The sequence below is a fragment of the Sphingomonas sp. Leaf21 genome, assembly GCF_916858675.1.
Taxonomy (GTDB): Bacteria; Pseudomonadota; Alphaproteobacteria; order Sphingomonadales; family Sphingomonadaceae; genus Sphingomonas.
On the sequence record NZ_CAKASM010000029.1, the window covers coordinates 1 to 46456 of the forward strand.

General features: G+C 67.9%; 48 protein-coding genes and 1 pseudogene. 29 read left to right on the plus strand and 20 right to left on the minus strand.

What is annotated here, in order from left to right:
* Positions 1-1060, plus strand: a pseudogene (locus tag LRP66_RS16080) (chromosome segregation protein SMC); the annotation flags it as partial.
* A 41-nt stretch (positions 1061-1101) separates the two neighbouring features.
* Here LRP66_RS16080 and LRP66_RS16085 read toward each other — a convergent pair.
* From LRP66_RS16085 to pdxH, 3 genes are read right to left on the minus strand one after another with little or no spacing between them, the layout of a single operon-like run.
* The gene (locus LRP66_RS16085; RefSeq protein ID WP_230483616.1) at positions 1102-1905 is read right to left on the minus strand and encodes a PhzF family phenazine biosynthesis protein; all 804 of its coding nucleotides are present in this window, start codon (positions 1903-1905) and stop codon (positions 1102-1104) included.
* Positions 1905-2855, minus strand: coding sequence for a cation diffusion facilitator family transporter (locus tag LRP66_RS16090; RefSeq protein WP_230483617.1), 951 nt, complete (start codon positions 2853-2855; stop codon positions 1905-1907). Before LRP66_RS16090 ends, LRP66_RS16085 begins: the two co-directional genes overlap by 1 nt.
* A complete protein-coding gene (gene pdxH, locus LRP66_RS16095; protein WP_230483618.1) occupies positions 2852-3433 on the minus strand; it encodes a pyridoxamine 5'-phosphate oxidase in 582 nt (193 codons plus the stop codon). Before pdxH ends, LRP66_RS16090 begins: the two co-directional genes overlap by 4 nt.
* A gap of 162 nt (positions 3434-3595) precedes the next feature.
* Here pdxH and LRP66_RS16100 point away from each other — a divergent pair, with 162 nt between their 5' ends.
* Both LRP66_RS16100 and LRP66_RS16105 read left to right on the plus strand, forming a co-directional pair.
* Positions 3596-6067 (plus strand): circularly permuted type 2 ATP-grasp protein, encoded by a 2472-nt coding sequence (locus LRP66_RS16100; RefSeq protein ID WP_230483619.1) that lies wholly within the window; start codon positions 3596-3598, stop codon positions 6065-6067.
* Positions 6068-6078: 11 nt separating this feature from the next.
* Positions 6079-6972: a transglutaminase family protein gene (locus tag LRP66_RS16105; RefSeq protein WP_230483620.1), complete on the plus strand. Its 894-nt coding sequence runs from the start codon at positions 6079-6081 to the stop codon at positions 6970-6972.
* A 130-nt stretch (positions 6973-7102) separates the two neighbouring features.
* On the opposite strand, the gene LRP66_RS16110 is transcribed toward LRP66_RS16105, so the two are convergent.
* Entirely contained in the window at positions 7103-7345 is a 243-nt protein-coding gene (locus tag LRP66_RS16110) for a hypothetical protein (protein ID WP_230483621.1), read from the minus strand.
* Positions 7346-7445: 100 nt separating this feature from the next.
* On the opposite strand from LRP66_RS16110, the gene LRP66_RS16115 reads away from it, so the two are divergent.
* The 6 genes from LRP66_RS16115 to LRP66_RS16140 all read left to right on the plus strand — a co-directional run bounded on the left by LRP66_RS16115 (position 7446) and on the right by LRP66_RS16140 (position 12487).
* Positions 7446-8393 carry a DnaJ C-terminal domain-containing protein gene (locus tag LRP66_RS16115; protein ID WP_230483622.1) on the plus strand — a complete coding sequence of 316 codons (948 nt, stop codon included), beginning with the start codon at positions 7446-7448 and terminating at the stop codon, positions 8391-8393.
* 7 nt (positions 8394-8400) lie between these two features.
* The gene (locus LRP66_RS16120; protein ID WP_230483623.1) at positions 8401-9372 is read left to right on the plus strand and encodes a YihY/virulence factor BrkB family protein; all 972 of its coding nucleotides are present in this window, start codon (positions 8401-8403) and stop codon (positions 9370-9372) included.
* Positions 9373-9380: 8 nt separating this feature from the next.
* A complete protein-coding gene (gene fabI / locus LRP66_RS16125) occupies positions 9381-10172 on the plus strand; it encodes an enoyl-ACP reductase FabI (RefSeq protein WP_230483661.1) in 792 nt (263 codons plus the stop codon).
* Between the two features lie 209 nt (positions 10173-10381).
* Complete coding sequence (locus LRP66_RS16130) at positions 10382-10927, plus strand: GNAT family N-acetyltransferase (RefSeq protein WP_230483624.1); 546 nt, start codon at positions 10382-10384, stop codon at positions 10925-10927.
* A complete protein-coding gene (aroC, locus tag LRP66_RS16135; protein ID WP_230483625.1) occupies positions 10924-11991 on the plus strand; it encodes a chorismate synthase in 1068 nt (355 codons plus the stop codon). The genes LRP66_RS16130 and aroC overlap by 4 nt, the downstream gene beginning before the upstream one ends.
* A gap of 61 nt (positions 11992-12052) precedes the next feature.
* Positions 12053-12487, plus strand: a complete 435-nt coding sequence (locus tag LRP66_RS16140) for a hypothetical protein (protein ID WP_230483626.1) — start codon at positions 12053-12055, stop codon at positions 12485-12487.
* Between the two features lie 160 nt (positions 12488-12647).
* On the opposite strand, the gene LRP66_RS16145 is transcribed toward LRP66_RS16140, so the two are convergent.
* The 6 genes from LRP66_RS16145 to LRP66_RS16170 form a co-directional block, all read right to left on the minus strand.
* Positions 12648-13937: an adenylosuccinate synthase gene (locus tag LRP66_RS16145; protein WP_230483627.1), complete on the minus strand. Its 1290-nt coding sequence runs from the start codon at positions 13935-13937 to the stop codon at positions 12648-12650.
* Positions 13938-14049: 112 nt separating this feature from the next.
* The gene (locus LRP66_RS16150) at positions 14050-15156 is read right to left on the minus strand and encodes an ATP phosphoribosyltransferase regulatory subunit (RefSeq protein WP_230483628.1); all 1107 of its coding nucleotides are present in this window, start codon (positions 15154-15156) and stop codon (positions 14050-14052) included.
* Positions 15153-15308 carry a DUF559 domain-containing protein gene (locus LRP66_RS16155; protein WP_230483629.1) on the minus strand — a complete coding sequence of 52 codons (156 nt, stop codon included), beginning with the start codon at positions 15306-15308 and terminating at the stop codon, positions 15153-15155. The genes LRP66_RS16150 and LRP66_RS16155 overlap by 4 nt, the downstream gene beginning before the upstream one ends.
* Before the next feature lie 68 nt (positions 15309-15376).
* A complete protein-coding gene (locus LRP66_RS16160; RefSeq protein WP_230483630.1) occupies positions 15377-16408 on the minus strand; it encodes an MlaA family lipoprotein in 1032 nt (343 codons plus the stop codon).
* A gap of 105 nt (positions 16409-16513) precedes the next feature.
* Positions 16514-18091, minus strand: a complete 1578-nt coding sequence (serA, locus tag LRP66_RS16165) for a phosphoglycerate dehydrogenase (RefSeq protein WP_230483631.1) — start codon at positions 18089-18091, stop codon at positions 16514-16516.
* Positions 18092-18173: 82 nt separating this feature from the next.
* Positions 18174-19331, minus strand: coding sequence for a phosphoserine transaminase (locus LRP66_RS16170; RefSeq protein WP_230483632.1), 1158 nt, complete (start codon positions 19329-19331; stop codon positions 18174-18176).
* 164 nt (positions 19332-19495) lie between these two features.
* On the opposite strand from LRP66_RS16170, the gene LRP66_RS16175 reads away from it, so the two are divergent.
* The 5 genes from LRP66_RS16175 (at position 19496) to LRP66_RS16195 (ending at position 22590) form a co-directional block, all read left to right on the plus strand.
* Positions 19496-20143, plus strand: coding sequence for a DUF4328 domain-containing protein (locus tag LRP66_RS16175; protein ID WP_230483633.1), 648 nt, complete (start codon positions 19496-19498; stop codon positions 20141-20143).
* Between the two features lie 93 nt (positions 20144-20236).
* Positions 20237-20743: a DUF2975 domain-containing protein gene (locus tag LRP66_RS16180; RefSeq protein WP_230483634.1), complete on the plus strand. Its 507-nt coding sequence runs from the start codon at positions 20237-20239 to the stop codon at positions 20741-20743.
* Entirely contained in the window at positions 20743-20964 is a 222-nt protein-coding gene (locus LRP66_RS16185; protein ID WP_058751526.1) for a helix-turn-helix domain-containing protein, read from the plus strand. Before LRP66_RS16180 ends, LRP66_RS16185 begins: the two co-directional genes overlap by 1 nt.
* Before the next feature lie 42 nt (positions 20965-21006).
* Positions 21007-21669 (plus strand): extensin family protein, encoded by a 663-nt coding sequence (locus LRP66_RS16190; protein WP_230483635.1) that lies wholly within the window; start codon positions 21007-21009, stop codon positions 21667-21669.
* A 33-nt stretch (positions 21670-21702) separates the two neighbouring features.
* Positions 21703-22590: a TIGR00730 family Rossman fold protein gene (locus LRP66_RS16195; protein WP_230483636.1), complete on the plus strand. Its 888-nt coding sequence runs from the start codon at positions 21703-21705 to the stop codon at positions 22588-22590.
* A gap of 627 nt (positions 22591-23217) precedes the next feature.
* Here the strand turns inward: LRP66_RS16195 and typA are convergent.
* Together typA and LRP66_RS16205 are read right to left on the minus strand one after the other, a co-directional pair.
* On the minus strand, positions 23218-25059 hold the full coding sequence (typA, locus tag LRP66_RS16200; RefSeq protein WP_230483637.1) for a translational GTPase TypA: 1842 nt from the start codon (positions 25057-25059) through the stop codon (positions 23218-23220).
* A gap of 152 nt (positions 25060-25211) precedes the next feature.
* The gene (locus LRP66_RS16205) at positions 25212-28169 is read right to left on the minus strand and encodes a M16 family metallopeptidase (RefSeq protein WP_230483638.1); all 2958 of its coding nucleotides are present in this window, start codon (positions 28167-28169) and stop codon (positions 25212-25214) included.
* A gap of 187 nt (positions 28170-28356) precedes the next feature.
* On the opposite strand from LRP66_RS16205, the gene LRP66_RS16210 reads away from it, so the two are divergent.
* The 12 genes from LRP66_RS16210 to LRP66_RS16265 all read left to right on the plus strand — a co-directional run bounded on the left by LRP66_RS16210 (position 28357) and on the right by LRP66_RS16265 (position 36231).
* On the plus strand, positions 28357-29136 hold the full coding sequence (locus LRP66_RS16210) for an aspartyl/asparaginyl beta-hydroxylase domain-containing protein (RefSeq protein WP_230483639.1): 780 nt from the start codon (positions 28357-28359) through the stop codon (positions 29134-29136).
* A gap of 288 nt (positions 29137-29424) precedes the next feature.
* Positions 29425-29997 (plus strand): NifU family protein, encoded by a 573-nt coding sequence (locus LRP66_RS16215; protein WP_230483640.1) that lies wholly within the window; start codon positions 29425-29427, stop codon positions 29995-29997.
* Positions 29997-30587 carry a malonic semialdehyde reductase gene (locus LRP66_RS16220; RefSeq protein ID WP_230483641.1) on the plus strand — a complete coding sequence of 197 codons (591 nt, stop codon included), beginning with the start codon at positions 29997-29999 and terminating at the stop codon, positions 30585-30587. Before LRP66_RS16215 ends, LRP66_RS16220 begins: the two co-directional genes overlap by 1 nt.
* An 8-nt stretch (positions 30588-30595) precedes the next feature.
* Positions 30596-31234, plus strand: coding sequence for a tRNA (adenosine(37)-N6)-threonylcarbamoyltransferase complex dimerization subunit type 1 TsaB (gene tsaB, locus LRP66_RS16225; protein ID WP_230483642.1), 639 nt, complete (start codon positions 30596-30598; stop codon positions 31232-31234).
* Entirely contained in the window at positions 31234-31704 is a 471-nt protein-coding gene (locus LRP66_RS16230; protein ID WP_230483643.1) for a GNAT family N-acetyltransferase, read from the plus strand. The genes tsaB and LRP66_RS16230 overlap by 1 nt, the downstream gene beginning before the upstream one ends.
* 96 nt (positions 31705-31800) lie before the next feature.
* Entirely contained in the window at positions 31801-32223 is a 423-nt protein-coding gene (locus tag LRP66_RS16235) for a Fur family transcriptional regulator (protein ID WP_230483644.1), read from the plus strand.
* 71 nt (positions 32224-32294) lie between these two features.
* On the plus strand, positions 32295-32969 hold the full coding sequence (locus LRP66_RS16240) for a lysophospholipid acyltransferase family protein (protein ID WP_230483662.1): 675 nt from the start codon (positions 32295-32297) through the stop codon (positions 32967-32969).
* A 65-nt stretch (positions 32970-33034) separates the two neighbouring features.
* Positions 33035-33430 carry a hypothetical protein gene (locus LRP66_RS16245; RefSeq protein WP_230483645.1) on the plus strand — a complete coding sequence of 132 codons (396 nt, stop codon included), beginning with the start codon at positions 33035-33037 and terminating at the stop codon, positions 33428-33430.
* Positions 33431-33477: 47 nt separating this feature from the next.
* Positions 33478-34800: a tRNA (N6-isopentenyl adenosine(37)-C2)-methylthiotransferase MiaB gene (gene miaB, locus LRP66_RS16250; RefSeq protein WP_230483646.1), complete on the plus strand. Its 1323-nt coding sequence runs from the start codon at positions 33478-33480 to the stop codon at positions 34798-34800.
* Between the two features lie 56 nt (positions 34801-34856).
* Positions 34857-35288 carry a VOC family protein gene (locus LRP66_RS16255; RefSeq protein ID WP_230483647.1) on the plus strand — a complete coding sequence of 144 codons (432 nt, stop codon included), beginning with the start codon at positions 34857-34859 and terminating at the stop codon, positions 35286-35288.
* Positions 35285-35587, plus strand: coding sequence for a polyhydroxyalkanoic acid system family protein (locus tag LRP66_RS16260; protein ID WP_230483648.1), 303 nt, complete (start codon positions 35285-35287; stop codon positions 35585-35587). Before LRP66_RS16255 ends, LRP66_RS16260 begins: the two co-directional genes overlap by 4 nt.
* A gap of 14 nt (positions 35588-35601) precedes the next feature.
* The gene (locus LRP66_RS16265) at positions 35602-36231 is read left to right on the plus strand and encodes a LysE family translocator (RefSeq protein WP_230483649.1); all 630 of its coding nucleotides are present in this window, start codon (positions 35602-35604) and stop codon (positions 36229-36231) included.
* Positions 36232-36234: 3 nt separating this feature from the next.
* Here the strand turns inward: LRP66_RS16265 and LRP66_RS16270 are convergent, their stop codons facing one another.
* From LRP66_RS16270 to LRP66_RS16295, 6 genes are all read right to left on the minus strand, one after another.
* Complete coding sequence (locus LRP66_RS16270; protein WP_230483650.1) at positions 36235-36399, minus strand: hypothetical protein; 165 nt, start codon at positions 36397-36399, stop codon at positions 36235-36237.
* 11 nt (positions 36400-36410) lie between these two features.
* Entirely contained in the window at positions 36411-37739 is a 1329-nt protein-coding gene (locus tag LRP66_RS16275) for a PQQ-dependent sugar dehydrogenase (protein WP_230483651.1), read from the minus strand.
* A gap of 411 nt (positions 37740-38150) precedes the next feature.
* Positions 38151-38618 (minus strand): GNAT family N-acetyltransferase, encoded by a 468-nt coding sequence (locus LRP66_RS16280; protein ID WP_230483652.1) that lies wholly within the window; start codon positions 38616-38618, stop codon positions 38151-38153.
* 8 nt (positions 38619-38626) lie between these two features.
* Complete coding sequence (locus LRP66_RS16285) at positions 38627-39532, minus strand: hemolysin family protein (RefSeq protein ID WP_230483653.1); 906 nt, start codon at positions 39530-39532, stop codon at positions 38627-38629.
* A 9-nt stretch (positions 39533-39541) separates the two neighbouring features.
* Positions 39542-40057: an rRNA maturation RNase YbeY gene (gene ybeY / locus LRP66_RS16290; RefSeq protein ID WP_230483654.1), complete on the minus strand. Its 516-nt coding sequence runs from the start codon at positions 40055-40057 to the stop codon at positions 39542-39544.
* Positions 40058-40160: 103 nt separating this feature from the next.
* Positions 40161-41159 (minus strand): PhoH family protein, encoded by a 999-nt coding sequence (locus LRP66_RS16295; RefSeq protein WP_230483655.1) that lies wholly within the window; start codon positions 41157-41159, stop codon positions 40161-40163.
* Between the two features lie 360 nt (positions 41160-41519).
* Here LRP66_RS16295 and lnt point away from each other — a divergent pair, with 360 nt between their 5' ends.
* The gene (lnt, locus tag LRP66_RS16300; protein WP_230483656.1) at positions 41520-43058 is read left to right on the plus strand and encodes an apolipoprotein N-acyltransferase; all 1539 of its coding nucleotides are present in this window, start codon (positions 41520-41522) and stop codon (positions 43056-43058) included.
* A gap of 41 nt (positions 43059-43099) precedes the next feature.
* On the plus strand, positions 43100-44302 hold the full coding sequence (gene metK / locus LRP66_RS16305) for a methionine adenosyltransferase (RefSeq protein ID WP_230483657.1): 1203 nt from the start codon (positions 43100-43102) through the stop codon (positions 44300-44302).
* A gap of 59 nt (positions 44303-44361) precedes the next feature.
* On the opposite strand, the gene LRP66_RS16310 is transcribed toward metK, so the two are convergent.
* On the minus strand, positions 44362-45165 hold the full coding sequence (locus LRP66_RS16310) for a formate/nitrite transporter family protein (protein ID WP_230483658.1): 804 nt from the start codon (positions 45163-45165) through the stop codon (positions 44362-44364).
* A 64-nt stretch (positions 45166-45229) separates the two neighbouring features.
* Here LRP66_RS16310 and trmB point away from each other — a divergent pair, with 64 nt between their 5' ends.
* Complete coding sequence (trmB, locus tag LRP66_RS16315; RefSeq protein WP_230483659.1) at positions 45230-45910, plus strand: tRNA (guanine(46)-N(7))-methyltransferase TrmB; 681 nt, start codon at positions 45230-45232, stop codon at positions 45908-45910.
* 18 nt (positions 45911-45928) lie between these two features.
* On the opposite strand, the gene LRP66_RS16320 is transcribed toward trmB, so the two are convergent.
* Positions 45929-46138, minus strand: a complete 210-nt coding sequence (locus LRP66_RS16320) for a hypothetical protein (RefSeq protein ID WP_230483660.1) — start codon at positions 46136-46138, stop codon at positions 45929-45931.
* Positions 46139-46456 lie beyond the last annotated feature (318 nt).

Genomic DNA, 46456 nt, shown 5'->3' on the forward strand with positions numbered 1-46456 from the left:
GGCGGCGGGGCGGATCGCCGAGATGGACGCGCGTGCCGCGACGCTGGACCGCGACGCGGCGGCGCTGGCGGACCGTCCCGCGCACCTCGCCGCCGAGATTGCCACGCTCGCCGCCGCGCACGATGCCGCCAGGCAGGAGGCGGCGCGAACCCAGGCGGAGGAAGCCGATGCCGAGCGCGATCAGCGTGCGGCGGAGGCCGCGCATGGGCAGGCGAATACCCTTCTTTCCACTGCTCGTGAGGCGCGTGCGGGAGCGCTGGCGCGGCTGGAGAATCACGAATTGCGCCGCGTCGAACTGGGCCGGGTATCGGGCGAGCGCTTCGCCTGCCCCGCGCCGGTCCTTCCCGAAAAGCTCGGCTTCACCGGCGCAGGGGTCGGCTCGCCGCAGGTCGAGGCGGCCGCGCACGACAAGCTGTCGGCCGACCGCGAACGGATCGGCCCGGTCAATCTTGTCGCCGAACAGGAACTGGCGGAGCTGGAGGCGAGTGGCGCCGCCAATGCGGCCGAGCGCGAGGATCTGGTCCAGGCGGTGGCGCGGCTGCGTGCCTCGATCGGACTGCTCAACCGCGAGGGGCGGCAAAGGCTGCTCACCGCGTTCGAGGCAGTGAACGGGCATTTCCAGGCACTGTTCGCCACGCTGTTCGACGGCGGATCGGCGCATCTGGCGCTGATCGACTCGGACGACCCGCTGGAGGCCGGGCTGGAGATCATGGCGCAGCCGCCGGGCAAGCGGCTCCAGTCGCTGACGCTGTTGTCGGGCGGCGAACAGGCGCTGACGGCGGTGGCGCTGATCTTCGGGCTGTTCCTGACCAACCCCGCGCCGATCTGCGTGCTGGACGAGGTCGATGCGCCGCTCGACGATGCCAATATCGACCGCTTCTGCGGGCTGCTCGAGCGGATGGCGCGCGATACCGACACCCGCTACCTGATCGTCACCCACAATGCGGTGACGATGAGCCGGATGCACAGGCTGTTCGGCGTGACCATGATCGAACGCGGCGTCAGCCGACTGGTGTCCGTGGATCTGCAAGCGGCGGAGACGCTGCTCGCGGCGGAGTGACCCATTCCTCCCAAGTTTTGCCTGGCGAGGAATGGGGCCTTTCAAGGCAGCAGGAACACCCCCTCGATCACCGTCACGCAGGCTCCGCCCAGGATCACCCGCTCCCCATCCATCCGACAGGTCAGCCGCCCGCCGCGCGCGCTCGCCTGTTCGGCGACGAACGACGCGCGACCCAGCTTCGCCGTCCAATAGGGCGTCAGCACCGCATGGGCCGCACCGGTCACCGGATCCTCATCGATCGCGAAGGCGGGGACGAAGACGCGGCTGACCACATCCGCCTCCCCCACGCCGCCGCGAGCGGTCAGGATGACGACATAGCGCCCCGCCCTCGCGAGCGCCGCGAAGTCGGGCGTGCAGCCACGCACCTTCGCCGCATCGTCCGTCACGATCAGGGCGTAGCCAGCCGGATGGAGCAGCGTTTCGACAGGCTCGCCGATGCCGAGAGCCGTTACCATCTCGGGCAGCGCCTGGGGCACCGGCGTCCGCTCTGGCAGCGACAGGCTGTAGCCCAGGCCGTCGCGCGCGACCTCCAGCACCCCCGCGCGACGCGTCGCGAAGCGCACGCGCTCGAGCGTCGTGTCCGACGACAGCACGACATGCCCGCTCGCCAGCGTGGCGTGGCCGCACATCTCCACCTCGTCGCCCGGCGTGAACCAGCGCAGTTCGAACTCCGCCGCCTGCCCGTCGCCCGGCACCAGAAAGGCCGTCTCCGACAGGTTGTTCTCCTGCGCGATCCTCAGCAGCACGGCATCGTCGAGCCAGGCGGACAGCGTCATCACCGCCGCGGGATTGCCACCGAACGCCGTGTCGGCGAAGGCGTCGACCTGGGTGAAGGGGATGCGCATCAATAGACCCGCTTGCCGAACCAGTGCGGCGTGACATCCGCCTCGACCAGCGGATTGTCGGTGTCGACATGGCCCTCGGGATCGAGGTGGATGAGCACCTCGACCTTGGGGAAGCTGCGACGCAGCGCCCGCTCGACACCTTCGACCACGTCATGCGCGGCGGCGACGGTCATGTCGCGGTCGACCTCCATGTGGAATTGCGCGAAGTCGTGGCTGCCCGAACGGCGGGTGCGGAAGTCGTGGATCCCCTTCAACCCCGGCTGGCGCGCGGCGACGTCGAGAAAGGCCGCGCGCTGGTCGTCGGACCATTCCTTGTCCATCAACTGGTCGATCGCCGTCGACGACGCCTGGAACGCGCCCCACGCGAGCCACAAGGCGATGGCGATGCCGAAGATCGGATCGGCGCCGTGCCAGCCGAAATACTGGTCCAGCACCATCGCGACGATGACCGATCCGTTGAGCAGCACGTCCGACTGGTAATGGACGTTGTCGGCCAGAATCGCGACCGACCCGGTCCGCTGGATCACGCTGCGCTGATAGGCGAGCAGCACCATCGTCGCCAGGATCGCGACCACCGACACGCCGATGCCGAATTCGGCGTCGGTCGTGGGATTGTCCGCACCCAGCGCCATCACCGCGCGCCAGGCGATCCCGCCCGCCGAGGCGGTTATCAGCGCGACCTGGAACAGCGCCGCGAGCGCCTCCGCCTTGCCATGGCCGAAACGGTGGTCATGGTCGGCGGGCGTCGCCGCCAGCCGCACGCCGTAGAGCGTCACGAGGCTGGCGAGCAGGTCCAGCGCGGTGTCGGCGAGCGAGCCGAGCATCGCGACCGAGCCCGTCCGCCACGCGGCGAACCCCTTGAGCGCCAGCAGGAACAGCGCCATCGCGACGCTGGCCAGCGCCGCACGCGTGGCGAGAGGGATGACCTTCTTGCGTTCGTCCTGCGTCACGGAAACAGCAATCCTTCGTCCCAGCCACCCTGGCTGGTTTTGGTGAAGACGCGGCGCTCATGCAGCCGATGCTCGCGGTCGAGCCAGAATTCGATGCGCACGGGCGCGACGCGGTAGCCGCCCCAATGCGGCGGGCGCGGTACGTCGCCGCCCTCGAAACGCGTGCGCATCGCCTCGAACCGCGCCTCGAACGTCTCGCGCGCGTCGAGCGGGCGCGACTGGTCCGAGGCCCAGGCGCCGAGCTGCGAATCCCGCCCCCGGCTCGCGAAATAGGCGTCCGACTCGGCGTCCGACACGCGGGTCACCGGCCCCTCGATACGGATCTGGCGGCGCAGCGACTTCCAGTGGAACAGCAAGGCGGCCTTGCTGCCCTCACCCAGTTCCTGTGCCTTGCGGCTCTCGCGGTTGGTGTAGAAGACGAATCCCCGCGGATCATGCCCCTTGAGCAGCACCATCCGGACCGAGGGCTGGCCGGTCGAATCGACCGTCGCCAGCGCCATCGCATTGGAGTCGTTGGGTTCGCTCGTCCGCGCTTCGGCGAACCATCGGTCGAACAGGGCAAAGGGATCGTCAGCCATGCGCGCGTCCATACGCCCGTGCCGGACGAAAACCAATGTCGCGAACGGAAACGCTGAATCACCGGCGCGCCCCGCCTGGGCCCGTGTTTTCCACCCGCAAGTCGGCCGAATGCCCAATCATCTGTTGCAACCTGGCACCGATACGGCGATTTTCCCGCCCCGATGGACCCCAGCGTCACGCCCTCCCAAGATAGCCAGGCGCAGGCCGCCGCCTGGATCGCCGCCTATCGTCAGGCCGCGACGGCCAACGCCGACGTGCTGGCGGGATCGAGCGATCCGGCCTGGCGCGCGATGCTGGAGGAACTGGCGGCGGTCGCCAGCAACCTGGCCCATGCCCGCGAACGGGTGCAGCGCCACGCCGCCGATATCGGCACCGGCTTCCGCATCATCGGCGAAACCGACGAGCGCCCCTGGCCCGTCTCGCCCGTCCCGCTGCTGATCGACACGCGCGAATGGGCCGGGATCGAGGCGGGGGTCCGGCAACGCGCCGGCCTGCTGGAGGCGATCCTCGCCGATCTCTACGGCTCCGGCGACCTGGTACGACAGGGCCATATCCCCGCCGCACTGGCCACCGGCAGCCCCTATTTCCTTCGCCCGATGGTCGGCGTCACCCCGCCGGGCGGCCATCATCTGAGCTTCGTCGCCTTCGATCTGGCGCGGGGTCCCGATGGCGAATGGCGGGTACTCGCCGATCACCTGCGCAATCCGGCGGGCGCGGGCTATGCGCTGGAGAACCGACTGGCGGTCAGCCGGACGCTGGGCGGCCTGCAGAACCGGCTGAACGTGCAGCGCCACGCCCCCTTCTTCGCCGCCTTCCGTGCCGGACTGGCCGCGCAATGCCGCCGCGCCGACCCGCGAATCGGGCTGCTGACGCCGGGCCGGTTCAACCCCAGCTATCCCGAGCAGGCGCATCTGGCGCGCTATCTCGGCCTGCTGCTGGTCGAGGGCGCGGACCTCGCCGCGATCGAGGGGCAGGTCTATGTCCGCACCGTCGCCGGGCTGAAGCGGATCGACGCGCTGTGGCGGCGGCTCGATCCCCGGATGCTCGACCCGCTGGCCTTCGACAGCCATTCGCAGATCGGCGTGCCCGGCCTGATCGACGCCTATGTCGAGGGGCAGGTGGTGATCGCCAATGCCCCCGGTGCGGGCGTGCTGGAAAGCCCGGCCTTCTCCGCCTTCCTGCCGGTGCTCGCCAGGCAGATGCTCGGCCAGCCACTCGCGCTGCCGACGATCGCGACCTGGTGGTGCGGTGGGTCGGAGCAGGCCGGGCATGTCCTCGCCAATCTCGACACCATGCTCATCGCCCCCGCCTTCGGCCTCAAGCCCCTGGGCCTGCCCGATGGGGCGCAGGCGGGCGCGAGCCTGTCCGCCGACGCGCGCGCGGCGCTCATCGCCGACATGGCGCGGCGACCGCAGGATTATGTCGGGCAGGAGATGGTCCGCCTGTCGACCATGCCCGTCGTCATCGGCGACCGGCTGGAACCGCGCCCCTTCACGCTTCGCGTCTTCGCCGCGCGCGATGCCGAGGGGCAGTGGACCGTCCTGCCCGGCGGGTTCGGGCGGATCGGCGATCATCCGGAAGCGACCGCCGCGATGATCGGTGAGGGGCTGTGGTCCGCCGATGTGTGTATCCACGGACCCGAGCCGGTCGCGCCGATGTCGCTGCTCGCCGCGCCCGACTCCCTCCACGTCCGCCGCAATCCGGGCACCCTGCCCAGCCGGGTCGCCGACAATTTCTTCTGGCTCGGCCGCTATATGGAGCGGGGCGAGGCGCTGCTCGCCGCGATCCGGGTTATGCTGGGCAATTCGATCGACGTCGATGGCGGCGCGGCGCTCGACCCGCGCACCGTCGGGCGGCTGGTCGGCCTGATCGCCGGGGGCGGCGCGGCGCCGCATCCCGACAGCCTGCACCGCGCCGCGCTGACCCAGTTCGCGCGCACCGCGATGGAGGATGAGGGGTGGCACTCGGTCGCGCGCATCAACCGCCTCGCGCGCGGGATCAGCGAGGGTTCGCGCGACCGGCTGTCAGCCGACATGGTCCGCCTGCTCGAGGCCCCCTTCCCCAGCCATGTCGGCATGCTCGATCGCGCCGGTTCGCTCCAGCGCCGCTATGCCGCGATCGCCGGCCTGTCGGCGGAGCATATGGTACGCACGACCGCCTGGCGCTTCCACGATCTCGGCCGCCGGGTGGAGCGGGCGATGGCGGTGGCGCGCGCCACGCGACTATTCGGCATGGCGGGCGCGTCGGCGGACGACCTGTCCACCCTGCTCGACCTCGCCAACAGCCAAATCAGCTATCGACAGCGCTATCCGACCGGCCTCGCGCGCGTCGCGGTGGTCGATCTCGTCGCGCTCGATCCCAACAACCCGCGCGCGCTCGCCTATCAGACGGTGCGGATCGCCGAGTGCCTGGCACGCCTGCCCATCCTGTCCGACGACGACATGACCGAGCCGCAACAGGCACAGGCGATCGCCATCCGTGCCGCGATCGAGACGGCGGACGCGCGCACCCTCGACGCCGATACGCTGGGCGATGTCGAGCGGCGGCTGGGCCTGTTGTCGGAGGCGATCGCCCGGCGCTATTTCCTGCAGGGTGCGGAACCCTTGCGCGCGGGGGGGCTGACCCTCGCATGACAAAGGGGCGCATGATCTACGATATCCGCCATATCACCCGCTTCGATTATGGCGCGCAGGTCAAATATGCGCGTTGCAACCTGCGGCTGAAGCCGATCGACTGGCCGGGCCAGACGCTCGAAAGCTACGACCTCGTCGTCGAGCCGGTCGGCCGCACCCGCGCCGCACATGCCGAGGCTGGGCTGGCGCATGTCACGCGGCTGGTCGTCGACCGTCCGGTGCGCAGCCTGACGATCGAAAGCCGCGCGCGGATGCGGGTCGAGCGGCCGGTGCCGATGCCCTCGGCCAACGACCCGACCCTGGCCGAGGTGTCGTCCCTCGCCCGGTCGAGCCGCGACCTGTCGGCGGCGGGGCCCGCCAATTACATCTTCCCCTCGCCGCTCATCCCGCTCGACCCCGCCATTGCCGAATGGTGCGCGGCCGACCTGTCGCCGGAACGCGGCGCGCTCGACGCGGGCTTCGCGCTGGCGAACCGCATCCAGCGCGAATTCGCCTTCGACCCCGCCGCGACGCTGGTCGACACGCCCCCGGCCGAGGCCTTTCGCCAGCGGCGCGGCGTGTGCCAGGACTTTGCGCAGATCATGATTACCGGGCTGCGTGCGGCGGGCATCCCCGCGGCCTATGCGTCGGGCTATATCCGCACCCTGCCGCCGCCGGGCCAGGCACGGCTGGTCGGCGCGGACGCGACCCATGCCTGGGTGCTGATCTGGGGCGGGCCGGAGCATGGCTGGGTCGGCGTCGATCCCACCAACGGCATCTGGATGGCGGGCGACCACATCATCGTCGCGGTCGGCCGCGACTATGCCGAGATCGCGCCGGTCGACGGTGTGGTGCTGGGGTCGGGGGCGCAGAAGATGGACGTCAGCGTGGACGTCGCACCCGTGGAGGACATGGCGGCGGGGTAGGCCCGGTGGTCACGCCCTCGCCCGTCGGCACGTCCGTTCGCACCGGATGAAGTCGGACTTCGCGCTCTCACCTCGCCACGAGCGTCATCCCGCAGGCGCCCACTTCGTCGAGGCCGATCAGGGACAGGCCTTACCCCTCCTCGGTCACCGCATTGGGATTGTCCTTGTCCGGGTCCGACTTGCCACCCTTGCCGTGATAGGCCGTTCCGCTCTGGCCGCCGTGGAAGTCGCCGTCGCGCTCGGGTACGCCTTCATAGCCGCCGCCCTGGCTCTCGCCGCCATGCTTGCCGGGGGTATCCGAGACGCCATCGATGGCGCCCTTTTTGCCGTCCTTTGGCCCGTCCTTCGGCATCGCCTGCATCGGCTGGGTCATGATCCTTCTCCTTCTCGCGCTGCAACGCATGGGAACCGGATTGCGCTCCGACGCGGACTTCCCCACATAGATCGGTAATACACTGCCAACGGGGAACAGAGTGGCCGATCCATATCAGACGCTGGGCGTAAGCCGCACGGCCAGCGAAGCCGATATCAAGAAAGCCTATCGCAAGCTGGCGAAGGAACTGCATCCCGACCGCAACAAGGACAATCCCAAGGCGGCCGAGAAATTCAGCCAGGTCACCAACGCCTATGACCTGCTCAACGACAAGGACAAGCGCGCCCGCTTCGATCGCGGCGAGATCGATGGGGACGGCAATCCGGCATCGCCCTTCGGCTATGGCGGTGGCGCTGGCGGGTTCGGCGGCGGCGGCCCGCGTCCGGGCGGCGCGGGCGGTTTCCGACAGCAGTTCGACTTTGGCGGCGAGGGTGCCGACATGTCGGACATCTTCGAGGGGATGTTCGGTGGCGCCGGGCGCGGCGGTTTCAGCGGTGGCTTCGGTGGTGGGGGCCGCCGGTCGGCGCAGAAGGGCGCGACGATCAACTATGCGCTCAAGGTGCCCTTCATCGACGCGGCGACGCTCAGCCCGCAGCGGGTGACGCTCGGCGATGGAAAGACCATCGACCTGAAGCTCCCGGCCGGCGTGGAGAACGGCACCCAGATGCGGCTGGCGGGCAAGGGCGAGCCCAGTCCCGGCGGCGCGGGCGATGCGATCGTCACGATCGAGGTCAGCCCGCATGGCTTCTTCACCCGCGACGGCGACGATGTCCGCCTGGACCTGCCGATTTCGCTGACCGAAGCGGTGTTGGGCGGCCAGGTGAAGGTGCCGACCGTCGAGCGTCCGGTGATGCTGACCGTCCCCAAGGGCACGACCTCGGGCAAGACGCTGCGCCTGAAGGGCAAGGGGTTCCACAGGAAGTCTGGCGGACGTGGCGACCAGTTGATCACGCTGATCGTCGACCTGCCCGCCGATGATGCCGAGCTGCAACGCTTCGCCGCCGAATGGAAGGATGCCAGGAACCCGAGGGCCGCCATGGGCGTCTGATCGTTCCATGAGCGATGCCAACGGCCTGACCCCCGAAGAACGTGCACATCATCAGGGCAAGGCGCGGCAGCGGCTGGACCGGCAGATCGCCAAGGTCCGGCCGGGCTCCTACGCTTTCGAAGTCCTCAAACGGACCAGCCTGGGCGTGTTCAATGACGGATTCATTCATGCCGGGAACCTCGCCTATCTGGCGTTGATGACGCTGTTCCCCTTCTTCATCACCACCGCCGCGCTGCTCTCGCTGTTCGGGCAGAGCAACGAGACGCAACATGCGGTGGAAAGCTTCCTCCACGTCCTGCCCCCCGATGTCAGCGACCTGTTGCGCAAGCCGATCGCCGACGTGCTGGCGGCGCGGACCGGATCGCTGCTGTGGCTGGGCGGGCTGGTCGGGCTGTGGACGGTGGGCGGCTTTATCGAGACGATCCGCGACATCTTCCACCGCGCTTACGGCGTGAAGGCGACCGCCGCCTTCTGGAAGTCGCGCCTGTCCTCGACCCTGGTCATGATCGCGTCGGTCATCGTCGCGCTGTTGTCCTTCCTCGCCGCCGGTATCCTGACCGCCGCCGAGCAGTTCATCTATCGCCTGGTGCCGTTCGCGCAGGATGTCGCGGGGTGGGTCGGATTGTCGCGACTGATCCCCGGCGTGGTGATGTTCGGTGCGCTCTACATGCTGTTCTACTCGGTCACGCCGGGCAAATATCGCGAGAGCGACTGCCCCAAATGGCCGGGCGCGCTGTTCACCGCCGCCTGGTGGGTCAGCATGACCGCGCTGCTCCCCTGGGTGCTGTCGAAACTGGGCGGCTACGACCTGACCTATGGCAGCCTGGCGGGTGTCGTCGTGATGCTGCTGTTCTTCTATCTGATCGGCCTCGGCCTGGTTTTCGGGGCGCATTTGAACGCGGCACTGGCGGAACCACCGGAAACGGGGCTAGAGAGGGCGATTGAAGACAGCGAACCGGCAGGAGCGGTAACGGCGTGAACGGATTGATGGCAGGCAAGCGGGGGCTCATCATGGGCCTGGCCAATGACAAATCGCTGGCCTGGGGCATCGCCAAGCAGCTTTCGGAGGCGGGCGCGGAGCTCGCCTTTTCGTATCAGGGCGCGGCGATGGAAAAGCGGGTTCGCCCGCTGGCCGAGCAGCTCGGCGTGGCGCGCCTGTTCGACTGCGACGTGGCCGAGATGGAGTCGCTCGACGCGCTGTTCGAGGGGCTGAAGGCCGAATGGCCGACGATCGACTTCGTCGTCCATGCCATCGGGTTTTCGGACAAGTCGCAGTTGCGCGGTCGTTACTACGACACCACGCTCGACAATTTCCTGATGACCATGAACATCTCGGCCTATTCGCTGGTCGCCGTCGCGCAGCGCGCGCGCCAGATGATGCCCGAGGGCGGCTCGATCCTGACGCTGACCTATTACGGCGCGGAAAAGGTCATCCCGCATTACAACGTCATGGGCGTGGCCAAGGCGGCGCTGGAGACGAGCGTCAAGTATCTCGCGGTCGATCTGGGGCCTGAGAATATCCGCATCAACGCGATCTCGGCGGGCCCGATCCAGACGCTGGCCGCGCGCGGCATCGGCGACTTCAACTATATCCTGAAGTGGAACGAACTGAACGCGCCGCTGCGTCGCACCGTGACCATCGAGGATGTGGGTGGCGCGGGGCTCTACATGCTGTCCGACCTGTCGTCGGGCGTGACGGGCGAGATCCACCATGTCGACGCCGGGTACAATGTCATCGGCATGAAGGCCGAAGACGCGCCGGACATCGCGTTGGCGTAACCAAAAATCCTCCCCAAGCCATGCTTGGGGAGGGGGACCGCCGCGAAGCGGTGGTGGAGGGGCATGGACGCTGGCGAGGACAGCCCGCCATCGCGAACGCCGACACCCCTCCGTCAGGGCTTCGCCCTGCCACCTCCCCTTCCAGGGGAGGAATGCCCGCCAACATTATCTATCGCGCCTGGCCCCTCGGCGACGCTAAAGACCTACCCATGTCCGACCAGCCCATCGCCGCCATCACCAACCGCCCCGCACAGGGGCAGGACGTCGCCGCACTCGACGCGCTCCTCGTCGCCAGCTTCCCCGCCCCGGCCGAAGCGGCGCTGGTCCGCGACCTGTGCGTCGAGGGCGACATGGTCCTGATGCTGGTCGCGATCGACGAGGATACCGATACCCTGATCGGCGCGATCGCGTTCAGCCGGATGGCCGTCGAGATCGGTAGCAAGCCGATCAACGCGGTCGCCCTCGCCCCCGTCGCGGTCGCACGCGACTGGCGGCATCAGGGCGTCGGCGAGGCGCTGGTCGCTGCCGGACTCGAACGGCTGGAGCAGGAGGGCGTCGTCCTGTGCTTCGCGCTCGGCGACCCCGGCTTCTACGGTCGGTTCGGTTTCGCCGCCGATGTCGCGAGCGGTTTCGACAGCCCCTATGCGGGCGAATATTTCCTGGCCGCCCCGCTTCAGGGCGGGCTGATCCCCTGCGGCGTGCGCGGGGCCGCCACACATGCGCCGGCCTTCGCCCGGCTGGGAGACGCAGCGTGAGCTTCAATAGTTTCGGCCGCCTGTTCCGCTTCACCACCTGGGGCGAAAGCCACGGGCCCGCGCTGGGCGCGGTGGTCGACGGGTGCCCGCCGGGCATCGCCCTGTCGGAGGAGGACATCCAGCCCTGGCTCGACAAGCGCCGTCCGGGCACCAGCCGCTTCACCACCCAGCGACGCGAACCCGATCAGGTCCGCATCCTCTCCGGCGTATTCGAGGGGAAGACGACGGGCACCCCGATCAGCCTGATGATCGAGAATGTCGACCAGCGGTCAAAGGATTACGGCAACGTCGCGCTCGCCTATCGGCCCGGCCATGCCGATTACGCCTATGATGCGAAATACGGCTTCCGCGACTATCGCGGCGGCGGCCGCTCCTCGGCGCGCGAGACGGCGGCGCGCGTCGCTGCGGGCGCGGTGGCGCGCGCGGTCATTCCCGAAGTCCGCGTCCGGGCCTGGGTCGAGGCGATCGGCGGCGACAGGATCGACTATGCGGCGTTCGACGACGCGCAGATCGACGCCAACCCCTTTTTCTGCCCCGACCCCGCCGCCGCCGAACGTTGGGAGGCGATCGTCGACGGCGCGCGCAAATCGGGTTCCTCGGTCGGCGCGGTCGTCGCCTGCGAGGCGACCGGCGTTCCCGCGGGCTGGGGTGCGCCGCTCTATGCCAAGCTCGACAGCGAGCTCGCCTCGGCCTGTATGAGCATCAACGCGGTCAAGGGTTTCGAGATCGGTGACGGCTTCGCGGCGGCCGCGCTGACCGGCGAGCAGAATGCCGACCCGATGCGTGCCGGCAATGGCGGCCCCCGTTTCCTCGCCAATCATGCGGGCGGGATCGCCGGGGGCATTGCCACCGGCCAGCCGGTGACGATGCGGGTCGCGTTCAAACCCACCAGTTCGATCCTGACCCCGGTCGACACCATTACCCGCACCGGCGAGGAAACCCAGATCGCCACCAAAGGCCGCCACGACCCGTGCGTCGGCATTCGCGGCGTGCCGGTGGTCGAGGCGATGGTTGCGCTGGTTCTCGCCGATCAGGCGTTGCTTCATCGCGGTCAATGTGGTTAAATAACGGAACGTCCGTCCTTCTGCCTCGTTAACCATTCGAGAACAAAGCAGGAGAGAATCGATGCGTACCATGCACATGATCGCTGCCGGAGCCTTATTGATCCCCGCGGCGGCATTTGCCCAGGTTTCGGGCGGCAGCACGGGTTCCATGTCGGGCGGCAGCACCGGCACCATGTCGGGCCAGACCACGATGCCGGGGCAGACGATGCCGGGTCAGACCACCATGCCGGGCCAGACGATGGGTCAGACGGGTGACTCGATGACCACCACGCCCCGCTCCTCCACGCGTTCGACCACGCGCTCGAAGAGCCGCACGCGGGCGACCACGCCGGATTCGACCATGAGCACGCCGTCGACCACGCCGGACGCAACCGGTTCGTCGACCACCACCGGCAGCGGTTCGATGGGCAGCGACCCGACGACCAGCGGCTCGATGGGCAGCGGCACCACGGGCGGCACCACCACCCCGCCGGGCAGCAGCGGCGGCATGCGCTGATCCCCTTCGGGTTCAGTCACTACGGGGAAAGCCCGGTCGCGAAAGCGGCCGGGCTTTTCATTTGGGCGAGGCGTGGCCTTCGACTCCGCTCTGGCTGAACGGTTGTTGCCGAAACCCCCTCCGGCAAAAAGGCCCCGACTCGCGCCGGGGCCTCCGCCAATCAATCCGCGAACGGGTCGCGAACCAGGATCGTGTCCTCGCGCTCCGGACTGGTCGAGACCAGCGCCACGGGGCAGCGGATCAGCTCCTCGATCCGCCGGATATACTTGATCGCCTGCGCGGGCAGATCCGCCCAGCTCCGCGCGCCAGCGGTCGATTCCTGCCAGCCTTCCATCGTCTCATAGACGGGAACGACCTTGGCCTGATCCGCCGCGTGGGTCGGGTAGTAATCGAGCGTCTGATCGCCCAGCTTGTAGCCGACGCAGATCTTCACCTCGTCAAAGCCGTCGAGCACGTCGATCTTGGTCAGCGCGATGCCCGTGATGCCGCCGACCGCCGCAGACTGGCGCACCAGCACCGAGTCGAACCAGCCGCAGCGACGCTTGCGCCCGGTGACCGTGCCGAACTCATGGCCACGCTCGCCCAGCCGCTGGCCGGTTTCGTCCTCCAGCTCGGTCGGGAACGGGCCCGAGCCGACGCGGGTGGTGTACGCCTTGGCGATGCCCAGCACGAAGCCGACGCCCGACGGCCCCAGCCCCGAGCCGCCGGCCGCCGCACCCGCGATGGTGTTGGACGAGGTGACGAAGGGATAGGTGCCATGGTCGATGTCGAGCAGCACGCCCTGCGCGCCCTCGAACAGTATGCGCTTGCCGCCCGTGCGCGCCGCGTTGAGGTCGCGCCACACCGGCTTGGCGAAGGGCAGGACGAAGGCGGCGATCTCGCGCAGATCGGCCAGCAGCCGCTCGCGGTCGACCGGCGGTTCGCCGAACCCGGCGCGCAGCGCGTCATGATGCGCGCAGAGGCGATCGAGCTGCGGCCCCAGATCGTCGAGATGCGCCAGGTCGCACACGCGGATCGCACGGCGGCCGACCTTGTCCTCATAGGCCGGGCCGATGCCGCGCCGCGTCGTGCCGATCTTGCCCGCGCCGCTGGCGTCCTCGCGCAGACCGTCCAGGTCGCGGTGGATCGGCAGGATCAGCGGGCAATTGTCGGCGATGCGCAGCGTCTCCGGCGACGCATGGACGCCCTGCTCGCCCAGCCGCTCGATCTCCGCCTTGAGCGCCCAGGGGTCGAGGACGACGCCGTTGCCGATGACGCTGGGGGTGCCGCGCACGATGCCAGAGGGCAGCAGCGACAGCTTGTAGACATTCTCGCCGACGACCAGCGTGTGACCGGCATTATGCCCGCCCTGGAAGCGCACGACCATGTCGGCGCGTTCGGCCAGCCAGTCGACGATCTTGCCCTTGCCCTCGTCGCCCCATTGCGCGCCGATGACTGCTACATTTGCCATGGATGCTATGCTCCGCCTGCCGGACGGACCCCATGCGCCCTTCGACAGGACTCGGCGGATGGGGGTTTCCAATGATGTGCGGGGCGCGCCTAGCGGGACGCGCCCCCCTGTGTCAACCGGCGATGGCGCGTGGTTGACCGCCGTCGAGGATATGGGTGCAGAGCTGCGCCTCGGGCGTATCGCCGTCCTCCAGCGCCTGTACCGTCACCCAACCCCGCGCCCGCAAGTCAGCGCCGGTCGCGGCGTCGGTGCCGAAGGGCAGGAACAACCGCCGCCGCTCGGTCGGCGGCGCGGTGGCGACGATGGCGTCGGCGTAGAGCGAAAAGCCGGTGGCCTTCTCCTCGGTGCCGTCCTCATGGAAGATCGTATAGGTGCCGCCGCGACCGACCTCGCGCGGGGGGCCAGCGACGAACAGCGAGAAGCCCAGCCAGCTCTGGAACTCGAACCCATGCCGTTCGGTCGGGTCTAGCGTCATCGACACCCCCTCGCCCAGCGTCGCCGCGATCGCCTCCAGCGCATCGAGACGGCTGGCGAGGACGCCCTGGGTGTCGAAGGCGCGCAGCCTTTCCATCGCGCTGGCGAACGGCCCGGCGGCCTCGACCAGCGGCAGATAGGCTGGTGCGATCGCCGCGACCCCGCCCGCATCCTTGGCGTCCAGCCGGTCGCGGAGCGCCGTCACCTGATCGGCGGCGACCGGAAGCGGCCCGGCGGCGAGCAGATCGACCAGATCGGGCAGCGTGAAGTCGATCGAGATGCCCATCGTACCCGCCGCGACCAGAGCCTCGACCGCGACGCGCACCACTTCGGTGGCAGCGGCCGTCGAGTCGAGTCCGATCAGCTCCGCCCCGATCTGCCGCCACTCGCGCGCGGGGGCGAGTTCGGACCCGCGCAGGCGCACGACCGTGCCCGCGTAGGACAGGCGAACGGGACGCGGGTGATGCCCCATGCGGGTGGCCGCGATCCGCGCGACCTGCGCGGTCAGGTCGGGCCGGATCGCCAGCGTCCGCTGCGACACCGGATCGACGAAGCGCACCGCGTCATGCAGCCCGCCCGCCTTCAACCGCGACCCCAGCGCCTCGGCGAACTCGATCGACGGCGGATCGGCGCGCTCATAGCCATGCAGCCGCGCCGCCTCCAGCACTCGCGCCTCGACCGACGCAGCGGCGTCGGCATAGGGGGGAAGACGGTCGTGATAGCCTTCGGGAAGGAGCGCGGTCATCGGATAAGCCTGTTCATCAGCGTGGGCGCCACGCTGTCGGGGTGGGTCATGACATCCGCATTGGGGAAGCGGATCACCGTATAGCCGTGGCTCTGCAACCCGGCGGTGCGGTGGGCACCCGCGTGATTGGTCGCTATGCGTATCGCCGTCAACCTCTATGACCACATGCCCTGACGCCTCCCCCGACGGGACGTGGGGATCGCTCCGATGGCGTGGTTCTTCAGGGGGTGGGTGCGATCGGCACCTCGCGAACCCGGTCGCCGTTGCGCCCCTTCAGCCGGATCGTGCCCTTCGGCGCCTCGCTCATCCCGCCGACGCCCGACCCCATCCCCGTCCCGCGGCGACCATGGAGTTGATCGATCTCCGCCTGGCGCCGCTGCAGGTAGAAATCCCGGGCATTGGCATAAGGGTCGCCCGGCGCCGCGCGCACCGCCTTGAACGTGTCGTCGAACTCCGCACGGTGGTCGAGCGCGCCGAGCACACCGGCGGGCACGGCGAATTTGGGATCGGTCACCCCCCGCCCGAGCATGAGCGGCATCGCGATGCGGTCGACCGCGCCGCCGAACAGGTCCCGCACCGTGGTCGGCCCGACGAGCGGCAGGTAGAGAAACGGCCCGTTGGGCACACCGTAAAAGGCCAGGGTGTTGGAAAAGCCATTGCTGCGCCGGGGCAGCCTGACGGGCTTGCGCCGCGCGATATCGATCGTACCGATCACCCCGACCGTCGAGTTGACCGCGAAGCGCGCCAGCGTCTCGACGGCCTTGCCCAGCTTGTGCTGCAACAGGAAGTTCAGGAAAACGACCGGCTCGCGCAGATTGTACAGGAAATTGTGGATCCCGTCGCGCACCGGTTCGGGAAGCCCCTGCTTATAGGCCCTGGACAACGGCGCCACGACCGCGCGGTCGACATCCTCCGTCGCGGCGAAGGACTTCGCGTTGATATCGGCGAGCGGATCGGGCGCCTCCCACGGGTTGCGCGCGGTCACCACGATGCTGCCGGTCGCCTGCTGCTCGCCCTCCGGCGTGGCGGGCACCGTCTGCACGGTCGCCAATGGCTCGCCCGAAGCGACGTCCGGCACCGTCGGCAGCGTTTCCGCCGAAGCGGCCGCCGGAACGCCGGTCGGCGGTGCGGCAGGCGTCGTCACCTGATCGGCGGCGACCACCGGCATCATGACGGTCGACGCGGGAGCAGGCGGTGACGCAGGCACCTGCTCCACCCTCGCCAGCCAGATCGCCACCGCCGCTATCGCCATATACCGCCCCCGTCCCCGACCGCGAGGATGGCGCAACTCATCCGATTTGGCAAACGCGCGGACGGCCGTACCACCGGCGGCACGACGCCGCCGGTGGTAGGCTCTTTAGAACACCAGACCCATTGCGGTCTTCACGCCCGGCAGCGCCTTGACCTTGGCCAGCAGTTCCGCGTCCACCGCCTCGTCGACCGAGAGCAGCAGCACCGCTTCGCCGCCCGCCGAGCGGCGACCGAGGTGGAAGGTGCCGATATTGACGCCCGCCTCACCCAGCGTGGTGCCGAGGCGACCGATGAAGCCCGGCGCGTCCTCGTTGACGACATAGAGCATCGGCCCGGCGAGATCGGCCTCGACCTTGATACCGAACAGCTCGACCAGACGCGGGGCCTGATCGCCGAACAGCGTACCCGCGACCGAACGCTCGCCGTCGGCCGTCGTCACCGTCACGCGGACCAGCGTGTGGTAATCGCCCTCGCGGTCATGGCGCACTTCGCGCACGTCAAGGCCTCGCTCCTTGGCGAGGAAAGGCGCGTTGACCATGTTCACGGTGTCCGAATGGACGCGCATGAAGCCCGCCAGCACCGCGCCCGTGATCGGCTTGAGATTCAGCGCGGCGGCGGCCCCTTCGGCTTCGATCGCGATGCCCGTCACCGCGCCGTGCGAGAGCTGGCCGACCAGCGAGCCGAGCTTTTCGGCCAGCGCCATATAGGGCTTGAGCTTGGGCGCTTCCTCGGCGGTGAGGCTGGGCATGTTGAGCGCGTTGGTGACGCCGCCCGAGACGAGGAAGTCGGCGAGCTGCTCGGCGACCTGGATCGCGACGTTGACCTGCGCCTCGGTGGTCGACGCGCCGAGGTGCGGTGTCGAGATGAAGTTCGGGGTGCCGAACAACGGGCTTTCCTTGGCCGGTTCGACCTTGAACACGTCGAGCGCCGCGCCGCCGATATGACCCGAATCGAGCCCCGCCTTCAACGCGTCCTCGTCGATCAGGCCGCCGCGCGCGCAGTTGATGATGCGCACGCCCTTCTTGGTCTTCGCGAGGTTCTCGGCCGACAGGATGTTGCGGGTCTGGTCGGTCAGCGGCGTGTGCAGCGTGATGAAGTCGGCGCGAGCGAGCAGTTCGTCCAGCGTCACCTTCTCCACGCCCATTTCCAGCGCGCGCTCGGGCGTCAGGAAGGGATCGAAGGCGACGACCTTCATCCGCAGGCCCAGCGCGCGGTCGGCGACGATCGAGCCGATATTGCCCGCGCCGATCAGGCCCAGCGTCTTCGACGTCAGTTCGACGCCCATGAAGCGGTTCTTCTCCCACTTGCCGGCTTGCGTCGAGGCGTCGGCCTCGGGCAGCTGGCGGGCGAGCGCGAACATCAGCGCGATGGCGTGTTCGGCGGTGGTGATCGAGTTGCCGAACGGCGTGTTCATCACCACCACGCCCTTGGCGCTGGCGGCGGGGATGTCGACGTTATCGACGCCGATCCCGGCGCGGCCGACGACCTTCAAATTGGTCGCGTGCTCCAGGATCTCCTTGGTCACCTTGGTCGAGCTGCGGATCGCCAGGCCGTCATATTGGCCAATGATCGCCTTCAACTCGTCCGGCGTCTTGCCGGTGATCTCGTCCACCTCGACCCCGCGCTCGCGGAAGATCTGGGCGGCCTTGGGGTCCATTTTGTCGCTGATGAGAACTTTGGGCATGGTTCACCTCGTCACCCCAGGCTGGCCGGGGTTGTGGAATGGGGGAAGGTCCCCGGCACGCTGGCCGGGGCAATGATAAGATTCAGGCCGCCGTGGCGGTGGCGTAGGCCCAGTCGAGCCAGGGGCCGAGCGCCTCGATATCGGCGGTTTCGACCGTGGCGCCGCACCAGATGCGCAGGCCGGCAGGCGCGTCGCGATAGCCCGCCACGTCATAGGCCGCACCTTCGGCTTCGAGCAGCGAGGCCATCTTCTTGATGACCGCCTCGTCCGCGCCCTCGACCGTCAGGCAGACGCTGGTGGTCGAGCGGATCGCCGGATCGGCGGCGAGATGGCCAAGCCAGTCGCGGTCCTCGACGATCCTGTTCAGCGCCGCCGCATTGGCATCCGACCGCGCCAGCAGCGCATCCGCACCGCCCAGCGACTTGCCCCATTCGAGCGCGAAGATGGCGTCCTCGACGGCGAGCATCGATGGCGTGTTGATCGTCTCGCCCTTGAACACGCCTTCGGCCAGCTTGCCCTTCGACACCAGGCGGAACACCTTGGGCAGCGGCCAGGCGGGGGTGTATGTCTCCAAACGCTCGACCGCGCGAGGCCCCAGGATCAGGACGCCGTGCGCGCCCTCGCCGCCCAGCACCTTCTGCCACGAGAAGGTTGCGACATCGATCTTGTCCCACGGCAGGTCATAGGCGAACACCGCGCTGGTCGCGTCGGCGAAGGAAAGCCCCTCGCGGTCGTCGGCGATCCAGTCGCCGTTCGGCACGCGCACGCCCGAGGTGGTGCCGTTCCAGGTGAAGAGAACGTCGTTCGACCAGTCGACCGCATCCAAATCCGCGATCTGGCCATAATCGGCGCGCAGGACGGTGGGTTCGAGCCTCAGCTGCTTGACCGCGTCGGTCACCCAGCCCTCGCCGAAGCTTTCCCAGGCGAGCGTGGTGACGGGGCGCGCGCCCAGCATGGTCCACATCGCCATTTCGAACGCGCCGGTGTCGGAGCCGGGGACGATGCCGATGCGGTGGGTGTCGGGGAGCTTCAGCAGCTCGCGCATCAGGTCGATGCAATATTGCAGCCGCTGCTTGCCCAGCTTCGAGCGATGCGAACGGCCGAGGCTGTCCGTCGCGAGCTTGGCGGCTTCCCAACCGGGAGGCTTGGCGCAGGGGCCGCTGGAAAAATAGGGACGCGCCGGTTTGGTGGCGGGCTTCGCGGGCGCAAGAGTGGCGTCGGCGGCAGTCAAATCAGTCATTTAAGACTCTCCTCACAGAGAGCACGCGCGGCGTTGGGACCGCGTGGCCCGTCGACGGCCCTAGCGATGTCGAACGATGATGACAACCACAATCGCGACGACGTAATATTGCGTCCGGGTAACGACCCATGGGGGAATTTCGAATGCTTAAGGATCCGAGCCGTTTGACTCGGTGGACAGTCGCGCTGACCTGTCTCTGGCTGCTCGGCGACCTTGGTCAAACAGCAATATATCTGTGGCGGATCAGCCACCTGAGCAGCTTCGACAGCGCGGTCGCACCCGACGCGGTGGCGCGGACGGTCGAGGGGGCGGAGGCCACCGACTTTCGGCTCATCCTGCTTACCATCCTCTACCATATCGTCTTCTTCCGCTGGATCTATGTCGTCAATCGCAACGCGCAGCAGTGGAGCGATTCGATGACGATCAGCCCTGGCTGGAATGTCGGCTGGTTCTTCGTGCCCGTCGCCTCCCTATGGAAGCCGTTCGAGGGCATTCGCGAAACCCGCGCCGCCAGCATCGCGCCGGAGGCCCCCGGGTCGGTCGCCGTTCCGACGTGGCTGAACCTGTGGTGGGGCCTTTGGATCGTCGCCGCCATCTATGGCAATATCCTGGCGCTGTTCCCCGGGACGCCGGAAACGCCGCAGCAATGGGTTTCCGTATCATGGGCGAACGCGGCTGGCATCGTTGTCGACCTGCCGTTGGCCCTGCTGACATGCCGATTGCTGACCGGCATCGCCACGCTCCAGCGCCATCGCATCGCGACAGAAGATCCGACGCCGACGCAATTCCATGACCTGTCCGAAGCCGGATAGCCCGACATATCGATTTTCGCTATTTTTATTGATTGATAATCGATACCTCCTTATCGAATAGCGATACCGATTCGATAAGGAGGACCATTCGACATGACACGCTTCGCCAGTCATATCAGCACGCTGCTCTACGCTGCCCTGCTCGCCATTCTGGCGTTCGTCACGGCGATCATCCTGGCGGCAGTCGGGGTGCTCATCGTCGATGCGATCTCGCCCGGCGCGCTGGGGACGGTGCATGTCAATGCGCAGGCGCTGGACGTGAAGACCCCCGGCGTGGTCGCCGCAGCGCTGGCCGTCATGCTGATCGCGCTGGGCCTCGCCTGGGCCGCGTTGCTGCCGCTGATCCAGATGCTGCGCAGCACCGCGGCGGGCGCACCCTTTACCCTTGCCAACGTCAAGCGACTTCATTGGATCGCGGGCACCATCGCGGTCGCCTATCTGCTACAGATCGCGCTGCCCCCTGTGCTGCCCTTCGACTCACAGGGCATGGTCAAGCCAATGGGCGCGGACGGCGTGTTCGCGATCCTGCTGACCCTGGTGCTGGCGCAGGTCTTTCGCGAGGGCGTGCGCCTGCGCGAGGATGCAGAGGGCACGATCTGATGGCGATCCGCATCAATCTCGATCGGCTGCTCCTCGACCGGCGCATGTCGCTGACCGAGCTGGCTGAGCGGGTCGACCTGACGCTCGCCAACCTGTCGATCCTGAAGACCGGCAAGGCGCGGGCCATCCGCTTCACCACGCTCGATGCGATCTGCACCGCGCTCGACTGCCAGCCGGGGGACATATTGGAGCATGTCGCAGACACGCCTCCGCACGGCTGATCGGGGCTGACAAATGCGAGCAGACAGAAGACAGGGGGACATATGGTTCGCGTTCCCCTGTTTCTTGTTGTTCCGATTCTGGGGGCCGCGCTGCTCTCCGCCTGCGGCCGATCCGACCGGCCGGTGCAGCAGGCCTCGCGCCCCGAACCCTATCGCCCGCCGATCCGCGAGACCGCGCAGTGCGAGGCGGACCTTCGTCGCGAGGGGGTGGACTATCGCCGTCTGCCCGACAAGGATCTGGGGCCCGGCTGCGGCCTCTACGGAGCGGTACAACTGACCGATATCGGCGTGCCCGTCACCGGCGTCACCGCGATGCGCTGCGGCAATGCCCGCGCCTTTGCCGGGTGGATCAGGAACGCCGTCGCGCCCGCCGCGTGGCAGATACTCGGCTCGCCGCTGGTCAAGGTCGAGGGGATGGGCAGCTATGCCTGTCGCAACATCGTCGGAACCAGGCGGATGGGCGACCGGCGATCGGGCCATGCGCTGGCCAATGCGGTCGATGTCGGCGGCTTCGTGCTCAAGGACGGGCGTCGGATCACGCTGCTCAACGACTGGCATTCGACCGATCCGCAGGTGCGCCAGTTCTGGACGACCATCCGCGCCTCGGCGTGCAGGCGGTTCGGCACGGTGTTGACCCCCGATTACAATGCCGCGCACCGCAATCACCTTCATCTCGAGGACGATAACGCCCGCTTTTGCCGGTAGCGCCGGGGCCGGTGATCGCCTACATCATCCGAAATGACCGATAAGACCCAAGTACCGAACCGCGTCTTCCCCAATGCCAGCCAGGACGCAGAGAGCGCCAAGACGATCGTCTCGACGCCCCAGACCGAAAGCCCCGCCTATACGCTGGCCTTTCAGGACATGGACTTCCTGCTGCGCGAAGACCTTCGCCCCGTCCGTTTCCAGCTGGAGCTGCTGAAGGCGCAGCTGCTGCTCGAAGAGGCCAAGATCGCCTCGACCTTCGTCTTCTACGGCTCGGCGCGTATCCCCGAGCCCGCCAAGGCCGAGGCGCTGCTGGCGCTGGCGCATGACGACAAGTCGCGCAGGATCGCCGAGAACCTCGTCGCCAAGAGCAAATATTACGACATCGCGCGCGAGCTGGCGCAGATCACCAGCCGCCTGCCACGCGACGATCGCGGGATGCGCCAGTTCGTCGTCTGCTCGGGCGGCGGCCCCTCGATCATGGAAGCCGCCAATCGCGGCGCGGCCGACGTCGGCGCCGAGTCGGTGGGCCTGAACATCGTCCTGCCGCACGAGCAGGCGCCCAACCCCTATGTCACGCCGTCGCTGAGCCTTCAGTTCCACTATTTCGCGCTGCGCAAGATGCACTTCCTGCTCCACGCGCGCGCGCTGGCGGCCTTCCCCGGCGGCTTCGGCACGTTCGACGAGCTGTTCGAGCTGCTGACCCTGATCCAGACGGGCAAGATCCAGCCGATCCCGGTGCTGCTGTTCGGCCGCGCCTTCTGGGAACGGGTCGTCAATTTCGAGGCGCTGGTCGAGGAAGGCGTGGTGTCCGAACGCGACCTGGGCATCTTCACCTATGTCGAGACCGCAGAGGAAGCCTGGGACGTGGTGCGCAACTTCTACGAGGAGCGCGCGCGCAAGGAAGCCGAACAAAGTTAGAGCACTCACTTGCTCTATAATTTTTGAGGAGCCCGCCTCCTGTCGGAAGCGGGCTTCGTCGTTGATGCCTCGATTGATCTGCGTCGGCGCAGTGGCTGCTAACGCCGGAAGCGGCCGTGGCGAGGGGTGGACCTCGGCCCTGAAAGCAGACATTCTGCTGACGTGACCAACGGACCTTCGCAGATCAAGTTGTGGCTGTTCCGGCTTGTTGCCGCCGTTTGGTTGGCAACCGCCGTCCCGATTTGCTTGTTGAGCGCCTTCCTTCTGGAAGTCCCTCTCTGGCCGACGTTCAGCTACGAAAGCACGCAGGAGGGGATAGCGCTATGGGCGGTGATTGCGGCGTGGTTTTACATCACACCGGTGGCATTGCTCGTCATCGGACGTCGCTGGAAAGGACGTCCGCGTGTTGAGGACGGACCGCCTGGAGCAGACGGGTAGCTTTCCACCATCTTACCAAAACTACGACAAACATCTTTGAAGACCACGCGTCGCTTCCGGCAATAGGAACGCGCGGCCGCTACTTTTCATGTGGCCAAGGCCTTCTTCCAAAAGCGCCGTTCACTCCGTGGCATCCGCCACCATCCCCAAAAGAAAAGGGCCGGACGTTTCCGCCCGGCCCCTTCCCTATTACGCCGCCTTCGACCGCGCGGCGCGCTTGCGCTCGTTCGGGTCGAGGTAGCGCTTGCGCAGACGGATCGACTTCGGGGTCACTTCGACCATTTCGTCATCGTCGATATAGGCGATCGCCTGCTCGAGCGTCATCTTCTTCGGCGGGGTCAGGCGGATGGCGTCATCCTTGCCGCCCGACGCGCGGAAGTTGGTCAGCTGCTTCGCCTTCATCGGATTGACCTCGAGGTCATCCGTCTTGGCGTTCTCGCCGATGATCATGCCCTCATAAAGGGCCTCGCCGTGACCGACGAACAGGATGCCGCGCTCTTCGAGCGGACCCAGCGCGTACCCTTGCGCTTCGCCGGCGCCGTTCGAGATCAGCACGCCGTTCTTGCGGCCTTCGATCTTGCCCTTGTGGGGGCCGTAACGCTCGAACAGGCGGTTCATGATGCCGGTGCCGCGCGTGTCCGACAGGAACTCGCCGTGGTAACCGATCATGCCGCGCGAGGGCGCGGAGAAGGTGATGCGGGTCTTGCCGCCGCCCGAGGGACGCATGTCGGTCATCTCGGCCTTGCGCAGGTTCATCTTCTCGACGACCGTGCCCGAATATTCCTCGTCCACGTCGATGATGACGGTTTCGTAGGGCTCGGTCTTCTTGCCGTCCTCGTCCTCGCCGAACAGCACGCGCGGGCGGCTGATGCCCAGCTCGAAGCCTTCGCGGCGCATCGTCTCGATCAGCACGCCCAGCTGGAGTTCGCCGCGACCGGCGACCTCGAAGCTGTCGCGGTCGTCGCTCTCGGTGACCTTCACCGCGACGTTCGACTCCGCTTCGCGCATCAGGCGGTCGCGGATCATGCGGCTGGTCACCTTTGAACCCTCACGGCCCGCCATCGGCGAGTCGTTGACGGCGAAGCGCATCGACAGCGTCGGCGGGTCGATCGGCTGCGCCTGGAGCGGCACGGTGACGCTGGTGTCGGCGATGGTGTTCGCCACGGTGGCGACGGCCAGGCCCGCCAGCGAGATGATGTCGCCCGCCTTGGCTTCCTCGACCGGCACGCGGTCCAGGCCGCGGAACGACATGATCTTCGACGCACGCCCCGTCTCGACGATGTTGCCAGCGGCGTCGAGCGCGTGGATCGCCTGGTTCAGCTTGACCGTGCCCGAATTGACGCGGCCGGTCAGGATACGACCCAGGAAGTTATCGCGGTCGAGCAGCGTCACCAGGAAGGTGAAGGGCACGTCCTCGACCTCGACCTTGGGCGCGGGCACGTGGTTTACGATCGTCTCGAACATCGGGATCAGCGTGCCTTCGCGCGCGTCCATGTCGGTCGAGGCATAGCCGTTGCGGCCCGAGGCGTAGAGGACGGGGAAGTCCAGCTGCTCGTCATTCGCGTCGAGCGAGACGAACAGGTCGAACACTTCGTCCAGCACTTCCTGGATACGCGCGTCGGCACGGTCGACCTTGTTGACGACGACGATCGGCTTCAGGCCCAGCGCCAGCGCCTTGCCCGTCACGAACTTCGTCTGCGGCATCGCGCCTTCCGACGAATCGACCAAGAGGACGACGCCGTCGACCATCGACAGGATGCGCTCCACCTCGCCGCCGAAGTCGGCGTGGCCGGGGGTGTCGACGATGTTGATGCGGATCGACTCGTCGCTGCCCGGCGGAGTCCAGTCGACCGAGGTCGGCTTGGCGAGAATCGTGATCCCGCGCTCCTTTTCCAGGTCGTTGGAGTCCATCGCGCGCTCTTCGACGCGCTGGTTGTCGCGGAAGGTGCCCGACTGGCGGAACAGCTGATCGACCAGGGTCGTCTTACCATGGTCGACGTGCGCGATGATCGCCACGTTGCGGAGGCTCATGCAAATTTCTCTTGTTCGGAGGGTATGTCGCCGCGCGCCATAGCCCAAAGCTCGGCAAAGCGAAAGGGTGGCGCCGATATTGCGGCGCACAACGGTTTCGAACGGCTAAAACGCGGATCGTTCGGACAAGTTCCTCCCCGGCACGGGGAGGATTACCTGGCCCTTGGCACCACCTTCAGCGACCAGTCCTTGTCCGGCCGGAGATATTTGGCGGCCACCGCCTGGATGTCGGCGGGCCCGATCGAGACGAAGTCCTGCGCCAGCCGCTTGGTCGCCTCCAGCCGCTGCGGGTCATAGGCCGCACCCGCCAGACGCTGCATCCAGAACTGGTTGCCTGACGCCATGCGGGCCAGCCGCTGCGCCATGGGCCGCTTTATCCGTTGCAGTTCGTCAGCGTCGATCGGCTTGGCGGCCAGGTCGGCGGCGATGGCGCGCGCGGTGGTCAGGAAGACATCGACCTTGTCGGGCGCGACCATGCCGATCGCGATCATCCGCCCGCCGTCGGGCAGCCCGACCGGCCACTGGCTGGCCACCTGCGGGCTGTAGCTCAACCCCGCCTTGGAGCGGAGCTGGTCCATCAGCCGGTCGGAGAAGACCTGCGCCAGCACGTCGAGGCGGTTGCGATCCTTGTCGTCCGCCGAACCGCCGCCGGTCGGCCAGGCGATGATCGCCGCCGCCTGATCCGCCGGACCGGTATGTGTCCGCACGACCGGCGCGTCGACATGCGCGGGGAAGCGGACCGGCGGCACCGGGCCGGTCGCCGCGGCCCGCGCCGGGATCGCGCCGAAGCTGTTCGCCACCGCCGCGATCGCCTCGTCCGCCTTCACGTCGCCGAACACCGACACCTCGATCGGGCCGGTGGCGAGCAGTGGCGCCCACAGCGCCTTGAAGCTTTCCGGCGTGGTCGCCTCGATCGCGTTGCGCGGCGGCGTGCCCCAGCGCGGATCGCCATCGCGCAGCAGCCGCTCCAGATCATGCCCCAGCACCCCGTCGGGCGAGGAATCGAAACCGTCATAGCCCGCCAGCATCGCCGCCTTGGCGCGCGTCACCGGTGCCGCGTCCCAGCGCGGCGCGACCAGCTTGGCCGCCATCAGCTTCAGATTGTCGGCATAATCGTCGGGCGAACTGAGCGCGTTGAACGAAAAGGCATCGTCGTCGATGTCGAAGTCCATGCCCATTCGCCGCCCGGCGGTCAGCCGGTCGAGATCGTCCTGGTTGAACTTGCCGATCCCCCCGGCGACCAGTGCGAGGTCGCCGGCCCAGGCGGGCGTCTCGCGATCGGCGGGAAGCGCGTCGTAGCCACGCCCGAACCGCACGCGCAGATAGATGCGCGCCGTCTCGCCGTCATTGGCGAGCAGCAGCAGCCGCGTACCGTTGGCGAACGTGATCTTCTCCAGCCCCAGCTCGGCGATCTTCTCGCGCGACACGACCTTGCCCGGCGTGCCCAGCTTGGGGAGCTGCGCGAAGCTGACATTCCCCTGGCGATGACGATCCGCGGCGAGCGGGCGGACATCGGCCTTGAGCGCGGCGGTCAGCCGGGCGACCGCGTCGGGCTCGGGTGCGCGGGTGTTGACCAGCGCGCGGGTCGCCGTGCCCTGGAAGATCTTGCGCGTCGACGCCAGGATCGAATCCGGCGTGAACATCTTCTTGTCGATCGCCTGGCGGAGGATCTGATAGCTCGTCTCGGGCGCTGTCACCGTCTCGCGGATGTCGAGCGCGCCGACCATGTCGTCGGCCTGCTTGGCCCCCGCCTCGACCCGCGCCGTCTCCACCTGCGTCCGCAGGATGGCGTCGTAATCGGCGAGCTCGCGATCGATCTCCCCCTGGCTCGGCTTGTTCGTCATCGCGGAGGCGATCACGGCGCGCACGTCCTTCAGCGCGGCCTCCCAATTGTCGCCGATCGGCACGACGTTGACGGTGGTCACATTGGCCGAGCGCGACACGTCGTCCAGCGCGACGCTGGCCTGCAGGAAGCTGCCCCCCGCCCGTGCGCGATTCTCCAGTCGACGGCTGATCAGGCGCGCGGCGACCATGTCGACCATCCGCTTCTGATTGAAGATCGCGGTATCGTCCTGATAATGCCAGGGGCGGAGCACCGCCATCGCGACCACCGGCGGCATCGCCGGTTCGACCAGCGCGCCCGCGACGGCGGCATCCGCCTTGGGGGTGCCGAAATCGGGAGCGGGCGGCTTGGGGCCGACACCCTGCCAGTCGCCGAAATTCTTGGCGACCAGCCGCGCGAACAACAGCGGGTCGAGATCGCCCGAGATGATCACCACGGTGTTTTCCGGGCGATACCAGCGGTCGTGGAAGGCGCGGACCGTCTCGGGCGTCGCCGCCTCCAGCGTCTTGAGCTGGCCGATCGGCGACCGCTCGGCGAGCGGCTGTCCGGCGAAGAACGTCTCGCGCAGCTTGTCCGAATAGCGGACCTGCGGGCCCGGCTGCTCACGGCGTTCGGCCAGCACCACCGGCCGCTCGGCGTTCAGCGCCTGATCGGTGAGCGACGGCGCCGACATCATGCCGGCCAGGATCTTCAGGCTTTCGTCCAGCCCCTGCTCGGTCGCGCCCGGCAGGTCGAGCTGATAGACGGTCTGGGTCGGCGTGGTCGACGCGTTGGAATCCGATCCGAAGGTGGCGCCCAGACGCTGCCAGATACGCTTGGCCTCGCCATCGGGCACATGCTGCGACCCGCGGAAGGAGAGATGCTCGATCAGATGCGCGAAGCCGCGCTCCGAATCGCGTTCGTTGAGCGAACCCGCGTCGATCCGCACGCGCACCGCGACCTGCCCCGGCGGCACGCCGTTGCGCCGCACCGCATAGCGCAGGCCGTTGGGCAGCGTGCCGAACTTCCACGCCTTGTCCTGCGGCAGGTCCGAATCCTTGTAGAGCCAGGGGCTCTGGTCGACGCCCGGGATCGGCGGCAGCGGGGCGAGCGGATCGCGGGCCGCGTCCTGCGGCGCGGTCGCGACCGTCGCGGCGACGGGCATTCCCTGCGGGACCGAGCGATCGTCGGTCCGGTTGGTCGGGGGAGCCTGGCCGATGACAGGAAGCGCCAGCCCAAGAAGGACCGGCAGGGCAAGACAGCGCAATGCGCGGGACGGAAACGCCATGCCCCCTCTTACCCCGTGGGTCGCCGCTTCGCCAGCCGCCCCTAAATCGCCTTGATCGCAGGCCTTCGCCGTCCGCCGCGCCATCATTTGGGCGCACTATGCCGCTAATCCCCATGTCACTGATCCCGCGTGACAAGGGCCGAGCAACGCCCGGGCGCGGGGACAGTCCGGGGATGTACGGAACGTGATGACCAAGTCGATGAAGGCCGGTGCCCGGCATCGGGCCTCGGCCACAATATGGCATGAATCGGGCGACGCCGCGCAGAGCGCGACGCTGCTCGCGCCCCAGCCCGGCGCCGATGATTCGAACCGGGTCGGGCGCGTCGCGACACTGCACGCCCTGCCTGCCGCCCGGGCTTCGCTCCCCCCTGCGACCTGCCCCGACGATGCGCGAACGCTTCGCCACCGCATCGGCCGCCTGTTCGACGGACTGATCGCGTCGCAGTCGCTGGCGGCCACCGATCCGGTACTCGATGTGCGCGACTTCGCCTGGACCGCATTGCTGCGGCGCGACTGGCGCGCGATTCGCGAGGAAGCCGTCGCGACGGCCCAGAATGGCCTGACGCCACTCTGGCGCGATGGCGCCGCGACGGCCGATCATGCGCAGCGATGCCCGCACACCCTGGCCGCGCTCCACGCCATTCCCGGCCTGTACGACGCCGCCTTCGCCACGCTCGCGCCCGGTATACACATCCCCGCGCGACGCGGCGCCACCAAGGGCCTGATCACCTGTCACCTCGGGCTGGTCGTGCCGCGCGACGGCGGCGCCCGGATGCGGGTCCGCGACCGGATCCTGCGCTGGGCCGAGGGCGAGACGCTGATCTTCGACGACAGCTTCGATCACGAGATCCATAACGACGCCGGGGGACAGCGGATCGTCCTGCGCATCCGCTTCGCGCGCCCGCTGCGCCGCCCGGGACAATGGGCCGCAGCGGCGGCGCTCCGGCTCCTGCCGGGGCGGATCTAGGGGCGGCCGACGCTATCTTGCGAACGCTCTATTGCCGACGTCCTTCTGTTCCCCCGCGCAGGCGGGGGTCCAGTGTCTTGAGCCCAAGCGTTCGTCCCGCTTGGCTCTGGCCCCCCGCCTGCGCGGGGGAACGGCGAATTTGCCTGTATGGGCGCGACTTCGGCACCGAAGCCTGTCCAGGGGAGAGGGAAGAAAGGGGAATGTCGGCTCGCTCAGCTTATTCGCCGGAAACGCATCCTTTCCGCCGCGCTGCTTGATCCCCGTCGCGACCCGCGCCACATGGGGGACATGCTGATCGAGACCGAACCCACGCCCAACCCGGCGACGCTGAAATTCCTGCCCGGCCGCAAGGTTATGGACAGCGGAACCCGCGATTTCGCCTCGCCCGAGGAAGCCGCCGCCAGCCCGCTGGCCGAGGCGATCTTCAATCTGGGCGACGTCACCGGCGTATTCTTCGGTCGCGACTTCGTCTCGGTCACGGTCGCGCCCGGCACCGACTGGTCCGAGGTCAAGCCCGACGTGCTCGGCATCCTGCTCGACCATTTCTCGGCGCAGATGCCGCTGTTCCGTCAGGGCGCCGCCGATTTCGAGGTGCCGTCGGACGACGCCAGCTTCACCGACGATCCCGAAGATGCCGACATCGTCGCCCAGATCCGCGAGCTGATCGACACCCGCGTCCGCCCCGCCGTCGCCAATGACGGCGGCGACATCGTCTATCGCGGCTTCGACAAGGGCAAGGTCTATCTCAAGATGCAGGGCGCCTGCGCCGGATGCCCCTCTTCGACCGCGACGCTCAAGAACGGCATCGAGCAACTGCTTCGCCATTATGTCCCCGAAGTTACCGAAGTGAGGGCCGTCTGATGAACCCGATCGACGACGCCAGCCTCGACCGGCTGTTCCGCGAGGGCCGGACGTTCAACCATTATCTCGACACCCCCGTCACCCAGGACGTGATCCACGCCCTGTGGGATCTCGTGAAGATGGCCCCGACCTCGACCAACCAGAGCCCGGCGCGGTTCGTCTGGTGCCTGAGCCAGGAGGCGAAGGACAGGCTGGCCGATTGCGCGACCGGCAGCAACCCGGACAAGATCCGCGCCGCGCCCGCCGCGGTCGTGATCGGCATGGACGTGAATTTCCACGAGACTCTGCCGCAGCTCTTCCCGCACGTCGATGCGAGGAGCTGGTTCGAGGGCAATACCGAACTGCGTGAGGCATCGGCCTTTCGCAACAGCTCGCTCCAGGGCGCCTATCTGATCCTCGCCGCGCGCGCGCTGGGGCTGGATACCGGCGCGATGTCGGGCTTCGACCAGGGCGCGGTGGACAAGGCGTTCTTCGCCGACCAGCCGGGCGTGCGCTCGAACTTCATCGCCACCATCGGCTATGGCGACCGCAGCACGCTCCATCCGCGCAACCCGCGTCTGGCGTTCGAACAAGCCAACCGCATCGTCTGAGCCATACTTTGCGCACGCTGGTCATCGATACCGCCACCGCCGCCTGCTCGGTCGCCCTGCTCGATGGCGACCGGATCATCGGGCGCGCGCATGACGTGGTCGGGCGCGGCCATGCCGAAAAGCTGGTGCCGATGATCGCGATGCTGCCCGATGGCGGGCGTGCCGAGCGGATCCTGGTCGATTGCGGCCCCGGCAGCTTCACCGGCATCCGGGTCGGCATCGCCGCCGCGCGCGGACTCGCGCTGGGCTGGGATGTCACCGCATCCGGGTACAGCTCGCTGGCGCTGGTCGCCGCCGCCTTCTTCGCACGGCATGGAGACGACCATGTGTCGATCGTACTGGAGGGCGGACATGGCGAGGTGTTCGTCCAGCCCTTCGCCCGCGACCTCACCGCGCTCGCCCCCTTCGCCTCGATGAAGCCCGATGCCGCACTGGCCTCGCTCGAGGGGCGCCGGGCGGTCGGCAATGGCGTCCGCTGGCTCACCGCGCTCGACGCCGCGATGCCGGTGATCGACGCGCTGCCCGACGCGGGCGAGGCATGGCGGCTGCCTTCCGCGCTGACCGACCTGCCCCCCCGCCCCGTCTATGGTCGCGCACCCGACGCCAAGCTGCCCGGCGGAATCACCCCGCCCGGGCTTGCCGCCTGATGGCGAGCGTCAGCCTGACACTGCGCGGCGGCGACGCGCGCGATGCCGGGGTGGTCGAGGAACTGATGGCGGCCGCCTTCGATCCGCAATGGGGGGAGGCCTGGACCCGGGCGCAATTGCTGGGCGTGATGGTGATGCCCGGTATCCAGTTGCTGATCGCCGAGGCGGGTGGAGAGGCGGCGGGCTTCGCGCTGACCCGGTCGGTGATGGACGAGGCGGAGCTGCTGCTGCTCGGCGTCGTCCCCGGGCATCGGCGCAGCGGCATCGCCAGCGCCCTGATCGAGATGGCCGCCGCCGACTGTGCCGCGCGCGGGGTGATCATGCTCCATTTGGAGGTGCGGGCGAACAATCCGGCGATCCAGTTCTACACGGCCCATGGCTTCGCCAAATGCGGCGAGCGGCGTAATTACTACAAGGGCGCGGACGGGCAGCATTATGATGCCCATACCTATGCCCGCGCGATCGCCTGACTCGTCCGCTTTCAAGTTATTGCGAGTCGCTATCCTCTTTTCGCAATAGCGCTTTGCGCGTAGAGAGGAGCCTGCCCCGAGGAGTTACAGGTTACCATGGCCCGCAAAATCGATCTCGAAGCGCTGTGCGCACAAAAGGGACTGCGCATCACCGAACAGCGCCGCGTGATCGCCCGCGTCCTGTCGGAGGCGGAGGACCATCCCGATGTGGAAAAGGTCTATGAGCGCGCCGCCAAGATCGATCCGGGCATCTCGATCGCGACGGTGTACCGCACCGTCCGCCTGTTCGAGGAAGCGGGCATCCTCGACCGTCACGACTTCGGCGACGGCCGTGCGCGCTACGAACCATCGCCAGAGGCGCATCACGACCATCTGATCGATGTCGAGACAGGCCGCGTGATCGAGTTCGTCGATCCCGAGCTGGAGCAGTTGCAAAAGGCGATCGCCGAAAAGCTGGGCTTCCGCCTGGTCGATCACCGGATGGAGCTGTACGGCGTCAGCCTCGACCGCAAGGTGTGATGGCAAGCGCCGCCCACTCCGATGCCGACAGCAAAGGCGGCCTGCGAGCAGCGGGCCGCCTTTTGCGTATCGTGGCCACGCTACTGATCGCGTTGCTATGTCACGGAGCGTGGCGGGCGGCGGGACGCGCGTCCCCCTGGCCGCGCCGGTTCCTGCGGCGGGTGGCGGTGATATTGGGCGCCGACATCCGGGTCGTCGGAACGCCCGAACGCCGGAACGTGATGATCGCCGCCAATCATCTGAGCTGGTTCGACATCCTGCTGCTGGCGGGAACGGCGGGCACGCGTTTCGTCGCCAAGGCGGAGGTCGCCCGCCTGCCGCTGATCGGGTGGCTGGCGGGGCTGAACCGCACCCTGTTCGTCGAACGCGGCGACCGGCTGGGCGTTGGCGACCAGGTGGCGACGATCCGCGCGGCGCTGTCCGATGGTCAGCCGCTGGCGGTGTTTCCCGAAGGAACGACCGGCGACGACCTGACCATCCTGCCGTTCAAGCCCGCCCTGTTCGCCGCGCTCGTCCCGCCCTTGCCCGGCATCCTGGTGCAGCCGGTGCGGATCGACTATGGCCCGGCGGAGGGGGAACTCGCCTGGCTGGGGCAAGAAGCGGGCGATGCGCACGCCAGGCGGGTTCTTCGCCGCGCCGGACGGTTCACCGTCACGCTCCATTATCTGCCGCCCTTCGCCCCTGCCGACTATCCCGACCGAAAGGCGATCGCGGCGGAGGCGCGGGCCCGGATCGCGGACGCGTGACATCCCCCATCGCAACCGCGCGCGCGCCGCGATAGGATCACGGCGATTCGATTTGGGGGGACGCCATGTTGAAGATGATGCTCGTTATCGCTGGCCTGATCACCGCGACCGCCGCCGATGCGCAGGTCGCCAATCCCTGCCCGACCGGCACCCAGATGGCGACGATCCGCCACAGCAGGATCAAACCCGGCCAATGGGCGACCTTCGCCAAGGCGGTCGCGGCGCATAATGGCTGGTACGCCAGCCATAACGACCCGACGCGGACCAGCCTGGTCAGGGTGCTGTCGCGGGGGCCAAGCGGCCCAGTCGTCACCGATACCGAGGCGGTGACGATCACCCGCTACGGCGCGACCAAGCCCAGCGCGCCGCACGATGCCGCCTATTCCGCGTTCACCGACCTCTATCGCCAGAGCAGCGACATGGCGGACGAGACGCGTCTGTGCCTGCCCCGTGGCGGCTGAACGCGCCACGCTGGCGAGCGGGCGCGATTTGCGATAAGGGGCGCGCCATGCCCGCATCCCCCAAGACCTTTCACGTCAAGTCCTTCGGCTGTCAGATGAACGTCTATGACGGCGAGCGCATGGCCGAATTGATGGCCGCGCAAGGCCTGTCCGCGACCGACGATGCCGGTGCCGCCGACCTGGTGGTGCTCAACACCTGCCACATCCGCGAGCGCGCCACCGAGCGGGTCTATTCGGAGATCGGCCGCCTGCGCAAGGACGCGGGCGAACAGGGGCGCAAGCCGATGATCGCCGTGGCGGGCTGCGTCGCGCAGGCCGAGGGCGCCGAGATCGTCCGTCGCGCCAAGGTCGACGTCGTGGTCGGTCCGCAGGCCTATCACAACCTGCCCGATCTGGTGGCCAAGGCGGCGGCCGGAGAAGCCGCGCTCGACACCGACATGCCGATCGAGTCGAAGTTCGGCCACCTGCCCGGCCGTCGCAGGGTCGGCCCCTCCGCCTTTCTGACGGTGCAGGAAGGGTGCGACAAATTCTGCACCTATTGCGTCGTGCCCTATACGCGCGGGGCGGAGGTCAGCCGTCCGTTCGCCGCGATCGTCGATGAGGCCAAGGCGCTGGTCGATGCCGGTGCGCGCGAGATCACGCTGCTGGGTCAGAACGTCAACGCCTGGAACGATGCCGAGGACCGGGGGCTGCACGGCCTGATCCGCACGCTGGACCGCCTCCCCGGCCTGCACCGCATCCGCTACACGACCAGCCATCCGAACGACATGGCGCAGGGCCTGATCGACGCGCATCGCGATGTCGAGAGCCTGATGCCCTTCCTCCATCTGCCGGTGCAGTCGGGAAGTGACCGCATCCTCAAGGCGATGAACCGCCAGCACAGCCGCGACAGCTATATGCGGGTGATCGACCGCGTCCGCGCCGCGCGCCCCGATATCGCGCTGTCGGGCGACTTCATCGTCGGCTTTCCTGGGGAAACCGAGGCCGAATTCGCCGACACGCTGAGCCTGGTCGATGCGATCGGCCATGCCCAGGCGTTCAGCTTCAAATATTCTCCGCGCCCCGGCACGCCCGCCGCGACCATGGCCGATCAGGTTCCGCCCGAGGTGATGGACGAACGGCTTCAGCGGCTTCAGGCGGCGCTCAACCGCGACCAGCACGCGTTCAACGCCGCCAGCGTCGGGCGCACCTGCGCCGTGCTGATCGAGCGGCGCGGCAAGCTGCCCGGACAAATGCTGGGCAAATCGCCCTGGCTGCAATCGGTGCATCTGATCGGCGACCACCGGATCGGCGACCTGGTCGAGGTCGAGCTGGTCGCGGCGGGGCCAAACTCCCTGACCGGTCAGGCAAAGCTGTTCGCGGCGGCCTGAGCCCGCGGACGCGGACGGGCTGGTCATCGTGGCCCGGCCGCCCTAAATTCGGGCGCATGACGATACGCCCCTTCCACCTCGCCTTTCCGGTCCACGACCTGGCCGCCGCGCGGCATTTCTATGGATCGGTGCTCGGCTGTGCCGAGGGGCGATCGAGCGACCACTGGATCGATTTCGATCTGTTTGGGCACCAGATCGTCGCGCACCTCGATCCCGCCGCCCGGCCGGTGGCGGTCGAGAACGCGGTCGACGGGCATCAGGTGCCGGTCCCGCATTTCGGCGTCGTCCTGACGATGGACGACTGGAGGGATCTCGCGGCGCGGGTCGAGGCGGCGGGCATCCGCTTCGGCATCGCACCCTATATCCGGTTCAAGGGCCAGCCCGGCGAGCAGGCCACCATGTTCTTCCGCGACCCCAGCGGCAACGCGCTGGAGTTCAAGGCCTTTGCCGACGATTCGATGCTGTTCGCCACGGAGATGACCGCATGAGCGCCCCCATTTCGCTCGATATCCCGCACAAGCTCGGCAAGGCGGCGGTGCGCGAACGGCTCGACGGCGGGATCGGCAAGATCGGCCGGATGATCCCCGGCGGCGCGACGGTCGAGCATCGCTGGGAGGGCGATACGATGTATTTCACCGTTGGCGCGATGGGCCAGTCGATCGGTGCGGAGGCGACGGTGTTCGAGGACAATGTCCATGCCGTGGTCAACCTTCCCGGCTTCCTGTCGCTCTTCTCCAGCCAGCTCGAGGCGGTGATCCGGGCCGAGGCGCCCAAGCTGCTGAAATAGGTCGTTCGAACCCCATGGCGCTTCACACCTGGTGGCCGTTCATCGGGGCGGTGTTCCTGTTGTCGGGCACCCCCGGTCCCAACATGCTCCACATCATGACCCGGTCGGTCGACATGGGACTGCGGCGCAGCGTCGCGGCGATGGCGGGATGCCTGAGCGCGGTGGTGAGCGTCCTCGCCGCGTCCGCCGCCGGTCTGACGACGCTGCTCCTCGCACTGCCGGGCGCGTTCGAGGTGATCCGCTATGCCGGTGTCGCCTATCTGCTGTTCCTGGGCGTGAAGGCCATGCGCGCGGACGTCGCGCCGGTCGATGTCGGCAATGGCCCGATACCCCGCAGCCTGTCGCGCCGTGCGATCTTTCGCGGCGGTTTCCTGATCGGGATCAGCAATCCCAAGCTGATCCTGTTCGCGGTCGCCTTCCTCCCGCAGTTCATCAACCCCGCCCGCTCCCAGGCGCCGCAATTCGCGATCCTCGTCGCGACCTTCGCGGTGATCGAGGCGCTTTGGTACGCGGCCTATGCGCTCGGCGGCCGTTCGCTCTCGCGCTATCTCGGCCGACCGAGGGTCAAGCGCGCGTTCAACCGCGTCACGGGCGCGATCTTCATCGGCTTCGGACTGGCGCTGCTCAAGCTCAAGCCAGCCTGAGCCTTACGCTCGTTTCGACCGGGCCCACGACATCAGTGCGCTGCACACCAGGCCGACCAGCGCGGCGCGCCACGGCCAATGGACCGCGATGTGGAGCGCGTCGAGCAGCAGCATGAGAAGGAAAACAGACACGCCGACCGCTGTCGCGTAGACTGCGTTCGGCCTCATGCCCGGGCCGGTCATTTCGCCGCGGTGACCTTCCACACCGCGTTGCCGACATCGTCCGCGACCAGCAGCCCGCCCGCCTTGTCGACGATCACGCCGACCGGCCGCCCCTGCGCCTGGCCATCGGCATTGAGGAAGCCGCCGACCACCTCGACCGGCTTGGCGTTGGCGACGGGGAAGTTGTTGGGCCCGAACGGCACGAACACCACCTTGTAGCCCGAGGCGGGCTTGCGGTTCCACGAGCCATGCTCGCCGACGAACGCCCCGCGCGCGAAACGGTCGCCCAGCCTGGCGCCCGGCGAGAAGGTCAGGCCCAGCGCCGCGACGTGCGGCCCCAGCGCATAGTCGGGGCGCTTCACATATTGCTGCAGCGCCGGGTTGGCGGGCTCGACCCGCGTATCGGGATAGCCACCCCAATAATACCAGGGCCAGCCGAAGTGATCGCCGAACTCGACCTGGGTCAGATAGTCGGGCGCCAGGTCGGAGCCGAGCATGTCGCGCTCGTTGACCACGGTCCACAACCGGCCATTGCCCGGATTGATCGCCATGCCGGTCGGATTGCGAAGCCCCGCCGCATAGATCCGCCAGTTCTTGTCCTTGGGCCAGACCTGCAGGATCGCGGCGCGATACTTCTCGGCGTCCATGCCGTTCTCGGCGATATTGCTCGACGATCCGACCGATACGAACAGTGTCTGGCCGTCGCCCGATGCGATGACGTTGCGCGCCCAGTGATTGCCCGCCGGATTGAGCGGGACGACCTTTTCGGGCTTGGCGGTGATCTTGGTCGTACCCTCGGTATAGGGCACCCGGACCAGTGCATCGGTGTCCGCGACATAGAGCTGGCCGTCGAACAACACCATGCCGAAGGGCGAGTTGAGCCCGGTCATGAAGGGCGTCTTCACGTCCGCCACGCCGTCGCCATTGGTGTCGCGCAGCAGCGTGATCCGGTTGGCCGACGGCACCGCCGCCCCAGCCCGGCCGAGAAAGAAGTTCATCACCCGCTGCACCAGCCCGGCGCTCGGGCGCGGCGGCGAGTTCGTTTCCGCCACCAGCACGTCGCCATTGGGCAGCTCATACAGCCAGCGCGGGTGATCGAGCCCGGTCGCGAACGCCTGGATCGCCAGCCCCTGCGCCACCGTCGGCTTCGCGCCGTTCGTCCAGCCGACCGGCTTGGCGATGTTGACCGTCGGGATGACCTGCTCGCGCGGCGCCTCGATCCTGGGCTGCTTGCCCGCGACCTGATCGACGCTCAACCGCGCGGTATCGGGCCAGGCCAGCCAGGCGAAAATGGCGATGCCGACCACCATAAGGATGCCGAGCAGGATCAGGACGTGTTTGCGCATGACCCGAAACTAGGCGGATGCACGCGCGGGGGGAAGGCCCCATGCGCAATTGCCGTGGCGATCGACTTCCTCGCTCTCCCTTCGATGGAGACGAGGGTCGGAAAGCCCAGCCGATGCGCCGACTGGCGCAGCGTGGGCGACGACCCGGACATGTGGCGCGAAAGGGGGCCGCCGATGCCACAGGGGAGCGCATCGGCGGCCTTCGAGAGCGCGAGTGTCAGGGAGGTAATTCGCGCCCCCGATCTCGGGGACCAGGCCCGGTCGATCACGGATACGTCCGGGAAGCCATGCCGCCAAACGTCCCGACGACCTGTCCTGTCCGTGTCATCGCCAGTAAACCGCTCAGGCCGACATTGCTAACGCATTGAAATGACCAGTGTGATCGACGGCGTCGCTTGAGACGACACCCGATCATCCATCCCCTCGGATCGGCCGAACCATGTCATACCGGTCGAGGGCCGGCCCATAGCCATCGGGCGTAACCCGCTCCGTCCGAAAGCCGAGACGCGCATAGAAGCGGTAGCTGTGCTGGCTGGTGTCGAGGTGAACGTCGCAAATGCCCGGATGCGCCGATGCGGCGGCGAGACGCGCCTCGGCAAGACGGCGGCCGAGCCCCTGGCGGTGGAGGCCATGCGCGACCATGCCCCAGCAGAGATGCGCGGTCCGGCCATCCCTCCCCACGGCGAAGCCACCGCAGGCGACGACCTGCCCGTCTTGATCGATCACGCGAAACGCCCACTCGGCCGCATGGCGGTCCAGAAAACGCTCGAACTCCGCGCGCTCGCTGGTTGCGAAGAAGCGCGGCGTGTTGCCGTCGAACAGGGCGAGACATGCCGCCCGGTCCGACGCCATATAGCCGCGGATCATGCCGTCCGGCATGTCACGCCTTATTCGACCTCGGTCGCGACCGCCGGATGCAACCGAAGTCGATGGATGCGGCGCTCGTCCGCCTCGGTCACCTCGATCCGCCAGCCGCTGGGATGGTCGATGCAGGTGCCCGCAGGCGGGACCTGTCCGGCCAATACCGCGGCCAGCCCGCCCAGCGTGTCGACATCCTCCTCCGCCTCTTCCAGCACCGGATCGACCGCGCGGCCGACTTCCTCCAGGCTGACGCGCGCGTCGGCGTCCCAGGCCCCGCCGTCGAGCGGCACGAGCAGCGCCTGCGGCGCATCGTCATGCTCGTCCTCGATCTCGCCGACGATCTCCTCGATCAGATCCTCGATGGTGACCAGGCCTTCGGTCCCCGAATATTCGTCGAGCACCACCGCCAGATGGACCCGCTTCTGGCGCATGTCGGCCAGCAGGTCGAGCGCGCCGCGCGACATGGGGACGTACAGCGGATCGCGGATCAGCCCGGCGAGCGTCTCGGGATGCGCGGCACCGGTCGCCAGGATGTTGAACACGTCCTTGATATGGACCATCCCGATGATCGAATCGAGCGTCTCGCGATAGACGGGCAGGCGGCTGTGCCCCGCCTCGGCGAAGATCTGGACCAGATGGTCGAAGGTCGTCCGCTCCTCGACCGCGATGATGTCGGCGCGGGGCACGCCCACATCGCCCGCGTCGCGCTCGCCGAAGTGCAGCAGGTTGCGCACCATCTGCCGTTCGAGCGGGGTCAGGTCGCCCTTGGCATCGGGGCCGGGATCGCCCTCATGCCGATCGATCGCGTCTTCGAGCTGATCGCGCAGCGACTCGCCCTGCTCATCGCCGAAGATCAGGCTCTTCAGCCCGCGCCATATACCGGATTCGTTGGAGTCACCGTTGCCGGTGCTGCTACTGGGGCCGTCGGCCATCGGGGGGTGTCAGTCCTCGCGTATGTGATAGGGGTCGTCGATGCCGAGGCTGGCCAGCGCGTCGCGTTCGATCGCTTCCATCGCCTCCGCCTCGTCGTCGTTCATATGGTCATAGCCTAGCAGATGCAGAACGCCATGCACCAGAAGATGAGTCGCGTGCGTTTCGGTGGCGATCCCGCGCTCCCCCGCCTCCGCGACGCAGACGCCATGCGCCAGCACGATGTCGCCGAGCAGCACCTCGCCATCGTCGGAATTCTGCGTGACCGTCTCGATCAGGTCGGGCTGTACCATCGGGAAGGACAGGACATTGGTCGGCTTGTCCTTCTGTCGATACTGACGGTTGAGCGCCTGCACCTCGTCGTCGCTGGTCAGCCGGACCGAGATCTCGATCAGCGCGGGCGTGGTCAGCAACGGCCCGTGCGGGGTCCGTTCGATCGCGGCGCGCGCGGCGCGGGTGGCGATCGCCTCCCACTGCGCCTCGTCCCCGGACCAGGGCTCTTCATGGATCAGCGCAATCTCGATCATCGGAGCCTTTCGGGGTGAAGGAGGCGGTCGGTGGGAAAATCGCCGCCCCCTATCAACAGTTCCATCGTTACGCCATCGAAAGCAGAACTGGGCGAAAGCAGGATCAGGCGTTGGGCCCTTCATAGGCATCAACGATCCGCCCGACGATCGGATGGCGGACGACGTCGGCGGCGGTGAAGCGGCTCATCGCGATGCCCTCCACCCCCTCCAGGCGCCGAACGGCATCGGCCAGGCCCGAAGCCGCGACGCCGCCGGGTAGATCGACCTGGTTGGGATCGCCGCAGACGACCATGCGGCTGTTCTGGCCGAAGCGGGTCAGGAACATCTTCATCTGCGCGGGCGTGGTGTTCTGCGCCTCATCGAGGATGACGAAGGCATCGGCCAGTGTCCGGCCGCGCATGAAGGCGATCGGTGCGATCTCGATCTCGCCGCTGGCGATCCGCCGCTCTACCTGTTCGGCGGGCAGGCAGTCGTAGAGCGCGTCGTAGAGCGGGCGGAGATAGGGGTCGACCTTCTCCTTCATGTCGCCGGGCAGGAAGCCCAGCCGCTCGCCCGCCTCGACCGCCGGGCGCGACAGGATCAGGCGCTGGACCGAGCCCGTGATGAGCTGCGCCACCGCCTGCGCCACCGCGACATAGGTCTTGCCGGTGCCCGCTGGCCCGAGCGCGAAGATCATGTCGTTGGACACGAGCTGCTTCATATAATGCGCCTGGGCGGGCGTGCGGGGCACGATCGTCTTCTTGCGCGTCCGGATCATGATCGGCGGTGCGGATGTCCGCTCGGCGCTGAGGATGCCGTCGAGCGTGGGTTCCGAGGCCATCGCGATCGAGGCGTCGACCAGTCCGGTATCGATATCCTCGCCCCGCTGGATGCGGGCATAGAGATCGTTCAGCACGTCGCGCGCCAGCCCGACCTGCTCGGCGGTGCCCTCCAGCCCCACCCGGTTGCCGCGTGCGGTGATATAGACACCCAGTCGGTTTTCCAACGCGACCAGGTTGCGGTCATATTGACCAAATAGCTGCGCCAGCACCTGCGGCTTGTCGAAGCTGAGTTCCGCCCGGCTGCGTTCACCGGCCTGGGCGGGGAGGGGCTTGCGGCTCATGCGGTCCTTTCACCGTCTGTGGTCCACCCAAGATGGGGTGCCGACGGGAGGAACGCCAGCGAAATTGCATGACAGGGGTGTGACGACAAAAGCGGCGATGCGGCACGCGGAGCGCGTGGCGCGACACCCCATTGCTCCCCCCGAACGGGAGGTGGCAGGTCGCAAGCCTGACGGGGGGGCGTCGGGGCTGGAGCGGTCATGCCCTGATCGCCACCGGCGACGCCCCTTCACCATGCCTCGCACGCCCCCCCTCCGCTTGCAGGGGAGGAATGGGATCGGGTCTTCACCGTGAAGCTGACCGCGACGGCAAGAGCAATCGCGCATTGCCCCTGCACGGCGCCCGCGCCATATCCTGCGCCCGTGACACGCCATCCCGCCCTCATCGCCCTTGTCGCCGGGGCGGTCGCCGCCTGCGGCTTCGCGCCACTCAATCTCTGGCCGTTGACGCTTGCGGGCGTGATCGTCCTGCTCGCCCTCGTTCAGGACGCGCCGAGCATCCGTGGTGCGCTGTGGCGGGGCTGGGCGTTCGGGGTCGGGCATTTCACCGTCAACAACAACTGGTTCCAGCACGCCTTCGACTTTCAGGACAAGATGCCGCCGGCGCTCGGCTATTTCGCGGCGGTCGGGCTGGCGCTGTATCTGGCGGTGTTCCCGATGGCGGCGGCGGGCGTCGCCTGGCGTTTCCGGGGGAAGCGGCCCGATTCGGCCTATGTCCTGATCTTCGCCGCCGCGTGGATCGCCACCGAATATCTGCGTGCGCGGCTGTTCACCGGCTATGCCTGGGACCCGCTGTCGGTCGTCTGGTTGCCGGTGATCGGGGTGGCACGGATGAGCGCCGTCATCGGCACCTATGCGCTGTCGGGGCTGACCGTCGTGCTGGCGGGCGCGATCTGGCTGTCGCTGCGGCGACGCTGGCATCTGGCGTCGGTGATGGTGCCCGCGACCGGGCTGGCCGCCCTCTCCGCCCCCCTCACCCGCGCGCCCGAGCCTGGCGCCGATGCGCCTTTGGTCCGCGTCGTCCAGCCCAATGTCGCGCAGGATCAGCGCGGGCAGAGCGACGGTCCGCTGCTGCTCCAGCGTCTGACGACGCTGTCGGGAAGGCCCGGCGCCCGCCCCCGGCTGATCGTCTGGCCAGAGGGGGTGGTCCGCGACATGATCGAGGACGGCTATCCGCAATGGGCCTATTTCGGGTTCAACTACGCCCCGCCCTTCTGGACGCGGCGGCAGATCGCCAATGTGCTGGGGCCGCGCGATGCCGCGCTCGTCGGGGGCACCGCATTGCTGTTCACGCCCGATCGCAACCGGGTGTCGAGCGCGACCAACAGCGTCTTCGCGATCTCCCCCGACGGCCGGATCACCGGTCGTTACGACAAGGCGCATCTGGTGCCTTATGGCGAATATCTGCCCATGCCATGGCTGTTGAAGCCGCTCGGCCTCGCTCGCCTCGTCCCCGGCGACATGGACTTCACCCCCGGCCCCGGCCCGCGCAATCTACCGATTCCCGGCTTCGGGCCCGTCGGCGTCCAGCTCTGCTACGAGATCATCTTCTCCGGCCAGGTGGTCGACGAGGCGCATCGCCCGCGCCTGCTCTTCAACCCGTCCAACGACGCATGGTTCGGGCGCTGGGGTCCGCCGCAGCATCTCGCCCAGGCCCGGATGCGCGCGATCGAGGAAGGCCTGCCGATCATCCGTGCCACCCCGACGGGCATCTCGGCGATCATCGCCGCCGATGGCCGACTGATCGCCGCCGTGCCGCATGAGACGGCGGGTTCCGCCGAAGCCCCCCTGCCCGCCGCGCTGCCGCCGACCTTGTTCTCGCGCGTCGGCAACATGCTGGCACTGGTCGTCGCGGCCGCGCTCGCCGCGATCGGCGTTGCCATCCGCCGTCGTGGTCGCTAGAGGACATATAAAGCTATCTTTATATCCTTATGAGGACAGGAATGCGGAACTCCTACATCTTCACATCGGAATCGGTTTCCGAGGGTCACCCCGACAAGGTCGCCGACCAGATCAGCGACTCGATCGTCGACCTGTTCCTGTCCAAGGACTCGGAAGCGCGCATCGCGTGCGAGACGCTGACCACCACCAACAAGGTCGTGCTGGCGGGTGAAATCCGCTGCAAGGGCGTGTTCGAGAACGACCAGTGGGCCGAGGGCGCGCTGGAGGAGATCGAGCGGACCGTGCGCGATACCGTCAAGCGGATCGGGTACGAGCAGTCGGGCTTCCACTGGCAGACCTTCGACTTCTCGAACAATCTGCACGCCCAGTCGGCGCATATCGCGATGGGCGTGGACGAGAGCGGCAACAAGGACGAAGGCGCAGGCGATCAGGGCATCATGTTCGGTTACGCGACCGACGAAACGCCCGGCCTGATGCCCGCGACCCTGTATTACAGCCACAAGATCCTGGAAAAGATGGCCGCCGACCGCCACTCGGGCGCGGCCCCCTTCCTGGAGCCCGACGCCAAGAGCCAGGTGACGCTGCAATATGAGAACGGCGTGCCGGTCCGCGCGACCGCGATCGTCGTGTCGACCCAGCACTCGGCCGAGCTGTCGAACGAGGCGGGACAGGTCAAGCTTCGCGACTATGTGAAGTCGGTGCTGACCGACATCCTGCCCGAGGGCTGGCTGCCGGACGACAAGCAGATCTACGTCAACCCGACCGGCCTGTTCGAGATCGGCGGCCCGGACGGTGACGCCGGCCTAACCGGTCGCAAGATCATCGTCGACACCTATGGCGGCGCGGCTCCGCATGGCGGCGGCGCGTTCAGCGGCAAGGATCCGACGAAGGTCGACCGCTCAGCGGCCTACGTCGCGCGTTACCTCGCCAAGAACGTCGTCGCGGCGGGCCTGGCCAAGCGCTGCACCATCCAGCTGTCCTACGCGATCGGCGTCGCCGAGCCGCTGTCGGTCTATGTCGACCTGCACGGCACCGGCACCGTCGAGGAAGCCAAGCTCGAGGCCGCGCTGCCCAAGCTGGTCCGCCTGACGCCGAAGGGCATTCGCGAGCATCTGAAGCTCAACGCGCCGATCTATTCCAAGACCGCCGCTTACGGTCACTTCGGCCGCGAGGCGGAAGGCGCGCTGTTCACCTGGGAAAAGACCGACCTGGTCGACCAGATCAAGGGTGCCGTCGCCGCCTGATCCGGCACGGAGCCGATCACGGGAAAGGGGAGCTTCGGCTCCCCTTTTTCGTCTGGCGCCTATCCCCGAGTCTCGCCTTGCACCTGCCCATGGGCGAGCAGCGTGAACAGCCCCGCCCCACCGACCAGATTGCCGAGGATCGCCGGAATCAGGAGCCCGAACAGCGCGCGTCCGGCGGCCACTTGTCCGGTGAAGAGCAGCAGGAAGGTTTCGTCCGCGCCGACGATCGAATGGCTGAAACCCGCGATCGCGATGACATAGGTGATCGCCAGAATGATCCAGAAGGCCTGACTGCGGCCATTGGGCAGGATCCACGCGACCACCGCGATCAGGAAACCGGCGGGGATGGCGTTGACGAACGTCTCCCACCCGCCCAGCTCCAGGATGCGTGCCGAGACCGAGACCATCGCCTCGCGGATCTCGGCATTTCCCAGTGCCCCGCCCGCGACCATGCCCGCCGCCAGCGCGGTGCCGATCAGGTTGGCGACCAGCACGATCGCCCAGAGCCGCAGCGTCCGCTTCAACGCCCAGCCCGATGGCCTGGTCACCAGCGGCAGCATCGCGGTGATCGTGCTTTCGGTGAACAACTGCATCCGTCCCAGGATCACCACCAGAAATCCGACGGGATAACCAAAGGCCGCGACCAGCCCACGCCACGGCGCATCGGGAAGTCCGGCGTGAAGCGCGCCCTCCGCGATCAGCGAGCTGTGGATCGCGATCCCCGCCGCCAGCCCCGACCAGAACAGCGCCCCCGCCGGGCGGTCGAGTTCGCTCTCGCCCGCTTCGCGCACCGCGCGGTGAAGGTCCTTGGCATCGGCGGCCTTCTGCGCCTTGCCGTCGGCTTGGGGTCTATCGTCGGTCATCTGTGCCGGGCAACGGCCGGGCTCGCCCTTGGCTCCCTTCGCCACCCGCGCTAAGGGCCCGGCGATGAACGATCCGACGACGATCCGCCGCCTTTACGGTCGGCGACAGGGCCACAAGCTGCGCCAGGGCCAGGCCGCCCTGGTCGAGGACATGCTGCCTGGGCTGAGCGTGCCCGAGGACGGCCCGCTCGACGCCATGCGTCTGTTCGGCGACGACCGGCCACTCCAGGTCGAGATCGGCTTCGGCGCGGGCGAGCATCTGGCGGGCCAGGCCGAGGCGGCCCCCGGCACCGGCTTCATCGGCTGCGAGCCGTTCCTCAATGGCGTGGTCGGCGCGCTCGGCCATATTCGCGACCGCGCGCTCGGCAATGTCCGCCTGCACATGGGCGACGCGCTGGAGGTGATCGAGCGGCTGCCCGATGCCAGCCTGGAGCGAGTCTACCTGCTGCATCCCGACCCGTGGCCCAAGGCGCGGCATGCCAAGCGGCGGATGATGAACCACGGCCCGCTCGACACGATCGCGCGCAAGCTGAAGCCCGGCGGCGAATTCCGTCTGGGGACCGACGATCCGACCTATTGCCACTGGTCGATGATGATCATGAATGCGCGGGAAGACTTCGCCTGGCAGGCGCGAACGCCGCACGACTTCCTGACCCGCCCCGCCGACTGGCCCGAAACCCGCTATGAGCGCAAGGCTCGGCGGCAGGGGCACGAAGTGTGGTATTTCCGCTATATCCGCCAATAGGCGGCGACCGACCGCGAGCTAGAGGCGGAGTGGCATGGTCCGGCGGTTGGTGTCGGCCATGATCGCAAGTGTCGGGGCGGTAACGGGGCCAAGGTCGCGTCGGCGAAGCTCGGCTATGAGCGCGCCGTGTCCGCCATCGTCGGGCGCGGTGCGGACCATCTCGAAGGCGGCGAGCAGGCTCGCATCGTCCATGAATTCGATCAGGTCGGGGTCGAGCATCGGGTCCATCGCTATCCTCCCGTCTTTTTATTCTGGATCAATAACAAGCGGAACGCGGTCTGGTTGCCAAGCGGATTATCGTGGACGGCGCTGGCCTGGCGTCGGCGCGCGGCTATAGAGCGGCCGACCTATTTGCGGGGAGCGACGAGCGTGGTCGATGACAGTTGGGGTGTGACCCCGCCCAATGGCGGAGTCCGGGTACGGACGAACGACAGCCTGGAGGAGCGCGCCGCCGCGCGGGCACGGGCGCGTGAGGCGCGGGCGAGCGATCGCGCGGCGACGATGACCGGTCGGATCGAGGCGCGGGCCGCCTTTCGCGAGCGCGAG

Bases quoted from the DNA above. Each gene is read 5' to 3' on its own strand.
- LRP66_RS16085 (WP_230483616.1), bottom strand. From the start codon at position 1,905: ATGCGCATCCCCTTCACCCAGGTCGACGCCTTCGCCGACACGGCGTTC.
- pdxH (WP_230483618.1), bottom strand. From the start codon at position 3,433: ATGGCTGACGATCCCTTTGCCCTGTTCGACCGATGGTTCGCCGAAGCG.
- LRP66_RS16100 (WP_230483619.1), top strand. From the start codon at position 3,596: ATGGACCCCAGCGTCACGCCCTCCCAAGATAGCCAGGCGCAGGCCGCC.
- LRP66_RS16105 (WP_230483620.1), top strand. From the start codon at position 6,079: ATGATCTACGATATCCGCCATATCACCCGCTTCGATTATGGCGCGCAG.
- LRP66_RS16110 (WP_230483621.1), bottom strand. From the start codon at position 7,345: ATGACCCAGCCGATGCAGGCGATGCCGAAGGACGGGCCAAAGGACGGC.
- LRP66_RS16120 (WP_230483623.1), top strand. From the start codon at position 8,401: ATGAGCGATGCCAACGGCCTGACCCCCGAAGAACGTGCACATCATCAG.
- fabI (WP_230483661.1), top strand. From the start codon at position 9,381: ATGGCAGGCAAGCGGGGGCTCATCATGGGCCTGGCCAATGACAAATCG.
- LRP66_RS16130 (WP_230483624.1), top strand. From the start codon at position 10,382: ATGTCCGACCAGCCCATCGCCGCCATCACCAACCGCCCCGCACAGGGG.
- LRP66_RS16140 (WP_230483626.1), top strand. From the start codon at position 12,053: ATGCGTACCATGCACATGATCGCTGCCGGAGCCTTATTGATCCCCGCG.
- LRP66_RS16145 (WP_230483627.1), bottom strand. From the start codon at position 13,937: ATGGCAAATGTAGCAGTCATCGGCGCGCAATGGGGCGACGAGGGCAAG.
- LRP66_RS16150 (WP_230483628.1), bottom strand. From the start codon at position 15,156: ATGACCGCGCTCCTTCCCGAAGGCTATCACGACCGTCTTCCCCCCTAT.
- LRP66_RS16160 (WP_230483630.1), bottom strand. From the start codon at position 16,408: ATGGCGATAGCGGCGGTGGCGATCTGGCTGGCGAGGGTGGAGCAGGTG.
- serA (WP_230483631.1), bottom strand. From the start codon at position 18,091: ATGCCCAAAGTTCTCATCAGCGACAAAATGGACCCCAAGGCCGCCCAG.
- LRP66_RS16170 (WP_230483632.1), bottom strand. From the start codon at position 19,331: ATGACTGATTTGACTGCCGCCGACGCCACTCTTGCGCCCGCGAAGCCC.
- LRP66_RS16180 (WP_230483634.1), top strand. From the start codon at position 20,237: ATGACACGCTTCGCCAGTCATATCAGCACGCTGCTCTACGCTGCCCTG.
- LRP66_RS16185 (WP_058751526.1), top strand. From the start codon at position 20,743: ATGGCGATCCGCATCAATCTCGATCGGCTGCTCCTCGACCGGCGCATG.
- LRP66_RS16190 (WP_230483635.1), top strand. From the start codon at position 21,007: ATGGTTCGCGTTCCCCTGTTTCTTGTTGTTCCGATTCTGGGGGCCGCG.
- LRP66_RS16195 (WP_230483636.1), top strand. From the start codon at position 21,703: ATGACCGATAAGACCCAAGTACCGAACCGCGTCTTCCCCAATGCCAGC.
- typA (WP_230483637.1), bottom strand. From the start codon at position 25,059: ATGAGCCTCCGCAACGTGGCGATCATCGCGCACGTCGACCATGGTAAG.
- LRP66_RS16205 (WP_230483638.1), bottom strand. From the start codon at position 28,169: ATGGCGTTTCCGTCCCGCGCATTGCGCTGTCTTGCCCTGCCGGTCCTT.
- LRP66_RS16210 (WP_230483639.1), top strand. From the start codon at position 28,357: ATGACCAAGTCGATGAAGGCCGGTGCCCGGCATCGGGCCTCGGCCACA.
- LRP66_RS16215 (WP_230483640.1), top strand. From the start codon at position 29,425: ATGCTGATCGAGACCGAACCCACGCCCAACCCGGCGACGCTGAAATTC.
- LRP66_RS16220 (WP_230483641.1), top strand. From the start codon at position 29,997: ATGAACCCGATCGACGACGCCAGCCTCGACCGGCTGTTCCGCGAGGGC.
- LRP66_RS16230 (WP_230483643.1), top strand. From the start codon at position 31,234: ATGGCGAGCGTCAGCCTGACACTGCGCGGCGGCGACGCGCGCGATGCC.
- LRP66_RS16235 (WP_230483644.1), top strand. From the start codon at position 31,801: ATGGCCCGCAAAATCGATCTCGAAGCGCTGTGCGCACAAAAGGGACTG.
- LRP66_RS16245 (WP_230483645.1), top strand. From the start codon at position 33,035: ATGTTGAAGATGATGCTCGTTATCGCTGGCCTGATCACCGCGACCGCC.
- miaB (WP_230483646.1), top strand. From the start codon at position 33,478: ATGCCCGCATCCCCCAAGACCTTTCACGTCAAGTCCTTCGGCTGTCAG.
- LRP66_RS16255 (WP_230483647.1), top strand. From the start codon at position 34,857: ATGACGATACGCCCCTTCCACCTCGCCTTTCCGGTCCACGACCTGGCC.
- LRP66_RS16260 (WP_230483648.1), top strand. From the start codon at position 35,285: ATGAGCGCCCCCATTTCGCTCGATATCCCGCACAAGCTCGGCAAGGCG.
- LRP66_RS16265 (WP_230483649.1), top strand. From the start codon at position 35,602: ATGGCGCTTCACACCTGGTGGCCGTTCATCGGGGCGGTGTTCCTGTTG.
- LRP66_RS16270 (WP_230483650.1), bottom strand. From the start codon at position 36,399: ATGAGGCCGAACGCAGTCTACGCGACAGCGGTCGGCGTGTCTGTTTTC.
- LRP66_RS16275 (WP_230483651.1), bottom strand. From the start codon at position 37,739: ATGCGCAAACACGTCCTGATCCTGCTCGGCATCCTTATGGTGGTCGGC.
- LRP66_RS16280 (WP_230483652.1), bottom strand. From the start codon at position 38,618: ATGCCGGACGGCATGATCCGCGGCTATATGGCGTCGGACCGGGCGGCA.
- LRP66_RS16285 (WP_230483653.1), bottom strand. From the start codon at position 39,532: ATGGCCGACGGCCCCAGTAGCAGCACCGGCAACGGTGACTCCAACGAA.
- ybeY (WP_230483654.1), bottom strand. From the start codon at position 40,057: ATGATCGAGATTGCGCTGATCCATGAAGAGCCCTGGTCCGGGGACGAG.
- LRP66_RS16295 (WP_230483655.1), bottom strand. From the start codon at position 41,159: ATGAGCCGCAAGCCCCTCCCCGCCCAGGCCGGTGAACGCAGCCGGGCG.
- metK (WP_230483657.1), top strand. From the start codon at position 43,100: ATGCGGAACTCCTACATCTTCACATCGGAATCGGTTTCCGAGGGTCAC.
- LRP66_RS16310 (WP_230483658.1), bottom strand. From the start codon at position 45,165: ATGACCGACGATAGACCCCAAGCCGACGGCAAGGCGCAGAAGGCCGCC.
- trmB (WP_230483659.1), top strand. From the start codon at position 45,230: ATGAACGATCCGACGACGATCCGCCGCCTTTACGGTCGGCGACAGGGC.
- LRP66_RS16320 (WP_230483660.1), bottom strand. From the start codon at position 46,138: ATGGACCCGATGCTCGACCCCGACCTGATCGAATTCATGGACGATGCG.